This window comes from Alphaproteobacteria bacterium (assembly GCA_030740435.1).
Lineage (GTDB): Bacteria > Pseudomonadota > Alphaproteobacteria > UBA2966 > UBA2966.
The window spans coordinates 1-49,152 of the sequence record JASLXG010000233.1 but is presented as its reverse complement, the minus strand read 5'-3'; the positions used below and the strand labels follow the sequence as shown (position 1 = coordinate 49,152).

Sequence of the window (49,152 nt, the reverse complement as noted above, 5' to 3'; positions counted from 1 at the left end):
CGAGAACTATTTCGCCAAGATCAAGGAATTCCGGGGCATTGCTACGCGCTACGACAAAACCGACACAAGCTATGCCGCAAACTTGAGCCTCGTCGCCACCATCATTGATTTGCGTTAATTGTCAACGGACCCTAGCCCGCCAGACGCACCACCTCGACCTTGACCAGCGGTCGCCGCCCGCTGGCCGCCCGGGCGGCCCGGCGCACGGCCACGCGCACGGCCTCGGCCAGCGCCTCGTCGTCGCGCCGGCGCTGGCGCGAAAGCTTGTCCAGCGCGCCTTCGGCCGCCGCCTCGAGGGCGGCCGGCAAATCGGGCTCGATGATGGCATCGAAGGCTCCAAAGTTGCCTACCCTGAGTGGCGCCAAGACGCTGCCGACGGCGTCGATCACCAGGGTGACGGTAATCAGACCATTGAACATGATCTTGCGCCGCGCACTTAATGCCTGGCCACCCTCGGGCACCAGGTTGTCGCCTTCCACCAAGAGGCGCCCCACCGGCACCCGCTCGACGACCTCGGCCGGGCCCGGCGCCAGGCGCAGCATGTCGCCGTTGGCGATCATCACCGCTTCGGGCACGCCCAGCGATCGCGCCAGGCGAACGTGGGATTCCAGATGCCGGGCCTCGCCATGCACCGGCACCGCCAGGGAGGGTTTGAGCCAGCCGTAGAGCTCGGCAACCTCGTCACGTGCGGGATGGCCGGAGACGTGGACGAAAGCGTCCTTTTCGCTGATCACCTCGACGCCGGCCAGCACCAGGTCGTTGTGCACGCGGCCGATGGCGAGTTCGTTGCCGGGAATGATCTTGGAGGAAAACACCGCCAGGTCGCCGGGATCGAGGTAGAGCCGCGGATGGCTGCCCTGGGCCACACGCGTCATGGTGCCGCGGGGCTCGCCCTGGCAGCCGCTGCACATGAGCAGCACCCGGTCCGGCGGCAGGTGGGCGAAATCGTCCTCGCTGAGGATCTCCGGCAAATCGCCCAAATAGCCGCACTCACGCGCCGCCTCGCTGTTCCTTCTCAGCGCCCTGCCGGCCAGGATGAGGTGGCGGTCGAGCTCGGCCGCCACCCGGGCCACGGTCTCGATGCGGGCGACGTTGGAGGCGAAGGTGGTGACGGCGATACGGCCCGGGTGCCCGCTCATGATCTCAAGTAGGCTGGAGCGCAAGTCGGCCTCGGAACCCGAACGGCCGGGCTGCAGGACGTTGGTCGAATCGCAGACCAGGGCCGGGGCGTTCTTGGCCTGGGCGGCAAAGCCGGCGGCGTCGGTCAGCGGCCCCACCACCGGTCCCGGGTCGAGCTTCCAATCGCCCGAGTGGACGACGCTGCCGGCGCTGGTGTGAATGGCCAACGAGCTGGCCTCGGGAATGGAATGCGTGACGCCGAGAAAATCGATGGTGAAGGGCCCGAGCTCCAGCCGCTGGCCAGCCGTGATGACGTGCAGCGGCACCTCTTCCAGAAGCCCCACCTCGTCGAGTTTGCGGCTCAAGAGGTTGGCGGCGAAGGGCGAGGCATAAACCGGGCAGCCCAACCTGGGCCAAAGGTAGGGAACCGCCCCCAGGTGGTCTTCGTGGGCATGAGTCAGCACGATGGCCAGCAAATCGTGGCGGCGTTCGCTGATGAAGCCGGGATCGGGCACGATCAGGTCGATGCCAGGCTGGCGTTCGTCGGCAAAGGTCAGACCCAGATCGACCATCAGCCACTTGCCGGCATGGCCATAGAGGCTCGTGTTCATGCCGATCTCGCCGCAACCACCCAGCGGCAGCAAGACCAGGTCGGCAGGATCAGATCTCATAGGGTTCATTCTGTGGCCCGGTTGTGGCGGTGAAGCGCCACCAGGCCGCGCAGCGTCAATTCGGCGTCGACGTGCTGGATGACCTCGGTGCCGTCGGCAAAGAGTGGCGCCAGACCGCCGGTGGCGACCACGGTCATGTCGCTATCGTCGATGGTGGCGCGATATTCCTGCTTGATGCGCCCGACGATACCCTCGATCAGGCTGACGTAGCCCCAGTAGACCCCCGACTGCATGCAGGCCACGGTGTTGCGGCCGATGACCTCGGTCGGACGCGCAACCGCGATGCGCGGCAGAGCAGCGGCTGCCGAATGCAGCGCTTCGAGGCTGAGATTGATGCCGGGCGCAAAGGCGCCGCCGCGGAAGTTGCCCGCGGCGTCGACCACGTCGAAGGTGGTGGCGGTGCCGAAGTCGATCAGGATCAAGGGCCCGGGATAGCTTTGATGGGCCGCCACGGCGTTGACCAGGCGGTCCGAGCCGACCTCGGCCGGGTTGTCGACCAGGGCCTCGAGGCCCAGCTCGACGCCCTGGCCCACCACCAGCGGCTCGCAGTCGAAGTAGTTGCGGCAAAGGGTGCGCAGGCTGAATAGCGCCTGCGGCACCACCGTCGAGATGATGGCGTCAATCACATCCTCGCGGGCCAGATCCTTGAGCGCCATGAGCTGCGACAGCCAGACGGCGTACTCGTCGGCCGTGCGCGCGGCGTTGGTAGCGGCCCGCCATTGACCAAGAACGTCGTCGCCGCGGTAGACGGCGAAGACGGTGTTGGTATTGCCGGCGTCGATGGCTAGCAGCATGGCGGCCTCGTCAGGTTGGCAAATGTGTTCGCACCATCTCGCCGGAACCGACGCTGTGGCGCTGGCCGTCGTCGTCGGCCAGGATCAGGGCACCGCCGGGGTCGACGGTCTCGAAAATGCCGGTCAATGTCCGATCGCCCAGCCGCATCTCGATGCGGCGGCCCTGGCCGCGGCAGTCGGCCAGCCAAGCCTCGCGCACCGGGGCAAAGCCTTCTTCCCGCCAGCGCCGCAACCAGCCCAGCAGGTGCTTCGAATAGTTTTCCAGCACGGCTTCCACCTCGGCCCCCGAGCCCTCGGCGCGGAGCGAGGTGGCCGGCCGTTCCGGATCAACAGGGTGGTGTTCGACGTTGATGCCGGTGCCGATGATGACCCAGTCGACCGGGCCGGCGGGCGCAATTTTCGATTCCAGCAGGATGCCGGCGATCTTGGCATCGCTGATGAGCACGTCGTTTGGCCATTTGAGGTCGATCTCCGGCACCTCCAGCAGCTCTCCCAGCGCCCCGGCCACCGCCAGCGCCGCCACGAATGAGAGCTGATTGGCCTGGGCCGGCGGGCAATCGGGCCGCAGCAACAGAGAGCAGAAAAGATTGCCCCGCCCCGATACCCAGTGCCGGCCGCGCCGGCCCCGGCCGGCCGTCTGCTCGCGGGCCCAGACCAGCACTCCGGCCTCCTCGCCGGCCGCGGCCAGGCGGCGGACCTCGTCGTTGGTGCTGCCCAGACTGTCGTGGGCGAAAAGCTGGAAGAAAGGGTCGAGATGCAGGCTAGAACTCACGGAAACAGCGCCTGGGCGGCACTTTGGGCACCGGCCAGGAGCGGCACCGGATAGACGAAGAAGAGTAGCGTAAAGATGCTGCTGAGCGCGAGAATGGACCCCATGGCGGGGCCCAACGGTCCTTCGAAGGGCTCGGCCGGGTCGTCGAAGTACATGATCTTGACGATGCGCACGTAGTAGTAGGCGCCCACCACGCTGGCCAGTACGCCGATCACCGCCAAGGTGTAGAGGCCGGCGTTCAGAGCCGCCATGAAGATGTAGAACTTGCCGAAGAAGCCGGCCAGCGGCGGCACGCCGGCCAGGGAAAAGAGGAAGATGGCCATGGCCAGCGCCAGCATCGGGTTGTTGCGGGCCAGGCCGGCCAGGTCGTCGATCTCTTCCACCATGGCACCCTCGCGGCGCATGTTGAGGATGACGGCGAAGGCACCGACGTTCATGGCGAGATAGATGGTGAGGTAGATCAGCACGCCGCGCAGGCCCTCGGGCGTGCCGGCGGCCAGGCCCACCAGGGCATAGCCCATGTGGCCGATCGACGAGTAGGCCATCAGGCGCTTGATGTTCGACTGGCCGATGGCGGCGAAGGCGCCCAGCACCATCGACAGCACCGAGACCAGCACCACGATCTGCTGCCAGTCGTGCACCATGGTTGCGAAGGGATCGAGCATGGTACGCAGGAATAGCCCGAGCGCGGCGATCTTGGGGGCCACGGCGAAGAAGGCGGTGATCGGCGTCGGCGCCCCTTCGTAGACGTCGGGCGTCCACATGTGGAAGGGCACGGCGCTAACCTTGAAAGCCAGGCCGGCGAGCACGAAAACCAGTCCGACGACGACGCCCAGCGGCGCCTCGCCCTGGTCCAGCAGGCGTCCCAGATCGGCGAAGTTGGTGCTGCCGGCAAAGCCGTAGATCAGCGAAGCGCCGTAGAGCAGGATGCCCGACGACAGCGCGCCGAGCACGAAGTACTTGAGCCCGGCCTCCGAGGAGCGCTGTGAATCGCGCTTGAAGGCGGCGACGATATAGAGCGACAGGCTTTGCAGCTCGAGGCCAACGTAAAGCGAGATCAGATCGCTGGCCGAGACCATCATCAGCATGCCCAGCGTCGCCAGCACGATCAGGATGGGAAACTCGAAGCGCTCCATGCCCTCGCGGCGCAGATACCCCAGCGACATGACGATGGCCAGACCCGAGCCCAGCAGGATCAGGATCTTGAGGAAAGTCGAGAGGGGATCGACCACGAACATGCCGGCGAAAGTGAGCGTCGCCTTGTCCGGCCCCATGACGACCAGGAAACCCGCCACCACGAAGGACACCACGGCCAGCCAGGAGACGCTCATGGTGGCGCCGTTGCCGCGGAAGGCGCCCAGCATGAGGAGCGCCATGGCCACGAGGGCGAGGAAAATCTCGGGCAGCGCCGGGGCCAGATCAGGAACGATTGCAGGCGACATGGGATTCGGTTCTCCGGTTTCGCCTAGCGTGCGGCCAACGCGGTTTCGGCGGCCCGCAGCGCCACCTCGTGGTTCTCGATCAACTGGGCCACCGAGACGTGCATCACGTCCAACAGCGGCGCCGGGTAGACGCCAAACAAAATGACCAGTGCCAGCAGCGGCGCGAAGATCAGGATCTCGCGCTTGTTCATGTCCAGAATGTCGGCCAGATCCGCCTTCTCCAGGGTGCCGAAGATGACCCGGCGATAGAGCCAGAGCGCATAGGCCGCGCTGAGCACGATGCCGGTGGTGGCCAGCATGGCAACCCAGGTGTTGACCTGGAAGATGCCCACCAGGACCAGGAACTCGCCGACGAAACCGCTGGTTCCGGGCAGGCCGACGTTGGCCAGGGTGAAGATCATGAAGGTGGCGGCGTAGACCGGCATGCGGTGCACCAGCCCGCCGTAACGCTCGATCAGGCGGCTGTGGATACGGTCGTAGACCACGCCGACGACCAGGAACAGCGCCCCCGACACCAGGCCGTGGCTGAGCATGACGATGAGCCCGCCCTCGACGCCCTGGACGGTGAAGCTGAAGATGCCGATGGTCACGAAGCCCATGTGGGCGACCGAGGAATAGGCGATCAGCTTCTTCATGTCCTCCTGCATCAGGGCCACCAGCGAGGTGTAGATGATGGCCACCACGCTGAGGCTAAAGACGAGCGGTGTGAAGTAGGCCGTGGCGTCGGGCAGCATGGGGATGGAAAAGCGCAAAAAGCCATAGGCGCCCATCTTCAACAGCACCGCCGCCAGCACCACCGATCCCGCCGTCGGCGCCTCGACATGGGCGTCGGGCAGCCAGGTATGGAACGGCCACATGGGGATCTTGACGGCAAAGGCGGCAAACAGCGCCAACCACAGCCAGCGTTGCCAGGCGGGATCGAAGCCGGCGTTCATCAGCGTCGGGATATCGGTGGTGCCGACTTGCAGGTACATATAAAGGATGGCCAGCAGCATCAGCACCGAGCCGAGCAGCGTATAGAGGAAGAATTTGAAGGTGGCGTAGACCCGGCGGGGGCCGCCCCAGACGCCGATAATCAGGAACATGGGGATCAAGCCGCCCTCGAAGAAGAGGTAGAAGACGACGAAATCGAGCGCGCAGAAGACCCCCACCATGGTGGTCTCGAGCACCAGGAAAGCGACCATGTATTCCTTCACCCGGGTGTCGATGGCGCGCCACGACGCCAGGATGCAAAGCGGCATCAGGAAGGTGGTGAGGATGACGAACAGCATCGAGATGCCGTCGACGCCCAGGTGGTAGGCGATGCCTTCGCTGATCCAGGCCTTCTTTTCGACGAACTGGAAGGCCGCCGTCGAGTTATCGAAGCCGGTCCACAGCAGCAGCGACACCACGAAGGTAATCAGCGTCGTCCACAGCGCCACGTTGCGGGCGTTGCGGGCCACCAGTTCCTCCTCGCCACGCACCAGCAGGATGAAAGCGGCGCCCACCAGGGGCAGGAAAATGACGATCGAGAGCAGCGGCCAGTCGCTCATGGCTAGCCCCCGACCATCAGGTAAAGCGACCACGAAACGAACAGCACCAAGCCGACCATCATGGCGAAGGCGTAGTGGTAGACGTAGCCGGTTTGGATGCGGCCGGCGCGGCGCGCCGTGCGCAACACCGTGGCGGCCACGCCGTCGGGGCCGAAGCCGTCGATGATGCGGCCGTCACCGCCGCGCCACAGCGACCAGCCGATGAACTTGGCCGGACGCACCAAGAGAAAGTCATAGAGCTCGTCGAAGTACCACTTGTTGAGCAAGAAGAGATGCAGCTCGCGATGCGCGCCGGCCAGGCGCTCCGGGATGGCCGGGCGCTTGATGTAGAACCACCAGGCCAGGAGGATGCCGGCGAGGCCGATGGCGGTGGGCAGGATCTTGACCCAAAGCGGCACGTGATGGGCCGCCGCGACGCTGTCGTTTGCCGGCAATACCAGCAGCGAATCGCCCCAAAAAGTGCTGCCCTCGCCGACCAGCAGATCGTAGGCCAAGAAGCCCGAGAACATGGCGCCGACGGCCAGCAGCAAAAGCGGGATCATCATCACCTTGGGCGCCTCGTGGGCATGGGCCATGACTTTTTCCGAGGCCCGGGCCTTGCCGTGGAAGGTCATGAAGAGCAAGCGCCAGGAATAAAAAGCGGTCAGGAAGGCAGCGATCACGCCCATCACGAAAGCGAAGCCACCGACCTGGGAATGGGCCGCATAGGCCGCCTCGAGCACGATGTCCTTGGAATAGAAGCCGGCGAAGAAGGGCATGCCGGCCAGCGCCAGGCTGCCGATCCACATCACCGTGTAGGTCAGCGGCAACAGCGTATAAAGGCCGCCCATCTTGCGCATGTCCTGCTGGTCCGAAAGGGCGTGGATGACCGAGCCGGCACCAAGGAACAAGAGCGCCTTGAAGAAGCCGTGCGTCATCAAGTGGAAGATCGAGGCCGAATAGGCCGAGACGCCGGCGGCGAAGAACATGTAGCCCAGCTGGCTGCAGGTCGAATAGGCGATCACCCGCTTGATGTCGTTCTGCACCAGACCGATGGTCGCCGTCACCACCGCCGTCAGCGCTCCCACGATGGTGACCACGGCCAGCGAGACGGGAGCGTATTCAAACAGCGGCGAACAGCGCGCCACCATGAAGACACCGGCCGTCACCATGGTGGCGGCATGGATCAGCGCCGACACCGGCGTCGGGCCCTCCATAGCGTCGGGCAGCCAGGTGTGCAGGCCGAGCTGGGCCGACTTGCCCATGGCACCGACGAACAGCAACAGCGTGATCAAGGTAAGAATATCGACATCGGTACCCAGGAAGTCGAGCGACTTGCCGGCAAAACCGGGGGCCGCGGCGAAGACGGTATCGAAGTCCACGGCCTGGAAGATCAGGAAGATGGCCATGATGCCCAGGGCAAAACCGAAGTCGCCAATACGATTGACGACGAAAGCCTTGATGGCGGCGGCGTTGGCGGCGGGCCGGTCGTACCAGAAGCCGATCAGCAGGTAGGAACACAGCCCCACGCCTTCCCAGCCGAAGAACATCTGGACGAAGTTGTCGGCCGTCACCAGCATCAACATCATGAAGGTGAACAGCGAGAGATAAGCGAAGAAGCGCGGCTTGGAGCCGTCGTGCGACATGTAGCCGATGGAATACCAATGCACCAGCGCCGAAACCCCGGTGACGACGATCAGCATCACCGCCGTCAACTGGTCGAAGCGCAGCGCCCAACTCACCTCGAAGGCTTGGCTATCGATCCAGGTAAACAGATGGACGATCTCGACCCGGCCCTGCAAGCCGACCTGGTAGAGCACCAGGAACGAGATCAGGGCCGACAGCGTGACCGCCAAACAAGTCACCAGCATGGCCGCGCGGTCGCCGATCAGGCGGCCGAAGAAGCCGGCCACGATGGCCGCCGCCAGCGGCAGGAAAACCAGGGCTGCGTAAATGTTGATCATCCGCCTCAACCCTTCATGACGTTGAGGTCTTCGACGGCGATGGAGCCGCGGTTGCGGAAATAGATGACCAGGATGGCGAGCCCGATGGCCGCCTCGGCCGCCGCCACCGAGAGCACGAACATGGCGAAGACCTGCCCCACCAGATCGCCGAGGTGGCTGGAGAACGCCACCAAATTGATGTTGACGGCGAGTAACATCAATTCGATCGACATCATTATGACGATGACGTTCTTGCGATTGAGGAAGATGCCGAGCACACCCAGCGTGAACAGAATGGCCGCCAGCGTGAGGTAATGTCCGAGCCCGATGGCCATCAGATACCTCCCCGCGGCGTTACCTTCTTGAGCTCCACCGAATCCTCGCGGCGCCTGGAAACCTGGTCCGATATCTTCTGCTTGCGCACGCCCTCGCGCACCCGATGCGTCAGTACGATGGCGCCGATCATGGCCACCAGCAGGATCATGCCGGCAGCCTGGAAGAGGTAGACGTAGCGCGTATAGATGAGCTCGCCCAGCGCATGGGTGTTGCTGAGCTCGGCCGGCGCCGGCGTCGGTGCCGCCGCCATGGCCGCAAGCTCCGGCCCGGCCGCCCAACTGCCGATCACCAAAAAGAGCTCGACCAGCATGATCAGGCCGACCAGCGCTCCGGCCGGCAGGTAGACCAGAAAGCCCTGCCTCAGTTCGACGAAATTGATGTCCAGCATCATGACCACGAAGAGGAACAGCACCGCCACCGCGCCGACGTAGACGATGACCAGGATCATGGCCAGGAACTCGGCCCCCATGAGCACGAAGAGCCCGCCGGCGGTGAAAAACGAAAGAATCAAGAACAACACCGAATGTACCGGGTTGCGGGCGCTGATCACCATCAGCGCCGCGGCCAGCAAGACGGCGGCAAACAGGTAGAAGGTGAGGGCCTGGACGATCATCGGTAGGGTGCATCCAGTTCGAGATTGCGGGCGATCTCGCGCTCCCAACGGTCGCCGTTGGCCAGCAGTTTGTCCTTGTTGTAGTAGAGCTCCTCCCGGGTCTCGGTAGAGAACTCGGTGTTGGGGCCCTCGACGATGGCATCCACGGGGCAGGCCTCCTGGCAGAAGCCGCAATAGATGCATTTGGTCATGTCGATGTCGTAGCGCGTGGTGCGGCGGCTGCCGTCGTCGCGCGGCTCGGCCTCGATGGTGATGGCCAGCGCCGGGCAGACCGCCTCGCAGAGCTTGCAGGCGATGCAGCGCTCCTCGCCGTTGGCATAGCGGCGCAGCGCGTGCTCGCCGCGAAAGCGCGGGCTCAGCGGGCTGCCCTCGTAGGGATAGTTGATGGTCACCTTCTTGCGGAACATGTACCTGAACGTCAGCGACATGCCCGACAGGAGCTCGAGCAGCAGGACCGAGCGAAGGGTGCGATCGATGAACGACATGGCCCGCCTGCCCTCCTACGGCGCCAGATCGAAGGCGGTGACGACGCCGGCCGTCAGCGCCACCCAAAACAGCGAGGCCGGCAGGAACACCTTCCAGCCCAGCCGCATGAGCTGGTCATAGCGGTAGCGCGGGAAGGTGGCGAAAACCCACATCATGACGAACAGCACCAGCGCCGTCTTGAGGCCCAGCCAGAGGACGCCGGGGATCCAGTTGAAGGGCGCCACGTCGATCGGCGGCAGCCAGCCGCCGAGGAACAGCACCGACATCATGGCGCTCATCAGGATCATGTTGGCGCGCTCGCCGAGATAGAAAAGGGCAAAGGCCATGGCCGAATACTCGACCTGGAAGCCGGCCACCAGCTCGGCCTCGGCCTCCGGCAGATCGAAGGGATGGTGGCTGAGCTCGGCCAGGATCGAGACGAAGAAGATGACGAACATGGGGAACAGCGGCAGGAAAAACCAGACCGTGCGCTGGGCCTCGACGATGTCGGAGAGATTCAAGGATCCCACGCAGATCAGCACCGTGATGATGACGAAGCCCATAGAAACCTCGTAGGACACCATCTGGGCCGCCGAGCGCAAGGCGCCGAGGAAGGCATAGCGCGAATTCGAGGCCCAGCCCGCCATGACGATGCCGTAGACGCCCATGGACGAGATGGCGAAGAGGAACATGATGCCGACGTTGATGTCGGCCAGCACGACGCCCGCCTGGAAGGGGATCACGGCCCAGGCGATCAGGCTCAGCGTGAAGGTCAGCATGGGCGCGGCCAGAAAGACGCCCTTGTTGGCCCGGCTGGGCAGGATGGTTTCCTTGAACAAGAGCTTGGCACCGTCGGCCAGCGGCTGCATCAGGCCGAAGGGGCCCACCACGTTGGGGCCGCGGCGCATCTGCATGGCCGCCCAGACCTTGCGCTCGGCCAGGGTGAGGTAGGCGACGCAGAGCAGCAGCGGCACCACGATGGCCAGAATCTGGGCCACGATGATGATCAGGGGCCAAAGATAGCCGGACCAAAGCTCAGCCATCGCTGCCCGTCCCCTGCTGGTCGGTGCTGCGCTGGGCACTACAGGCGGCCATGGTGGCCGAGGCCCGGCAGATCGGGTCGCTGAGGTGGAAGTCGCCGCCGTAACCCTCGAGCGGCTCGGCGCCGATCGCTCCGGCCTGGCCGAATTCGCCCCAAGGCGCCGGCCCGATGTCGTCGAGCTCAGCCATATGCGGCGCCAATTCGGCCATGCGCCGGCGCAGCTCGGACAGCCCGTCGTAAGGCAAGGTGTGGCCCAGGACTTCCGAAAGCGCGCGCAAAACGGTCCAGTCCTCGCGGGCTTCGCCGGGCGGGAAGACGGCACGCTGGCCGCGTTGCACGCGGCCTTCGGTATTGACCCAGGTGCCGCCCTTTTCGGTATAGGCGGCACCGGGCAGCACCACGTCGGCGCGCTGGGCACCGGAATCCCCATGGTGGCCCTGGTAGACCACGAAGGCCTCGCCCAGCACCTTGGTGTCGATCTCGTCGGCGCCCAGCAGATAGATGAAGTCGAGCTCCCCCTCGGCCGCCCCGGCCAGGATGCCGGCGGTATCGCGGCCCTCGGGACCGGGCAAGAGGCCGAGATCGAGGCCGGCCACGCGGGCGGCGGCCGTGTGCAGCACGTTGAAGCCGTTCCAGCCCTCGCCTACCAGGCCGCAGCGTTCGGCAATGGCGCGCGCCGCGGCCAGGATGGCGTCGCCGTCGGCCCGGTTCAGCGCCTGCTGGCCGAGGATCAGCATGGGCCGCTGGGCGGCGCTGAGGGCCTTTGCCACCTCGTGCTCGCCGCCGGCGATCCGGTCCAGCAGCCGGGCGTCGCTGCCGAGTTCCAAAGTGCGATAGGTGCGATCGGCGGCCGCGCCCAGATTGAAGATCTGGAAGCCGCCGGCCAGCCAGCGCTTGCGCAGCCGCGCGTTGAGCACCGGCGCTTCGAGGCGCGGATTACTGCCGATCAGCAGGCAGGCGTCGGCTTCTTCGATGCCGGCGATGGTGGTGTTGAAAAGCCAGCCGGCGCGCACGCCGCCGCCCAGCTTGGCGCCGTCCTGGCGGCAATCGAGATGCGGCGAGCCCAGCGCCGCCATCAGGTCCTTGAGCGCCGTCAGGGATTCGGCACAGGCCAAATCGCCGGCCAAGGCAGCGATTCGTGCGCCCTCGAGCCCGTCGAGACGGGCGGCGATGGCGGCGAAGGCCTGGTCCCAGCTGGCCGGCTGCAAGCGGCCATCCCGGCGCACATAGGGCCGGTCCAGGCGCTGGCGTTTGAGGCCGTCGTTGGCGAAGCGGGTCTTGTCCGAGATCCACTCCTCGTTGACCTCTTCGTTGAGGCGCGGAAGCACGCGCAGGATCTCGCGGCCGCGGGCGTCGACGCGGATGTTGCTGCCCACGGCGTCATGCACGTCGATGCTCTCGGTGGGCCTCAGTTCCCAAGGCCGGGCGTGGAAGGCGTAGGGCTTCGAGGTCAGGGCGCCGACCGGGCAAAGATCGATAAGGTTGCCGGAAAGCTCCGAACTCAGCGCCTGTCCGACGAAGGTGCCGATCTCGGTGCGCTCGCCGCGATAGAGCCCCCCCATCTCCTCGACGCCGGCCACATCATCGAGAAAGCGCACACAGCGCGTGCAGTGGATGCAGCGCGTCATGGTGGCCTTGACCAGCGGCCCCAGGAACTTGTTGGCGACGGCCCGCTTGGCCTCGCCGAAACGCGAGGCGCCGGTGCCGTAGGCCATGGCCTGGTCCTGCAGGTCGCATTCGCCGCCCTGGTCGCAGATCGGGCAGTCCAGCGGATGGTTGATGAGCAAAAGCTCCATCACACCCTCGCGCGCCTTCTTGACGGCCGGCGTGTTGGTGCGAATGACCATGCCGTCGCCGACCGGCTGGGCGCAACTGGCAATCAGCTTGGGCGCCTTCTCCATCTCCACCAGGCACATGCGGCAGTTGCCGGCAATGGCCAGGCGTTCGTGGTAGCAAAAGCGCGGAACCTCGATGCCCTGGGCCTCGCAGGCCTGCAACACCGTGGTGCCCGGCTCCACCGTAACCTCGTTACCGTCGATGGTCAGGGTCGGCATCCGGGGCTCCTAGGCGGCTTCCGGCGAGGCGGCGCTCGAGCTCGGGGCGAAAATGGCGGATCAGGCCCTGGATGGGCCAGGCCGCGGCATCGCCAAGGGCGCAGACGGTATGGCCTTCGATCTGTTTGGTGACCTCGTGGAGCATGTCGATCTCGGCGATCTCGGCCCGGCCCTCGGCCAGGCGCTCCATCATGCGCCACATCCAGCCCGTGCCCTCGCGACAGGGCGTGCACTGGCCGCAGCTTTCGTGCTGGTAAAAGCGCGAAAGCCGGGTGATGGCGCGAACGATGTCGGTGGATTTGTCCATCACGATCACCGCCGCCGTGCCCAGCGCCGACTTGACCTCGGAAAGGCCGTCGAAATCCATGCGCGCGGTGTCGGCCAACGACTTGGTGATCAGCGGCACCGACGAGCCCCCGGGAATCACTGCCAGCAGATTGTCCCAGCCGCCGCGCACGCCGCCGGCATGGCGTTCGATGAGCTCCTTCAGCGGAATACCCATCTCCTCTTCCACGTTGCAGGGATTTTCCACGTGGCCCGAGATGCAAAAGATCTTGGTGCCGGTGTTGTTGGGCCGGCCCAGGCCGGCGAACCAGGTCCCGCCGCGGCGCAGGATCTCGGGCGCCACCGCGATGGTCTCGACGTTGTTGACCGTGGTGGGGCAGCCATAGAGCCCGGCCCCGGCCGGGAACGGCGGCTTCATCCGGGGCTGGCCCTTGCGGCCCTCGAGACTTTCGATCAGCGCCGTCTCCTCGCCGCAAACGTAGGCGCCGGCGCCGCGATGCAGATAAACATCATATGCATAGCCCGAGCCGCAGGCGTCGGGGCCGATCAGGCCGGCCGCATAGGCCTCGTCGACGGCGCCCTGAAGGGCCGAGGCTTCGTCGTAGAATTCGCCACGCACGTAGATGTATGCGGCCTCGGCTGCCATGCTGAATCCGGCCAGCAAACAACCTTCAACCAATTTATGAGGTTCATGGCGTAAGATATCGCGATCCTTACAAGTTCCGGGCTCGCCCTCATCCGCATTGACGACCAAATAGCCGGGCCGGCCATCGCTTTCCTTGGGCATGAACGACCACTTCACGCCGGCCGGAAAACCGGCACCGCCGCGCCCCCGGAGGCCCGATTCCTTGACCTCGTCGATGATCCAGTCACGGCCCTTGTCCATCAGCGCCCGGGTGCCGTCCCAGTCGCCGCGCCCGCGCGCCGCGGCCAGGCCGGCGTCCTGCTGGCCGTAGAGGTTGGTGAAGATGCGGTCCTTGTCGTCGAGCGCCATCAGGCCTCTCCCGTCGCCGTCTTCAGCGTCGTCGGGCCGCCCGGAGGGTGCCGAGGTCTGGCGTCCCGTCTGGCTGCCATGGCGGGGCGTCTCGCCGCGTTTCAGGGCCTCGAGCACGGCCGCGACGCTATCGCCATCTAGGTCTTCATAATAATGATCGCCGATTTGCGCCACCGGGGCGTTGACGCAGGCACCGGCGCATTCGACCTCGGAGAGCGTGAACTCACCGTCGGCAGTGGTTTCGCCAAGATCGATGCCCAGCGACTTGCGGCAGCCCTCGACGACCTCATCCGAGCCCCTGAGCCAACAGGGCAGATTGGTGCAGACCTGGACGTGGTGCCGGCCCACGGGCTGGAGATTGAACATGGTGTAGAAGGTGGCCACCTCGTAGACCCGGATCGGTGCCATCTCCAGGAACTCGGCCACGGCATCCATGGCCGGACGCGGGAGCCAGCCATCATTCTGGCGCTGGGCCAGGTCCAGGAGCGGAATCACGCCACTGGCGCGGCGCTCCTCGGGATAGCGGGCCAGGATCTGGCGGGCGCGATCCAGGCTCTCGGGGCTGAAGCTGAAAGTGGCGTCACTGCTCATCGGTCGATCTCGCCGAAGACGATGTCGATAGAACCGATCACCGCCACCACGTCGGCCAGCATGTGGCCGCGGATGAGGAAATCGATGGCTGAAAGGTGGGCATAGGCGGGCGAACGGATGAAACAGCGGTAGGGCCGGTTGGAACCGTCGGCCACCAGGTAGACGCCGAGCTCGCCCTTGGAAGCCTCGACCGCCGTGTAGGTTTCGCCGGCCGGCACGTGGAAGCCTTCGCTAAAGAGCTTGAAGTGCTGGATCAGCCCCTCCATGGAGGTCTTCATCTCGGCCCGCCTGGGCGGCACCACCGAGCGGTCCTCGCTCGACACCGGCCCTTCGGGCATCTCCGCCAGGCATTGCTCGATGATGCGCACGCTCTGGCGCATTTCCTCGACGCGGCAGAGATAGCGGTCGAAATTGTCGCCGTGCTTGCCCACCGGAATGTCGAAGTCGAGCTCCTCGTAGACCTCGTAAGGCTGCGACTTGCGCAGGTCCCAGGGCACGCCCGAGCCGCGGATCATGACGCCGGTGAAACCCCGGTCCATGGCCTCCTCGGCTGTCACGGTGCCGATATCGACGTTGCGCTGGCGAAAGATGCGGTTGTCGGTGAGCAGCGTCTCGATGTCGTCGATGACCTTGAGAAGATTGGGGCACCAGGCGGCGATGTCCTCAGCCAGCCCGGCCGGCAAGTCGCGGTGCACACCGCCGACGCGAAAATAGGCGCCATGCATGCGGGCGCCGCAGACGCGCTCGACAAAATTGAAGATGCGCTCGCGTTCCTCGAAGCCCCACAGCACCGGCGTCACGGCGCCGACGTCGTTGCCTTGCGTGGTGACGCCCAGCAGATGGTTGAGAATGCGCGTGAGCTCGGCATAGAGCACGCGGATGTACTGGCCACGCCTGGGCACCTCGAGGCCCAGCAGCTTTTCCACCGCCAGCACGAAAGGATGCACCTGCATCAGCGGCCCGACGTAATCCAGGCGATCGAAATAGGGCGCCGCCTGGAGGTAGGTCTTGTGCTCGATCAGCTTCTCTGTGCCGCGGTGCAAAAGCCCGATATGCGGATCGGCCCGGTCGATGATCTCGCCGTCCAGTTCCAGCACCATGCGCAGCACGCCGTGGGCCGCCGGATGCTGCGGGCCCAGGTTGAGCGAATAGTTGCTGATCTGGACTTCGGCCATCAGGCTTCCTCCGCCTTCTCGTCGCCCGGCAGGACGTAGTCGGCGCCCTCCCAGGGACTGAGATAATCGAAGCGCCGCATCTCCTGGGGCAGGCTGACGGGCTGACGCACGACGCGCTTTTCCTCGTCGTCGTAGCGCACCTCGAGATGGCCCGAGAGGGGGAAGTCCTTGCGCAGCGGATGGCCCTCGAAGCCATAGTCGCTGAGCAGCCGGCGCAGGTCGGGATGGTCGGCGAACATCACGCCGAGAAGGTCCCAAACCTCGCGCTCGTACCAGTTAGCGCTGGAAAAGACGCCGCACACCGAAGGCACCGGCGTGGCCTCGTCGGCCGTCACCTTGACCCGGATGCGCTGGTTGTGGATCAGCGACAGCAGATTGTAGACGACGTCGAAACGCGCCTCGCGCTGAGGCCAATCGACACCGCAGACGCTGATCAATTGCTTGAACTGGCAGTTGGCGTCATCGCGCAAAAACGTCAGCAGCTTGACCACCTCGGCGGCCGGCGCCTCGAGCGTCAGCTCGCCATTGGCCACGGAGACGGCGCTGATCTTGTCGGGCAGCGCGGCGGCCACGTAGGCCCCCAGTTCGGCAAGCGCCTCTTCGTCCATACCCTGCTACTCGATAACCTAGAGCGAAATCCCGCGGCTCAGCGCCGCAAGGTCCCGGTACGCCTGATTTTGCGCTGCAACTGCAGGAATGCGTAGATCAAGGCCTCGGCCGTCGGCGGACAGCCCGGCACGTAGATGTCAACCGGTACAATGCGATCGATGCCGCGTACCACGGAATAGGAATAGTGATAGTAACCGCCGCCGTTGGCGCAGCTGCCCATCGAGATCACCCAGCGCGGCTCGGCCATCTGGTCGTAGACCCGGCGCAGCGCCGGCGCCATCTTGTTGGTCAGCGTGCCAGCCACGATCATGACGTCGGACTGGCGCGGGCTGGCCCGGGGAATGATGCCGAAGCGGTCCATGTCGTAGCGCGGCATCGAGCCGTGCATCATCTCCATGGCACAGCACGCCAGACCGAACGTCATCCACCACATCGAGCCGGTGCGCGACCAGTTGACCACCTTGTCGACCTGGGTGATCAGAAAACCCTTGTCGCTGAGGTCGCTGGCCATGCCGGCGAAGGGCTGATCGAGGGCGCTGGCAGTGACCAGGTTCGGGGCCGGGTTTTCTACTCCCATTCCAAAGCCCCCTTCTTCCATTCGTAAACGAATCCGATGGTCAGGATGCCGAGGAAGATCATCATCGACCAGAAGCCGAAGACGCCGATCTTGCCCAGAGAGATGGCCCAGGGAAAGAGGAAGGCAACCTCGAGGTCGAAGATGATGAAAAGAATGGCCACGAGATAGAAGCGCACATCGAACTGGCGCCGCGAATCGCTGAGCGTGTTGAAGCCGCACTCGTAAGGCAGCAGCTTTTGGCTATCCGGCTTCTGCGGCGTCACCAGCCAGGAGGCGCCAACAATGACGACGGCCAGGGCGATGGCGATCACGAGGAAGATCAGGATCGGTAGATACTCGAGCAGCAGATCTTGCATCACTCAAACGCCCGCAAAAAAATCGCCCTCGCAAGGTGCTCTCAGAGTGTCTGGGCCACCAGGCTCGGCGCGACCGGATCATAACGCCAAGCCAACAAAGTGCAAAGTGCAGATTGGCACGATCGAAAGGCTGTTCCAATCGCCGAAAGGCCTGAATCCGGAATCTTTCGAGAGGAAAAGTGGCGGGAGTGACGAGACTCGAACTCGCGACCTCTGGCGTGACAGGCCAGCGCTCTAACCAGACTGAGCTACACCCCCGCAAGGGCGCTTTCGTGTACTTTAGCGCCAACGGGGTGTCAAGCGCCATAGGCCGTGACCCGGCGGGGAATGCGGGTTAAATATGGGCCTTTGGTTCCCAATTTTGGCGGAGACGGCAATGACAGGTATGAGCGGTGGCAAGGCGCTGGTGCGATCGGTCCTGAACCAAGGGGTCGACACTATCTTCACCATTCCCGGCGTCCAGCTCGACCACTTCTTCAATGCGCTGCACGACGAAGGCAACGCCGTGCGGGTGATCCAGGTGCGGCACGAACAGGCCGCCGCCTACATGGCCTTCGGTTATGCCCAATCGACCGGCCGGGTGGGTTGCTTTGCCGTAGTGCCCGGGCCCGGCTTGCTTAACACTACCGCCGCCCTAGCCACGGCCTATGGCTGCAACGCCCCGGTGCTGTGCCTGGCCGGCCAGGTACCGACGCGCCACATCGGCCGTGGCTTGGGCATGCTGCACGAGATCCCGGACCAGCTCGCCATCCTGCGCGGCCTGACCAAATGGGCCGGGCGCATCAACCACCCCAGCGAAGTGCCGGCGGCTGTGGCCGAGGCCTTCCGGCAGCTGCAAAGCGGCCGGCCGCAACCCGTGGGCCTGGAAATGCCACCCGACCAGATGGCCCGCCGGGCGGCCGTTACGGCACTGGAAGCGCAGGCCCCGCCGCCGCCGCTGGAGCCCGATCCCGAGCTGGTGAAGGCCGCCGCCAAGCTGCTGGGCGAGGCTCAAAGCCCGATGATTTTCGCCGGCAGCGGTGCCATCGGCGCCGAGGCCGAACTCAAACAGCTGGCCGAGCTGCTGCAGGCGCCGGTGGTCACCCACCGCATGGGCAAGGGCGTGCTCAGCGACCGCCACTACCTGGCCCAGAGTACCGTTGCCGCCAAGAAGATCTGGCCTCAGGTGGACGTCATCGTGGGAGTGGGGTCACGCCTGCAGGGACCGCGCATGCAATGGCCAGAACGGGGGCCGGCAGCACCACGCAAGATCGTCCACATCGATATCGATCCCACCGAAATCGGCCGCATCGGCCGCGCCGACGTGAGCCTGGTGGCCGACGCCCGCGAGACCCTGAAGGCTTTGTTGCCGGTGCTGGAGAAGCAAAACCGCCAGCGCCCCTCGCGCGAAGAAGAGCTCACCGCCCTGAAAGCCGAGGTGATGGCCCGGTTCGACGCCGAGCTCGGGCCCCAGATGGGCTACAGCCGGGCGCTGCGTGCCGCCCTTCCCGATGACGGCATCATGGTCGACGAGCTCACTCAGGTGGGCTACATGAACCGGGCCGCCTTTCCCGTCTACCAGCCGCGCACTTTCATCAGTACCGGCTACCAGGGCACGCTGGGCTTCGGTTTTGCCACGGCACTGGGGGTCAAGGTGGCGCATCCCGAGCGGCCGGTGCTGTCGATCAACGGCGACGGCGGTTTCCTCTACACCATGCCCGAGCTGGCGACGGCGGTGCAGCACGGCATCAATGTCGTCGCCGTGGTCTTCAACGACGGCGCCTACGGCAATGTCAGGCGCATGCAGAAAAACGAATACGGCGGCCGCCTCATCGCCACCGACCTGAAGAACCCTGACTTCGTGGGTTTGGCCCAATCCTTCGGCGCGCTGGGACTGCGGGCCGGGTCGCCTGACGAGTTGAAGGGCGCCATCGAGACCGGTTTCGCCCACCCTGGCCCGGTGCTGATCGACGCCCCGGTGGGCGAAATGCCCGATCCCTGGCAGACGCTGGAGAGCACCGCCATCAAACAAAAGAATTGAGGCCGATCGACGGCGCTATTCGGAGTTTCGGGGACAGGGACCTATCTCCCAGAAGAATTGAGGCCGATCGACGGCGCTATTCGGCGGCGGCCGCCTGGGCTTCCTCGAGCGGCACGTAGGTGTAGATTTTCGAGATGATCTGCCAGCGGCCGTCGATCTTCAGAAGATTGAGGTAATCGGTAAAAAACTTCGGCCCGATGGCGATCTGCACCTTGGCCAGGGCCGATTCGGCACCCGACTTGTCGATCGAGAGAATGCGGTCCATGCGCTGCTGGCCGCTGTCGACCGGACTGGCCCGGCCGCTCACGCGCGCGTAGACGGCCTCGATGGGGTCGTCCGCCAGCGGCCCGTCAGTGGCGCTGAACAGGTGGGCGCTGGGATGGAAGATACGCTTAAGCTTGTCGATATCGCCTTCGTAGAAGCCGTCGAAGTAAACGGCCAGGGCCTCGGCAATCTCTTGATAGGTAGCGTCCATAGTGTCCTCCGTGTGAAGCCCCTGGGGGCAAGAATTGGCGCAATCTAACCCAGAACGCGCGGCTTTGGGAGGGCCTGTCTTTGGGTTATTGTCCCCGGCCATGCCTTTTTCAGAGTTCCCCCATTCCGCGGGCCGGCAGATCCCGTTCGATTCCGCCTTGCGGGCCAGGATCGAAGCCAATCTGGCCGGCTTCGAGCGCCTGGACCAGCCCGCCGCCGGCCTCAAGGGTGCCGCCGTGGCCATCACCGTGCTCGATGACGGCGCCGGCAATGCCGCCTTTCTGCTGACCAGGCGCTCGAGCCGGCTGCGCAGCCATGCCGGCCAGTGGGCCTTGCCCGGCGGCCGTTTGGACGGCGACGAAGACGCCGTGGCCGGGGCGCTGCGTGAGCTCGAGGAAGAGGTGGGCTTAAGCCCCGGCAGCGAGAACGTGCTGGGTGTTCTCGATGACTACCCGACGCGTTCGGGCTATCTCATCACGCCCGTGGTGGTCTGGATCGAGGAGGCCAATTTCGACCTCAATGCCGACGAGGTGGTGCGCGTCTACCCGATCCCGCTGGCCGAGCTGATGCGTGAGGATTCGCCCGAGTTCGTCGACATCCCGGAAAGCGACCGGCCGGTGCTGCGCCTGCCACTGGCGGAGCGCCGCCTCAACGCACCCAGCGGCGCTTACCTTTACCAATTCCGCGAGGTCGCGCTACAGGGCCGGACCATCCGCGTCGCCCACTACGAGCAACCGGTTTTCGCCTGGGATTAAGGTTGGGCGGCATATGGCTTGGTGGGCGATGACGGGCTCGAACCGCCGACCTCCTCGGTGTAAACGAGATGCTCTCCCAGCTGAGCTAATCGCCCCGCCAAAGCAAGACCGGCCACCCCAGGGCGGCCGGTTCTCTACTCCCGCAAGCGGAAATATGTTAGTTGACCGCTTGCTTCAATGCTTTGCCGGCCTTGAACTTGGGCTGGTTGGAGGCCGGGATTTGAATCTTTTCGCCGGTCCGGGGATTGCGGCCTTCCGAGGCACGGCGCCGCGCCACACTGAAGGTGCCAAATCCGACGAGGCGTACCTCACCGGCATTGGAGAGCGAATTCGTAATGGTATCGAATACGCTGTCAACGGCCTTTGCTGCGTCAGCCTTGGACAGTCCGGCTCCACCGGCAACGCTCGCCACGAGATCGTTCTTGTTCACGATTGGCCTCCTCCGTCATTTGTCGATCAATGGTTAAATCCGGGATGGACGTGTTCTAGTAGTCGACCAGATAGGCGAGGCAAAGTCTAGAGCGGAGGGGGCAACCCGTCAAAGGGAAAAACCTTATGGCCCCTAGTTTTCTCCCCTTTTTCTGCCGTGGGGGAACAGCAGATCAGTGGGTCACCAGGCCATCGCGCGCCACGGCGGCAGCGTCGCCATCCTTGCCGCCGACTTTGCCCACGGCCTCATCGTCGGGCCATTCCATGGCCACCAGAGGCTCGACCAGGGCCTGGGCGAGGACTTCGTCGACGACGGCAACGGGAATAATTTCTAGGCCCCGCTTGACGTTATCGGGAATTTCGGCGAGATCCTTCTCGTTCTCCTTGGGGATCAGCACGGTCTTGATGCCGCCCCTCAACGCCGCCAACAGCTTCTCCTTGAGCCCACCGATCGGCAGCACCCGGCCGCGCAATGTCATTTCGCCGGTCATGGCGATTTCCTTGCGCACCGGATTTTGGGTCAGCATCGAGACGATCGAGGTAATCATGGCGACGCCGGCCGAGGGGCCGTCCTTGGGCGTGGCGCCCTCAGGCACATGGACGTGGATATCCCATTTCTCGAAGATCTCGGGCGCGACGCTGAAGTCGACACAGCGCGAGCGCACGTAGCTCGACGCCGCCTGGGCCGATTCCTGCATGACCTCGCCCAGCTTGCCGGTGATCATCATCTTGCCCTTGCCCGGCAGCTTCACCGCCTCGATGGTCAGAAGCTCGCCGCCGACCTCGGTCCAGGCCAGGCCGGTGGTGACGCCGATCTGGTTCTCCTCCTCGACCTCGCCGAAGCGGTAGCGCGGCACACCCAGCCATTTTCCCAGATTGCGCCGGGTGACGCGGATTTTTTCGCTGCCGTTCTGCAGGATGTCCTTGATGGCCTTGCGCGTCAGGCTGGCCAGTTCGCGCTCGAGGTTGCGCACGCCGGCCTCGCGGGTGTAAAGGCGGATCAAGCCCTTCAGCGCCTCGCCCGAAATGGCCCACTCCTGGTCTTTCAGGCCATGGGCCTCGACCTGCTTGGGAATCAGGTGCTGACGCGCAATCTCGATTTTTTCGTCCTCGGTATAGCCCGAGATGCGAATCACCTCCATGCGATCCAAGAGCGCCGGCGGAATGCGCAGCGTGTTGGCGGTGGTGATGAACATGACCTCGGAAAGGTCGTAGTCGACTTCGAGATAATGGTCGTTGAAGGTATTGTTCTGTTCCGGATCCAGCACCTCCAACAGCGCCGAGGAGGGATCGCCGCGGAAATCGGCGCCCAGCTTGTCGACCTCGTCAAGCATGATCAGCGGGTTCGAGGTCTTGGCCTTCTTCATGGACTGGATGATCTTGCCCGGCATGGAGCCGATGTAGGTGCGGCGATGGCCGCGAATCTCGGCCTCGTCGCGCACCCCGCCCAACGACATGCGCACGAAATTGCGCCCGGTGGCACGGGCGATGGACTTGCCTAGCGAGGTCTTGCCGACGCCGGGGGCGCCGACCAGGCAGATGATCGGCCCCTTCATCTTGTTGGTGCGCAGCTGTACCGCCAGGTACTCGAGGATGCGCTCCTTGACCTTCTCCAGCCCGAAGTGATCCTCGTCCAGCACCCGCTGGGCAAAGTTGATGTCCTTTTTGATGCGGCTGCGCTTCTTCCAGGGGATGTTCAAGAGCCAGTCGAGGTAGTTGCGCACCACCGTGGCCTCAGCCGACATGGGGCTCATGTTGCGCAGCTTCTTGAGCTCAGCCGTGGCCTTTTCGCGGGCCTCCTTCGAGAACTTGGTCTTCTCGATGCGCTCCTCGAGTTCGCCCACCTCGTCGCGGCCGTCCTCGCCCTCGCCCAATTCCTTCTGGATCGCCTTGAGCTGTTCGTTGAGGTAGTACTCGCGCTGGGTGCGCTCCATCTGGCGCTTGACGCGGCTGCGGATCTTCTTTTCCACCTGCATGACGCCGATCTCGCCTTCCATCAGCGAGTAGGCCCGCTCGAGCCGCTCGGTAATGCCCTCGACCTCCAACAGCTCCTGCTTTTCCGAGATCTTGAGCTGCAGGTGGGAAGCCACGGTGTCGGCCAGTTTGCTGGGCTGTTCGATCTGGTTGAGCGAGACCAGGACCTCGGGCGGAATCTTCTTGTTGAGCTTGACGTACTGTTCGAACTGGGCCGTCACCGAGCGGGCCAGAGCCTCGAGCTCGCGGGCGTCGTCATCGGCATCGATCTGCACCTCGGCCTGAGCCTGGAAAAAGTCGGGGTTCTCGGTGAAACGCTCGATGCGCGCCCGGGTGTTGCCCTCGACCAACACCTTGACGGTGCCGTCGGGCAGCTTGAGCAGTTGCAACACCGAGCCCAGCGTTCCCGTGCGGTAGATGTCGTCGGTCCCGGGATCATCCTGGCTGGCGTTCTTCTGGGCCACCAACAGGATCTGGCTATCGTCCTTCATGACGTGTTCGAGCGCCCGCACGGATTTGTCGCGACCCACGAAGAGCGGCACGATCATGTGCGGAAAGACAACGATGTCGCGCAACGGCAACACGGCAAAGACGTTGGTGTCCCGAGTTTCGGGGGCGTCCGGGCTTTCCGGGGTTTCCATCATGGCAGAATGTACTCCAGGGCGACGGTGACTACGGCAGCGGGCGAACCGATCAGGCGATCAGCTGGCCCGCCATCAAACTAAATGGGGCGACGCGACGGTTTCGCAAGATGACTTCGAAAGAAGTGGCATCGGCGGCGTTCCACTTCAAGCACTGGATTCGGCGCCTGGCTCTTGGCACCTGGGACTCGGGGCTCGGGGCTTGGGGGCTTGGGGTCAGGCGCTGGTCTCCAGGTCTTCGTGCCGATCAGCCAGGATGTGCAAGGGCTGGGCCCGGCCCTCGACGACCTCGGAATTGATTACCACCTCTTCTACGGAACTGAAGCTGGGCAGTTCAAACATGGTGTCGAGCAGGATGTTCTCCATGATCGAGCGCAGGCCGCGGGCGCCGGTCTTGCGGTTGATCGCCTTCTTGGCGATCGAAGCCAGGGCATCGTCGGAGAAAGTCAGGCTGACGTCCTCCATCTCGAAGAGCCGCTGGTACTGTTTGACCAAGGCGTTCTTGGGTTTTTCGAGGATCTCGACCAGCGATTTCTCGTCGAGGTCCGAGAGCGTCGCCAGCACCGGCAGGCGGCCGACGAATTCCGGGATCAGGCCGAACTTCAAGAGATCCTCGGGCTCCACGTCCTTGAGGATTTCGCCGGTCTGGCGTTCGTCGACCGAACGCACGTCGGCGCCGAAGCCGATCGAGGTGCCCTGGCCGCGAGCCGAGATGATCTTCTCCAGGCCCGAGAAGGCGCCGCCGCAAATGAACAGGATGTTGGTGGTGTCGACCTGCAGGAATTCCTGCTGCGGATGCTTGCGCCCGCCTTGGGGCGGCACCGAAGCGACGGTGCCTTCCATGATCTTCAAGAGCGCCTGCTGCACGCCCTCGCCGGAGACGTCGCGGGTGATCGAGGGGTTGTCGGATTTGCGGCTGATCTTGTCGACCTCGTCGATGTAGACGATGCCGCGCTGCGCCCTCTCGACGTTGTAGTCGGCTGCCTGCAAGAGCTTGAGGATGATGTTTTCGACGTCCTCGCCGACGTAGCCGGCCTCGGTCAGCGTTGTCGCATCAGCCATCGTGAAGGGCACGTCGAGGATGCGGGCCAGGGTCTGGGCCAGCAGGGTCTTGCCGCAGCCGGTGGGGCCGATCAGCAGGATGTTCGACTTGGCCAGTTCGACGTCATTGGACTTGCTGCCATGGTTGAGGCGCTTGTAATGATTGTGCACCGCCACCGAGAGCACGCGCTTGGCGTGGTCCTGCCCGATCACGTAATCGGCCAGGATGGCGCAGATATCGGCCGGCGTCGGCACCCCGTCGCGGGTCTTGACCAGCGCGCTCTTGTGCTCCTCGCGGATGATATCCATGCAGAGCTCGACGCACTCGTCGCAAATGAACACCGTGGGACCGGCGATCAGCTTGCGCACCTCGTGCTGGCTCTTGCCGCAGAAAGAACAGTAAAGCGTGTTCTTCGAATCGTTGTTACCGGACTTGCTCATGACGTCCCCGTCGCTACGCCTTTTGCCTCGGCCGGACTGGCAGCCCCGTGGTCGAACGCATGTTAGCCACTCAGCCCCGCCCGCCACAACGCCAAATGTTGAGGCTCAAGCCAAAAACCAATCCCCATCTTGACATCGTTCATCATTATCTTGACATCGTTCATCATTTTCGCCGCCAGCCAATCAAGAATTCGTTAACGACGAAGTCGGTCAAAGGCCGCAGGGCCAGCCGCTCCCACCCCTAGCCGTCATCCTCTTCTTCGTCGAGTTCCGGCCGGTTGCTCACGATGTCGTCGACCAGGCCAAATTCCTTGGCCGCATCGGGGGTCATGAAGGTGTCGCGATCCATAGTGCTTTCGATGCTATCCAGCGGCTGGCCGGTGTGGCGTACGTAAATCTGGTTGAGGCGCTCGCGCTGGGCCAGTATCTCGCGGGCCTGGATCTCGATATCGGTGGCCTGGCCCTGGGCGCCGCCCGAAGGCTGGTGCACCATGATGCGCGAATTGGGCAAGGCGAAACGCTTTTCCTTGGCCCCGGCGGCCAGCAGCAGCGATCCCATCGAGGCCGCCTGGCCGAAGCACAGCGTCGAGACGTCGGGCCGGATGTATTGCATGGTGTCGTAGATGGCCAGCCCCGAGGAGACGATGCCGCCCGGCGAATTGATGTAGAGCGCGATGTCCTTTTGCGGATTCTCAGCCTCGAGAAAGAGGAATTGCGCCGTCACCACGGTGGCCACGTGGTCGTCGACGGGGCCGCTGAGGAAGATGATGCGCTCCTTGAGCAGGCGCGAATAGATGTCGTAGGCCCGCTCGCCACGGTTGGTTTGCTCGACCACCATGGGCACCAGGGTTTGCATCCGGATATCACTCATGTCGTTCTGCTTCGCTCCTTGGGCAGGCGGCCCGGCGGGCGTGGCGCCGTTATTCCTGGGCCGCGGTTTTGGCTTTGGGCTTGGCCTTGGCCTTGGGTTTGGCTTTGGCTTTGGCTTTGGCTTTGGCTTTGGCTTTGGGCTTGGCCGCCTCCTCGCCGTCAGCTTCGTCCTTGGTTTTGGCCGACTTCTTGGCCGGCTTCTTGGCCGGCTTCTTTTCCCCGTCCCCCTCGAGTAGCGCCGTCATCTCGTCCTCGGGCTCGCGCATCAACGCCTCGATCGCCACCAGGCGATCCTCGACCTCGGCCAATTCAAGGATGAAGTCGATGACCTTGTCCTCGAAGATCGGCGCCCGCAACTGGGCCTGGGCTTGGGGGTCTTTCTGGAAGTACTCGATGACCTGGCGTTCCTGGCCGGGAAAGCGCCTGGCCTGGGCCGAGATGGCCTGGTTGACCTCCTCGGGGTGGACCTCGATGTTGTTCTGTTGCCCCACTTCCGAGAGCAGCAAACCCAGCCGCACCCGGCGTTCGGCCACTGGCGCGTAACGTTCCTTGGTCTCGGCTTCGTCGGGTAGCTCGGCCTGGTCGGGGCTCTCGCCCTGCTGCGCCGCTTCGGTGGCCTGCTCGCCGAAGGTCTGCCAGATGGCGTCAAGCTCGGCCGCCACCATGCCCGGCGGCACCTCGAAGTCATGGCTGCCGGCCAGGGCGTCCAGCAGGCTGCGCTTGAGCCTTTCCCGCGAGGCGCCGTCGTAGTCGTGGCCGATCTGTTCGCGCACGGCTTTCTGCAGGGCTTCCATGCTCTCCAGGCCGAGACGCTGGGCGAAGGCATCGTCGAGCGCCAGCTCTTCGCACACCTTGACCGCCTTGACGGTGGTCTCGAAGACTGCCGCCTTGCCCTGCAGGTGGGGCGCCGGATAGTCGTCGGGAAAGTCGACCTTGACGCTGATCTCGTCACCCGCCTTGGCGCCCAACAACTGCTCCTCGAAGCCGGGGATGAAGGACTGGCTGCCCAGCACCAGTTCGTGATCCTGGCCGCTGCCGCCGTCAAAGAGTTCGCCGTCGATGGAGCCGGCGAAATCGATCACCGCGGCATCGCCGTCGGCGGCCAGCCGCCCCTCTTCCTCGGTATAGACGCGTTGGGCCTGGGCCAGGCGGTCGATGGCAAGTTCGACCTCGGTCTCGCTGGGCTCGGCCTTGAGACGTTCGAGCTTGAGCTGGGAAAAGTCGGTGGCGACGATTGTTGGCAGCACCTCGACCGCGATGGTGTATTCGAGATCGCTGCCGGGCTCGAATTTGGTGATCTCGATCTGGGGCTGCAGCGCCGGTTTCAACTCGTTCTCGGCCAGCGCCTGCTGGGTGCCCAGGTTGACCGAGTCCTCGAGCACCTCGCCGGTCACGGCGTCGCCGTATTTCTGGCGCATCAGCCCCACCGGTACCTTGCCGGGGCGGAACCCGGGCAGCTGCGTCGTGGTGGCAAGTTGCTCCAGCCGGGCCGCGATCTTGGTCTCGATCTCGGCGGCCGCGACAACGACAGCGAACTCACGCTTGAGTCCGTCGGCAGTGGTCTGTGTTACCTGCATCAAGCTCTCGTTGGAATTTCGGAAGGATCAAGGTCGCCGAACGGCGCGCTCCGGTTGGCGGTGTGACGGACGAATGACCATCCTGGTGCGGCTGGAGGGACTCGAACCCCCACGCCCGAAGGCACATGCTCCTAAGGCATGCGTGTCTACCAGTTCCACCACAGCCGCATCTGGCTGTTCCAGGGATGCCTAAGCTCCACCTCCTGCGGAAAGGCCACCCTCTATATCACACAAGAATTCGCCTTTGCCAGCGCTAAGGCGAGTGTCCCCAGGAGGATCTCGGGAGACCCCGGGGAAGGCATGTTACTTCAGCAAGTTGCGCACCGCCGGCAAGGCCACGACGGTGCCGTCGGTGGCGTAGGCTTCGTGATTGGCCTCGATATCGGCCAGCTTGTAGCGGTAGTTGACCATCAGTCCGGCCGATTGCCCGAGGCCCTCGGGCGAGGCGTTGCCCAACCAGTTGAGACGCTCGACGCGAGCCCCGTTCGAGAGATGGAAATGAGCCACCCGGTCGAGCGCCGCGCCATGGCGCTTTTCCTCCAGCAAATAGCGGGCGGCGCTGCGCAGCAGCAGCGGCCGCAATGCCTGTACCACTTCGCCATCATCGGGCCAGTCGGGCCGGGCCAGCAGCACCGCCAGTCCGCTGGCCGCGTTGTCGGCCCCGGTCAGGGCCTTGAAGCTGCGTTCCTCGGCGGCGCCGAAGTCGATGGCACCGGCCGCCGCGGCGCTTTCCAGCCAACCCCGAAAGCCCGGCATCGGCGACAGCGTGGCGAAACGCTTGAGGCCCGGCAACTCGGGCAGCAGGTCGTCGACCACGCGTTTGATCAAAAAGCTGCCGAAGCTGACCCCGGCAAGTCCTTTCTGGGCGTTGGAGATGGAATAGAAGATGGCCGTGTCGGCATCTTCGGCATCACCCGCCGGGGCACCTTCGTCGAGCAGTTCCTGGACGTTGCCGGCCATGCCGGCGACCAGCGCCACCTCGATGAAGATCAGCGGCTCTTGCGGCATGCGCGGATGAAAGAAGGCATAACAGCGTCGGTCCGAGCCAAGCCGGTTCTTGAGGTCGTCCCAGGACTGGATGGCGTGCACCGCCTCGTAGGCGATGAGGCGCTCCAGCAACGCCGCCGGGGCCTCCCAGGTGATGCGCTTGAGGTCGAGAAAGCCGATATCGAACCACGACGCCAACAGGCCCCTGAGATCGTCGTCCAGGGCTTTCAGGCTGACCTCACGCCGGGCCAACGGCAGCAGGTCGGCGCGCATGTCGACGAGAAACTTGACGCCCTGATCAAGGGCGTTGAACTGGGTCAGAAGCTTGACCCGAGGCGGCACCAGGGCCGCCCGCAGCTTCGTTTCGGCGGCATCGAAGGCGGCGCCTTCGGCCGCCTGCAGGGCCGCCGTGGCCAGTTTGAGGGCGTCACGGTCGACGCCGTAGTTGGCCGCCAGCAGACGCAGGAAGCGCTGCCGGCCAGTGGCGCTGAGACCAAGATAGGTGCGGCCCAGGTCGGCCGCCCGGGCGCGGGCCGAAACCTCGCCGCCGCGGGCCTCCAGACAAGCCGCGATCTGGCCCGCCAGGCGTTCGGCGTCCTCGTCCGGCAGGTCGGCCCGAACGCTGCCGGTGAGCGCCACCCGGGCCGAACCGGCGACGTCCTTCCAGGCCCGCCGAATATTGCGTACCGCGCGGTCGAAAAACCCGGCTGGCGCCGGGCCGGCGGATTCCCCTGGCTGCTCTTGTGTGCTCATGCCTTGCTAATGTGTGACGCCGGACGACAAACCGCAAGCCCCAGGTTGGTCGTCCCCGGCTGGCTCGCTCGCAAGTCGTACGAGGGCACCCGAAACAGGCGCCCGAGGACTGCCCCGCAATATAAAGTAACAGGTTAAGAAAATATCTTAACTATCTGTATTTTAATATTTTAATAATCTATTATTGCCAAATTATCGTACTCCTCAACTGGCCGCGGCCAATTCCTGCGGCGGACCCGGGCGAAAATCGGCCAGGAAAGCGGCGGTGGCCAGGGTGCGCTGGCCGGTATCGAGGATCTTGCCAGAGAGGTGGGCGGTCAATTCGAAGCGCACATGGGGCACGCCATAGGCGTCTTCGGCCAGGGCCACGATCTCCGCCGTCTCGCTGACGTTGGTGGCGAGGAGACGATGATAAAGGCCGCCCACGGCGACTTCGTCGAAATGCCTTGGTTTGCGTCGCAGTAAATGCATCATGATGCTCTCCCCAAATTATTGTAATTCTATATTTGGGGAAATTAACCATTTTATTCAAGACGGTCGGCGAAACTATCGTTTATCTTTAACGTATTACTTTCGAATACTTTCTGAAAAAAATACCTAAAATTCTTCACGTTGCAGATTTCGCAGCACCGCCGGCAGCGAGCGCTCCAGGTCCTCGGCGATCAGGCCGGGCCCGAAGGCGGCGGCGGCGGCGCCGTGCAGCCAGGTTGCCACGCAGGCCGCCGTGAAGGCCGGCAGCCCCTGGGCCAGAAATCCGAGCACCAAGCCGGCCAGCACGTCGCCTGACCCCGCGGTGGCCAACTCAGGCGGCGCGTTGGCATTGATCACGGCCCGGCCGCCGGGCTCGGCGATCACCGTGTCGGGGCCCTTGTGCAGCACCACGGCGCCTGAACGAGCGGCGGCGGCCCGCGTGGCGGCCAGCTTGTCGCCGCCGTGGGGCCCAGCCAAGTCGGCGAAAAGCCGCGCGAATTCGCCGCCGTGCGGCGTCAGCACGACGTCCTCGCGCAAAGCCGCGAACAGGGCCTCGGGATGCTCGGCGAAAGTTGTCAGGGCGTCGGCATCGAGAACCACGGCCGCCCTCCCGGCCAGGGCCGCCAGGACGTTCTCGCGGGTGGCCTTACCAACCCCGTTGCCCGGCCCCAGCAATACGGCGTTGCGACGGCGCTCGGCCAAAAAACGGGCCAGTTCCTCGGCGCCATCGAAGCTCGCCGTCATGACCGCCGTGAGTTGGCTGGCGTTGACGATCAAGGCCGCCGGCGGCCCGGCCACCGTGACCACCCCGGCACCGCTGCGCAGCGCTCCCCGGGCGGCCAGGCGGGCGGCTCCGGTGGTGGCCGGGCCGCCGCTCACCACCACGGCGTGGCCGCGGCCATACTTGTGCTGCCCTGCTTGCGGCCAGGGATAGTCGGCCAGCCAGAGATCGGGATGGTTGGCGGCGGCCCGCGGGGCGATCTTCGCCACCACGTCGTCGGCGATGCCGATGTCGACAACCACGGTCTCGCCGCAAAGCGCCCCTCCCGGCTGCAGCAAATGGCCAGGCTTGGGCCGACAAAACGTCACCGTCAGGGCGGCTGGCGCGGCAGTACCCAGCACCGCGCCGGTGTCACCCGAGACGCCGCTGGGCATATCGACGGCGACGCAAACGAGGCCGCGCTCGCCCACAGATCGCAAAGTCTCGGCCGCCAGGCCGCCGACATCGCGCGCCAGACCGGCCCCGAAGACGGCGTCGACCACCAGGGTGCAGCCCTCCAGCAGCGCCGGCTCCAGGGCCTCGACCGGGCCCGTCCAGCGCGCCGCCATGGCCGCGGCGTCGCCCTCCAGCGCCTCGACCGGGCCCAACAGGCCAAGGCGCACCTGCCAGCCCGCCTCCGCCAGCAGCCTGGCCACCACGAATCCGTCGCCGCCGTTGTTGCCCGGCCCAGTCAGGATGGCGGCGCTCTGGGCCGGCCAGCGCCGGGTGATCTCGGCGGCGACGCCGGCCCCCGCGGCCTCCATCAGCTCGATCCCGGGCACACCGCCGGCGATGGCCGCGGCGTCGGCCCGATAGATGTCCTCGACCGTCAGCAGCGCCTGGCTCAACCAGCCGCTTTCAGCCATTATTGATGCCGCGATAGAGGCGCAGGCGCACGGGCTGGGCAAAGCGGTGGCCGTCCTCGCCACGCGCCGCCTCGAAACGCGCCCGCACTTCCGGCGTGTCGACCCGGTGGCGCTCGAACTTGACATGGGTGCGGCTGAGCGTGGCTTCTAGGTAGGTCTCGAAGTCGGCGAAGCTCATCGACAAGTCGTACCAATATTCCTGCATCTCGCCAAACAGCGCAGGCGCCGCCCGGTCCAAGATCTCGAGCGCGGCCAGACGGGCCGGTGATTCGTTATTGAAGGACTTCTGCAGATCCCAGTAGCTGCCGGAGTAATCGGGCTCGAGCACATAGAGAAAACCGCTTCGCCTGAGCACGCGCACCGCCTCGCGCAGTGCCGGCTCCATCTCGTCGATAGCCATGTGGTGGAGCGAGCGCGACATGATCACGCCGTCCTGGCTGCCGTCGTCCAGCGGCAAGGCGATGGCCGGCGCCTCGGCAAAGCGCAATCCCTCCTCGGCCGGGGCCTCGCGGTTCTTGGCGGCCTGGATGGCATCGGGATCGACACCCAGCACACGGGCGCCGCGCTGGGCCAATTCGCGGCTCAGCTTGCCAGCGCCGCAGCCCACGTCGACCAGATCCAGGCCGGCCACCTCGAGCAGTTGATCGAGAGCCTCGATATCGCTGGCGGCCTCGAGGGTTTTGCGTTCAGACATCGTTGCTATTCCGGTTCCGCCAGGGAGGGACGTTGCAGGTGAAAGGGATGGGCTGTCTCGTAGGCTCGGGCGGCGCGCAGCACGGTGGCTTCCTCGTAGGCCCGGCCGACGATCTGCAGGCCCACCGGCAGGCCTTCGTCGGTGAAGCCGCAGGGCACGCTGGCGGCCGGCTGTCCGGTCATGTTGAAGGGATAGCTGAAAGGCGTCCAGGAGAGCCACTTGAAGCCGTCGTCCGGCCAGGGCGAAAGCTTCCCCGCCGCGAACGCCGGCACCGCCAGCGAGGGCGTCAGCAAAAGGTCGTAGGTCTGGCCGAAGGTCTTCATGGCCAGGCCTACCTCGGCGCGGCAATCGACGGCGCGCAGGTATTCGATCAGGTCGATACGCCGGCCCTGTTCGCAGATGTCGGCGAGATCGGGCTCGAGCTCGGCCATCTGGGCCGGCGAAAAATCGCGCATGGCGTTGGCCGAGGCCACCCACCAGATGGTGCGGAAGGCCTCGGTGGGATCGGCGAAGGGCGGCGCAACTTCTTCGACGTGGGCGCCAAGCTCGGCCAAGGCCTGGGCCGCCTTGGCCACGCGGTCGGCGACCTGGGCGTCGACCCGGCCGTAGCCCAAATCGGGGCTGAAACCGATGCGCAGGCCGGCGACCCCGTCATCGAGACCATCGCGCCAATCGCTGCCGTGGTATTCGAGCGCCAGCCAATCGCGCGCATCGGGCTGGGTGACCACCGTCAGCATCAGGGCCGCGTCCTCGACGGTGCGGGCCATCGGCCCGGGGTGGCTGAGGGTGTTGTAGGGGCTGGCGGGATAGGCCGGCACGCGGCCGAACTGAGCCTTGATGCCGAAGGTGCCGCTGAAGCCCGAGGGGATACGGATCGAGCCGCCGCCGTCACCGCCGGTAGCCAGGGCACAGAAGCCGGCCGCCAGGGCCGCCGCGGCGCCCCCGGAGGAGCCGCCGGGCGTGCATTCGGTATTCCAGGGATTGCGCGTGATGCCGGTCAATGGGCTGTCGGTGATGCCCTTCCAGCCGAACTCGGGTGTCGTGGTCTTGCCCAGAAAGACGGCGCCCTGCTCGCGCAGGCGGGCCACCATGGGTGTGTCTTCGTCGCTGGGCTGATCGGCCGCCACGGTGCGCGAGCCCTTGCGGAGCGGCCAGCCCTTGGCGGCGTTGAGGTCCTTGATCGAGGTCGGTACGCCGTCCACCAGGCCCAGCGGCTGGCCCCGGTTCCAACGATCCTCCGACAGGCGGGCCGCGGCCAGGGCTTCGTCTTCGGCGACCAGGCAGTAGGCGTTGATGGCACCGTCGTAGCGCTCGATGCGGGCCAGCGTGGCCTGGGTGACGTCGACGGGTGAGAGCGACTTTTCGCCATAACGCCGCAGCAGTTCGCTGGCCGACAGGTAACAAAGATCTTCCGACACACGTCTTCTCCCAAGATTTCGCCAAGCCGTTCGGCTGCACCATTGTTGCGGCCGGGCGCCAATCGTGCAAGCGGCACCGGCTTGCGCCACCGCCCCGGCCCAGGTATCAGAAGAACCAGACGATGCCCGCCATCAGCCCTTGAGGAAACCCAATGTCATCCGACGTGCCCACCTCGACGCAAAACCTGGCGGCCTACGTCGAGCTCTATTTCGATCAGCCCCCCGAGGGGGTCGATGCCAGTACGGCGGCCGGGGCCGGCATGCTGACCAGCGGCATCCATGACCTGCTGCACCACCGCGACACCAAGGGCCGGACGGTGGTGGTCGAGGAACTCAACGCCCGGGCCGAAAAAGAGCTGTTGGTGGCCAACGACGATGCCGTCTACGCCGCCATCTACCGCTACCGCCGCGCCGCCCTGGAGGGCGCCGCCCGGGTCAACCTGCGCCTCCTGGCCCGCATCATGATCGCCACCGTGTTGTCCGGCGACACCACGCCGGACCGTTATCTGGTGTATGCCGACATCATCGCCGCGCTGACACCCGAGGAAGTCACCCTGATCGCCACCATGTTGCGTATCGACCGACGGATGCTGGACACTGGCGACAGCGTCGAGGAACAGTTGGCCAGCGGCTGGCGTGCCCTCAAACAGGCCATGGTGCCCGACCCCTACCCCTCCGCCGCCGCATTGCAGGCAGCCTGCAGCCGGGCCACGCGCTCGGGCCTGGTGCTGCCCCAGACAGCGGCCGGCATCATCAGCTACCACACCAGCCCGCTGATGGACCTCTTGGAGGACCTGGCCTCGTTCGCCCAGGCACTGCAATACGAGCGCGACAACGCCGAAGGCTGATTGGGCCGTCTATCCGGCCCGCTTGGCGGCCAGCTTTTCACGGGCCATGGCATCGGCGATGTCGCCGGTCGCCTGCCCTTCCGCCGCCGCCCGGACGAAGATTTCGCCCAGCAAGTCGCCGATGCCATGGAGGCGGCGCAGCACGCGCTGTTCGTCGCGCCGGCCGGCCACCATCTCGTCGGCGATGCTGATGAAGCCGCCGGCGTTGATGACGTAATCGGGGGCATAAAGAATGCCGGCCTGGCTCAGGGCCTGGCCGTGGCGCTCCTCGAGCAACTGGTTGTTGGCCGAGTCGGCGACGATGTCGCATTCCAGCCGGCCGATGGTTTGGTCGTTGAGGATGGCGCCCATGGCGCAGGGCGCGAAGACCTCGGCATCGACGGCGTAAATCTCGTCGGGCGGCATGGCCACCGCCTCGAATTCGGCGACGCAGCGCGCCACCAATTCGTCATCGACGTCGGCCACGCTCAGGCGCGCACCCTCGGCCGCCAGCAGACGGCAAAGATGATAGCCGACGTTGCCCAGCCCCTGGACGGCGACGCCAAGACCTTTGAGGTCGTGGCGCCCGAGCTTATGCCGGACCGCCGCCTGGATGCCGGCCAACACACCGACGGCGGTATCGGGCGAGGGATCCTGGGCCTGGCTGGCGCTGGTGCCGTGGACGTAGGCGGATTCCTGGGCCGCCCAATCCATGTCCTGCATGGTCACGCCCATGTCCTCGCCGGTGTGGTAGCGCCCGGCCAAAGATTCCACGGCCCGGCCAAAGGCGCGGAAAAGCGCTTCCGTCTTGTCCCTGTGGGGATCGCCGATGATGACGCTTTTGCCGCCGCCATAGGGCAGATCGGCCATCACCGCCTTGTAGGTCATGCCGCGCGCCAGCCTCAGCGCATCAACAATGGCGTCCTGTTCGCTGGCATAGGTCTTCATGCGGCAGCCCCCGGCGGCCGGGCCCAGGGTGGTGTCGTGGATGGCGATGATGGCGCGCAAGCCGGTCGCCCGGTCGTTGAAGAAGTGGACCTCTTCGTGGTCGTCGTAGGCGGGCGAGGAGAAGATGGGCATGGTGACCTCCGTTCAGTTTTTTCCGCCATCCTGGTAGGCGCCCTGGCTGGTCTCGTAAGCCAGATCCGGCTCGCCGCAAGTACGCAGCATTTTTTCGCGCACCGCGTCGCGCAGCCGGATGGCGGCGGCCCAATCGGCACCGTCGGGCTCGACGCTTTCGCTGACGCTTACGGTGAGGCTGCCGCGGCGGGGGAACCAGGTGCCGTCGCGCAGCACGTAGCGGCTGCCCCGGATGGCCACGGTTACTACCGGTATCCGCCCCTCCGCCGCCATCTGGAAGGCGCCCATGCGGAACGGCAGCAGCCCCGGCATTCGCGTCAGCGTGCCTTCGGGAAAGAGCGCGATCGAGGTCCCTGCTTTGACCGTCGCCAAGATCTGGCCAGTGTCCTCGACGCCCTGCCGGGGGTCGAAGCGCTCGACGAAAAACACCCCGAGATGATCGAGAAACAGCCGGATCAATAGGTTCGATCTGAGCTCGCCCTTGGCCACGAAACCGAAGGACCTGGGCAACGCTGCCGCCAGCACCAGAGGATCGATGTAGCTGGCGTGGTTGCTACAGATGATGGCGGTGCCCGGGGGCAGTTCGTCGAGCCCGCGCACCTTCAGCGGCGTTCCGGTGAGGCCGAAGACAAGGCGCGCCATCTGGCGCAAAAGCCCCTGGTTGAAGCGCCGCCAGGGCAACACCGTCAGCACGGGCCAGAGCAAGACGGCAGCCAGGGCGATGACCAGCCACCACCAGCCGGCATAGAGATAGTCGCCGCCGCGGCGCAACAGGCGGCGGGCCTCGGGCACCAGGCTGGCGCCGGCCAGGCGGGCGAATTGCAGCCACACGGCGCCCCGGCCCTTGTCCGCCGCGCCGCTGCGGTAGAGGTCGCGACAGGCGGCGCGGCGGATCTTGCCGCTCGAGGTCTTGAGCACCGCCTGGGGCGGCACCAGAGCGACGTCGTCGGGCGGCGCCCCCAAGAGGTCGCTGACGATGCCTTCGATGTCTCTCTCCAGTTGCTGGCGCGGGGCGGCGTCCTCGAGGCGGGTTTCGGCCATCACCACCAGGCGCTCGGTGCCGCTGTGGGCGTCGGCGTAGCCGAAGACGGCGACGCAGCCGGTGCGCACATCGTCGAGATCGCCTACCGCGCGCTCCACCTCCTGGGGATAGATGTTGCGGCCGGCCTTGATGATGATGTCCTTGCGCCGGCCGGTGAGGAAAGCATCGCCCCCCCACATGTAGGCGAAGTCGCCGGTATCGATCCAGTCGCCGTCGAACATCTCCTTCGTGGCCTCGGGGTTGCGGAAATAGCCGCTGGTACTGGAGGGGCCGCGAAACTGCAGACGCCCCTCCTGGCGCTCGGGCAACTCGCGACCGCCATCGTCGACGATGCGGAACTCGTGACCCGGCAGCGGTTGACCACAGGCCACGAAGGCCAGTGGATTGTCGTCGTCCTCGGCGGCCGGGATGGCCTGGCCGGCGGCAGTGAAGGGCTCACGCCGGATGCGGTCGACCAGCGGCCCGCGCTCGAGCGGCGGAAAAGCCAGGCCGACCGAGGACTCGGCCAGGCCGTAGACCGGTTTCATGCTCGCCGCCTCGAAGCCATAAGGTGCGAAGCGTTCGATAAAGGCCTCCATGGTTTCGGGAATCACCGGCTCGGCACCGTTGGCGGCGATCCGCCAGGAGCCCAGATCGAGACCTTCGAGAGCCGCCTCGTCGATACGCTGGGTGCAGAGCTCATAGGCGAAATTGGGAGCCGCCGAGATCGAGCCGCGGTGTTCGTGGATGACCCAGAGCCAGCGCTCGGGGTGGGCCAGGAAGGTGAGCGGCGACATCACCACCAGTTTGACGGCGTGGTACATGCTGCCGAGCCAGGCGCCGATCAGGCCCATGTCGTGATAGAGCGGCAGCCAACTGACGAAGACGTCGGTCGAATCGGCCTTCAGCGCCAGGCCCATGGCGCGCACGTTGGCCATCAGGTTGGCATGCGTCAGCATGACGCCCTTGGGCGCTCCGGTGCTGCCCGAGGTGTACTGCAAAAAGGCCAGGTCGTCGGGTTTGACCACCGGCCAGGGCTGGTCGCCCGGCGGCTGGCGCAGATCGTCGACAGTGACGACCTGGGCAAGCTCATGCACTTGCGAGCGCAGATAGCGCGCCAGCGGTTTGGCCTCGGGCACGGTGATCAGCACCGGCACGCGGGCGTTGGCCAGGATGCCGGCCTGACGCCTGAAATGGTCCTCGATCTGGCTCAAGCGTGCCGGCGGGTAGTTGGGCACCGGCACGGCGCCAACCAGCAGGATACCGAAGAAGGCGTAAAAGAAATCGAGCCCCGTGGGCAGCATGATGGCCACCCCCTGCCCCGGCATGACGTCGCGCTGGCGCAGCCCGGCGGCCACCTCGCGGGCCCGCTCGCGGAGCTCGCGGTAGCTGATCTCGTGTTCGGAGCCGTCCTCGGCCAGGAAGCGCACGTGGGGCCGGTCGGGATGCGTCAGCACGTGCCAGTCGAGCATCTCGACCAGCGTCGTGGCGCCCAGCGGCAGGGCCTCGGCCCGGCTCGGCTCGGCGCTGCGCAGCACCTCCGGAGCCGGCCCCCGGGGCCGGGCCGGGCCGGCGTTTGCGACTGCGCGCAAGAGATCGCGCGGCGATTCGGCGCTGGCCAGGAGCTGTTCCGGAAGCTGCACCTCTAAGCCTTGTTCGAGGCGCATGAGCAACTCGACCCGGCCCAGGCTGTCGAGACCGAGGTCACGCTCCAGCGAACTATCGAGGACCAGGGCAAGTGTCGCCGCCTTGTGCGGGTGAAGTTCGAGCACGAGCTGGCGGCAGACCTCGAGCAGCCGGGCGGTGCGGGCCTCGGATTCCTCTCGGCTGAGGTCTTCCTCGACGGTGCTGGCCATCTCCGTTCCCCCGGCTTGGCCGGCCCATGGTAATCAACGGGCGATGCGCAGTAAATTGGCCTCTACGTCCACCCCGGGGATACACCATGCAATATGTCAATCTCGGCTCGAGCGGCCTCAAAGTCAGCCGGCTCTGCTTCGGTACCATGGGCTACGGCAGCAAGGCCTTCCGGCCCTACACCATCGAGGAGCGCGGCGCCCGGCCGCACTACAAGCTGGCGCTCGATTTGGGCATCAATTTCTTCGACACGGCCGACGTCTACAGCCTGGGCAGGAGCGAGGAGATCACCGGCAAGTGGCTGCTCAAGTACGCGCCACGCCACGAACTGGTGATCGCCACCAAGCTTTATGGGCCCATGAGCGACGACCCCAACGACCGTGGCCTGAGCCGCAAGCACGTAATGGACGCCATCGACAAGAGCCTGGCCCGCCTGGGTACCGATTACGTCGATCTCTACCAGATCCATCGCTTCGACTACGAAACGCCCATCGAGGAAACCGTCGAGGCGCTGCATGACGTGGTCAAGGCCGGCAAGGCGCGCTACATCGGCGCCTCCTCCATGTTCGCCTTCCAGTTCGCCAAGATGCTGCAAGCCGCCGACCTGGGCGGCTGGACGAGATTCGTCTCGATGCAGAACCACTACAACCTGATCTACCGCGAAGAGGAGCGCGAGATGATGCCGCTCTGTCAGGAAGAGGGCATCGGCGTCATTCCCTGGAGTCCCCTGGCCCGGGGCTTCCTGGCCGGCAACCGTTACCGGCGCGGCGGCGGCAAGACGCCGCGCTCGAAGGGCGATCCCTTTTCCGCCGATCTCTATTACCAGCCCGAGGACTTCGAGGTCGTCGAGCGCGTGCTGGCGCTGGCCAAGCAGCGCGGGGTTTCGCCGACCCAGATCGCCCTGGCCTGGATGCTGCACAAGCCATACGTCACGGCGCCCATCATCGGCGCCAGCAAGCTTGGGCAGCTACGCGAATCGGTGAAGGCGCTGGATATCGACCTCGAGGTGGCGGAGATGGCGCTGCTGGAGGAGCCCTACCGGCCCCATGCCGTGCGCGGCCACACCCCGTATCCGTTGGATTAACCCGCATTTCTCACCGGGTCACGGCCTGCGTCGCCCCCAGGTGATGCGATCCGGAAGGAAAAGTCCGAAGATCGTAGCGGGGCTACGTTCTTCGTACTTTTCTGTAGCGGGCGCGCGGCTGGGGGCGACCCTTCGGGCGGCGCTGTCGCGCCGACAGGGTGTGTCGCGCTGCTTGCCCGATGTCCCACATCGCGCGGCGCAGCGCTCCTACCCTGTTGGCGCGACAGCGCCGCGCAGGCCATGACCCGGTGAGAAATGCGGGCTAGACCATGGCCGTGTCTTCGTGGCCGTCGATGAAGAAGTCGAGCACCAGCTCGGCCTCGGGGTCGACGGCGTAGGCCGAAAGGTCGGTCACGCCTTCTTCTGCCAGCACCTCGTCGTCGATGAAGAAGTTGCCGCTGCACGACCCGGCCTCGCGACAGAGGATGGCGTGAGCGGCGTCGGCCATGATCTCGGGCTTGCGGCAGCGTTTCATGGTCTCCTCGCCGCCAATCATCCGGATGGCCGCCGTGGCGATGCCGGTGCGCGGCCAGAGCGCGTTGACGGCGACGCCGGCGTCACGGAATTCCTCGGCCATGCCCAACACGCAAAGGCTCATGCCGTACTTGGCCAGGGTGTAGCCGACGTGCGGCGCGAACCAGCGCGGGCTCATGCTCAAGGGCGGCGAAAGGTTGAGGATATGCGGGTTCTGGGCCTTGATCAGATGCGGGATGCAGGCTTGCGAGCAGGCATAGGTGCCGCGCGTGTTGACCTGGTGCATGAGATCGAATCGCTTCATCGGCGTTTCCATGGTGCCGCTCAAGCTGATGGCGCTGGCGTTATTGACCAAAACGTCGATGCCGCCGAAGGCCTCCAGCGCGCGTTCGACGGCGTGCTCGACCTGGTGTTCGTCACGGATGTCGGTGACCACCGGCAGCGCCTGGCCGCCGGCCTCCTCGATCTCGCCGGCGGCGGTGAAGATGGTGCCGGGAAGCTTGGGGTGGGGTTCGGCGGTCTTGGCGACGATGAGGATGTTGGCGCCGTCCCGCGCCGCCCGCAAGGCAATGGCCAGGCCGATGCCGCGGCTGGCGCCGCTGATGAAAAGCGTTTTGTCCTTCAGGCCCTCGGACATGTTTCCCTCCGCTAAGCTACCGCCGCCACCATGCGCTGGTTGATGATGGCTTCGGCTTCGGCGACGATGCGCTCGACCAGATCCTTGCAGGTCGGCACGTCGTTGATGATTCCCACCACCATGCCGGCATACAACAGGCCCTTGTCGATCTCGGCCTGTTCCAGCACCTGGCGGCCCTTTTGGCCCGAAACCAGGGGGCCGAGTTCCGCCATGGTGGCCTCGCCCGTGGCCTCAATCTCGATCACCCGGTCGGCCACGGAGTTGCGATAGACGCGGCCCGTATTGCGCTGCGAGCGCATGATCAGGGCCGTGTCGCGCTCGTCGGCGTCGACCAGCACCTGCTTGATCTCGGGGTGGATCGGGGCCTCTTCTGTCACCATGAAGCGGGTGCCCATGTTGATGCCCTCGGCGCCCAGCGCCAGCGCCGCCGCCAGGCCGCGGCCGTCGGCGAAACCGCCCGAGGCGACCAGGGGGATCTTGACCTTGTCGGCGGTGGCCGGGATCAGCACCAGGGCCGGGATGTCGTCCTCGCCGGGGTGGCCGGCGCATTCGAAGCCGTCGATCGAAACGGCATCGCAGCCGATGGCCTCGGCCTTGACCGAGTGGCGCACCGAGGTGCATTTGTGGATCACCTTGATGCCGGCGGCCTTGAGGGTGGGCATGAAGGGTTCGGGGTTGCGCCCCGCAGTTTCCACCGCCTTGATGCCGGATTCGACGATGACCTGGACGTATTCCTCGTAGGGCACCGGCTTCAGCGTCGGGAAGATGGTCAAATTCACGCCGAAGGGCTTGTTGGTCATCTCGCGGGTGCGGGCGATTTCCTTTTCCAGGTCCTCGGGCGTGGGCTGGGTGAGCGCCGTGAGGAAGCCCAAGGCGCCGGCGTTGGCCACGGCCGAGATCAACTCGGCCCGGCCGACCCACTGCATGCCGCCCTGGACGATGGGATATTCGATGTCGAAAAGCTCGGTAACCCGGGTCTTGAGCATGGCGGCCTCCGGTGAGTTCTAGCGCCCCTTATATTCGGGGGTGCGCTTGGCGAGGAACGCTTCCGCGGCGTTCTTGAAATCCTCGGTGAGCGTCGAGGCGGCGAAATTCTCGCACTCGGCCTCGAGCTGCTGGGCCAGGGTGGCGCGCGAGGATTCATACAAGAGCGCCTTGGTGCGGCCCAGCGCGACGGTGGCGCGGCCGGCCAATTTGGCTGCCAGCCGGACGCCCTCGGCCTGGCGCTCGGCCGCCGGTACAACCCAGTTGACGAGCCCCAGATCCAACGCCTCACGAGCGTCGAGACGCTCGCCCATCATGGCCAGTTCCATGGCCTTTTTCATACCGACGATGCGCGGCAGCGAAAAGGTACTGCCGCCGTCGGGGCTGACGCCGAGTGTCGAATAGGCCAGCGAAAAGACCGCGTCATCGGCCGCCACGATCATGTCGCAGGCCATGGCCAAACTCATGCCGCCGCCCGCGGCCGGGCCGTGAACGCTGGCCAGCACCGGCTTCGGCATGCCCTGCAAGGGCGCCACGGCGGCGTGGTAGCCGGCCACGAAGTCGCGATAGTTGGCCAACTGGGTATCGGCGTCGGCATCGAAGCGCCGGCTCAGGGCGGCGATATCGCCGCCGGCGCAAAAGCCGCGCCCGGCGCCCTCGAGCACGACGCAACGCACGCTGGCGTCGGCCGCCGCGGCTTGGCCGGCCGCCGCCAGGTCCTGGCACATCTGCTCGTCCAGGACATTGAGCCGATCGGGCCGGTTGAGCGTCAGCGTCAACACCGCACCGTCGCGCTGGCTGAGCACGGTCTCGGCCATGGTTTTCTCCTCTCTTGTACGCCTAGGCCGCGGCGGCGCGCTTGCCGGCCTGGCGATAGCGATAGGCACCGTCATCGCCCAACTCGCGGTCGAGCTGGCCCTCCGCCATCAGGTAATTGGCGTGCGCCAGGCCCTCGGCCACGGCCATGAAGATCTCGCCGTCGGTGAATTCGCGGTCGAACATGTAGGGCACGGTCTGGCGCAGCGTCTTGGGCTCGATGCAGGCGCCGTAGATGTCGTCCAGCCGGTCGCGGTGGTGCTGGCGGATGGTGTCGATGCGCGGGCCGACGCCGACGAAGGGGTTGTCGTGCGAGGGCAGCACCAGGGTGTTGGCCGGCAGGCCCTTGAAACGGTCCAGCGAATGCAGGAACTCTTGCAGCGGGTTGGCATCGGGCTCGGAGGGATAGACGCCGATCATCGGCGTGATGCGCGGCAGGATCTGATCGCCCGAGATCAGTAGTTTCAACTCATCGCAAAAAAGGCAGGCTTGTTCCGGCGTATGGCCGCGGCCCACCACGACGCGCCAAGCGTGCTTGCCGATGGTCATCTCGTCACCGTGGGCGATGCGCTGGTAGACCATGGGGATGGGCGAGATGCGGCGGCCGAAGTTGGCGTAGCCCATGGCCTGCATCTCGGCCACCTCGGCTTGGGAAAGGCCGGTGCGGGCGAAATGGTCGAGCACCGGCTGGGGCAGATCGTCGTGGCTATCGAGCTGCAGCATGCGGCCCATCGACCAGTCCTGCCGGGTCATCCAGAGCGGCACCTGCCAGTGTTCCTCGAACCAGCCGGCGAGGCCGATGTGGTCGGGGTGGAAATGCGTACCGATGATCCGTTTCAGCGGCTTGCCGGCGAAGTGATCGGCCATGATCTGGCGCCACAGCGTTTCGATCTTGCTGCTCTTGAGGCCGGTGTCGACCAGGGTCCAGCCATCGCCGTCGGCCAAGAGCCAGATGTTGACGTGGTCGAGCACGAAGGGCAGCGGCAGGCGCAGCCAAAAGACGCCGGGGGCGATTTCCAGGGCGGCGCCGAGCTCGGGAGGCGTGGGTAGGGGATACTGAAGTTCAGTGGACAAGGTTTCGCTTTCTGTTTGGAGGCCGGAGCCGCAAAAACGCCAGATTGATCCCCGAGTCTACCTTGACGTTTACGTTAACGTCAATGTTGGGCGATTGTTATGACGATGCCAATTCCGCCTTGCGCCGCGCCACGAAACCGCCGACGGCTTCGTCTATGGCGGGGTCGAGCGGCGGAGGCTGGTAGCTGGCGAGCTGGCGCTGCCAGTTCTCAAAGGCACGTTGGGAGGCGTCCTGGGCGCCTTCTTCCTGCCATTGTTCGAAGGAATTGTTGTCGGCCAGGTGCGAGCGCCAGAAGGCGCTTTCAAAATGCGCCTGGGTGTGGGCGGCGCCGAGAAAGTGGTTGCCCGGCCCGATCTCGGCTATGGCTTCCAGGGCCTGGGCCTCGGGGCTCAGGTCGATGCCGTTGACCAGCACCTGCATCATGCCGAGCTGGTCGGCATCGAGCACGAATTTCTCGTAGCCGGCACAGAGCCCGCCCTCGAGCCAGCCGGCGGCGTGCAGCACGAAGTTGCTGCCGGCCAGCAGCGCCGGCAGCAGCGTCTGGGCGCTTTCGTATGCGGCCTGGGCATCGGCGATCTTGGCGGCGCTGAGCGAGCCGCCGGAGCGAAAGGGAACCCCCAGGCGGCGCGCCAGCTGGGCCGCCGCCAGCAGCACCAGCGTGGGCTCGGGCGTGCCGAAGGTGGGGGCGCCCGACTGCATCGAGATGGAGCTGGCGAAGGCGCCGAAGACCACGGGGGCGCCCGGCCTGACCAGCTGCGTCAAGGCCATGCCGGCCAGGGCTTCGGCCAGCACCTGGGTCAGCGTACCGGCCACCGTCACCGGGCCCATGGCACCGGAGAGGATAAAGGGTGCCACGATGGTGGCCTGGTTGGCCCGGGCATAGGTCTTTAGCGCCCCCAGCATGGTGGCATCGAAGACCAGCGGCGAGTTGGCGTTGATCAGGCTGAGCAGCACCGTGTGGGCGGCGACGAAATCGGCGCCGAACACCAGCTCGGCCATGGCGACGCTGTCGGCGGCGCGCTCGGGCGCCGTCACCGCCCCCATGAAGGGCTTGTCGGAAAGCCGGATGTGGCCGGCCAGGATGTCGAGGTGGCGCTCGGCCACCGGCACGTCGACCGGCTCGCAGATGACGCCGCCCGAATGATGCAGCGCCGGCGCGAGATAGCTGAGCTTGACCAGGTTCTCGAAGTCCCCAAGCGTGGCGTAACGCCGGCCGCCCTCCAGATCGCGCACGAAGGGTGGCCCGTAGACCGGCGCAAAGACGGTATTGGGGCCGCCGATGGGCACGCTGCGCCGAGGATTGCGGGCGTGCTGGGTAAATTCGCCGGGCGCGGTCTGGAGCAGCTTGGCGGCCAGGCCACGCGGCAGGCGCACGCGTTCGCCTTCGACCTCGGCCCCGGCCTGGCGCCAGAGTTCGAGCACCTCGGCGTCGCCGCGAAAGTCGAGGCCAATTTCGGCCAGCACCGTCTCGGCGTTGGCTTCGATGATTTCGAGGCCTTCGTCACCCAGGACGTCGAGCACCGGCAGGTGCCGGACAATGGCCGGCAGCGTCGCCTTTTTGGGGCGGTTGCGTTGGGCCCGGCGGGCCTCGCGGCCGCCGCGCCGGGCTTTGGGCTGGCTCATCGTGTGATCCTCCGTGGGTCCCGACTTTGCCTCAACGGCGCAACCATGACCAGGGTTCGCGCGTCGTTGGCTTGTTCCCCCCGCGGCCATCTGCTAGAGACAAACCAGTACCCCCTTGCGCAAAAGGATGGTACGTCCGATCGCTTTGCCGGCCCTCTGGGTAGGAAGCAGCGGGCCGGCGATGCGGGGCCATCGGCAAGCGCTGCTGACGCCCTCCAGAGGGCCGGAAAAGCGACCCGAAGGGCGGCCATGATGGACCATCGGACGTCGTCGCGCGGTCCTTGTGATGGTCCCCCGTCACGGCGGACCACGCTCCTAGCCGATGGTCCATCATGGCCGTCAGACGTGCCATCCTTTTGCGCAAGGGGGTACTTGAGCCGGCCCGCGGCCGTTCCAGGGGGTTTGACATGAAAACTCATGCTCGTGTGGTGGTCATCGGCGGCGGTGTCGTCGGCGTCTCGACGCTTTACCATCTGACCAAGAAGGGCTGGTCGGACGTGGTGCTGATCGAGCGCACCGAACTGACGGCGGGCTCGACCTGGCACGCGGCCGGGCTGCTGCCGCTGTTCAACCTGAGCTACAGCGTGGGCCAGATCCACAAGTACTCGGTGGCGCTTTATCAGACGCTGGAAGCGGAGACCGGCCAGGACGTGGGCTTTCGCAAGGTCGGCAACATCCGGCTGGCGCGCAGCCAGGACCGCATGGACGAATACCACTTCTATGCCGGCGTCGCCCGCACCATCGGTGTCGAGGTGAATTTTCTCAGCCCCGACGAGGTCAAGGACCTGTGGCCGCTCTGTCAGACCGAGGGCCTGGTCGGCGCCATCGTGCATCCCGAGGACGGCTACATCCAGTCGGCCGACGTCACCCAGGCCATGGCCCGGGGAGCGCGCCAGGGCGGTGCCGAGATCTACCGCCGTACATTGGTCACGGCCATCGAGCAGACACCCGGCGGCGAATGGCTGGTCAAGACCGATGCTGGCGACATCACTTGCGAGCACGTGGTGGCGGCCAGCGGCAACCACGCCCGCCAGACCGGCGCCATGGTCGGCCTCGACGTGCCGGTGATCCCGGTCGAGCACCAGTTCATCGTCACCGAGCCCCATCCCGAGATCGTCGCCCGGCGTGAACAGGGTTTGCCCGAGATGGGCGTGCTTCGTGAATCCGACAGCTCCTACTACCTGCGCGAGGAAGCCGGCGGCCTGTTGCTGGGACCTTACGAAAAAGGCGCCCCGGCCTGCTTCGTCGACGGCCCGCCGGCCAGCTTCGAGAACGACCTCTTCCCCGCCGACCTCGACCGCCTGGAGCCCCACATCGAGGCTGCCATCAACCGAGTGCCGGCTTTCGGCGAGGTCGGCGTCAAGGAGGTGGTCAACGGTCCCATCCCCTACACCCCCGACGGCAACCCCATCGTCGGGCCGGCCTGGGGGCTGCGGAATTTCTGGCTCAACGAGGGCCACAGCTTCGGCATCACGGCGGCCGGCGGCGCCGGCTGGCAGCTCGTCGAATGGCTGGTCGAGGGCGAACCCAGTATCGACATGCTGGGCGTCGACCCCCGCCGCTTCGGCGCTTACGCCTCGCGCGGCTACCTCAAGGCCAAGAACGAGGAGACCTATGCCGGCGTCTTCACCATCCACTTCCCCGACGAGGAACGCCCGGCGGCGCGGCCGCTGAAGACGGCGCCCTGTTACCAGCGCATGAAGGATCTCGGCGCCGTTTTCGGGCAAAAGTACGGCTGGGAACGGCCCAACTGGTTCGCCCCCGAGGGCGTCGAGCCCTGCGACGACATGAGCTTTCGCCGCACCAACTATTTCGATCACGTGGGCAACGAATGCCGCCAGGTAGAAAAATCCGTCGGGCTTTTGGACCTCACGGCTTTTTCCAAGTTCCTGGTTTCGGGCCCCAGTGCCGAGGCCTGGCTCGACCTTTTGCTGGCCAACCGCCTACCCCGGCAAGTGGGGCGCGTCAATCTCGGCCACCTCTTGTCGGCCAACGGCGGCGTGCGTTCGGAATTCACCATCATGCGCGATGGCCCGCAAAGCTTCTACCTGGTCTCCGCCGGGGCCGCCGAGCGCATGGACCGGGACGCCCTGGAAAAGCAGCTGCCGGCCGACGGCAGCGTGCGCCTGGACCACCTGACCTCGCAACTGGGCGTGCTGGTGCTGGCCGGGCCGAAATCGCGCGATCTGCTGGCCAAGGTCTCGGACGCCGATCTTTCCAACGCCGCCTTTCCCTGGCTTTCCGGACGCCTGATCGACGTGGGCTGCGCCCAGGCCCGGGCCATGCGCATCAACTTCGTCGGCGAGCTGGGCTATGAGCTTCATCATCCCATAGAGATGCAGAACACCATCTTCGACTTGTTTATGGAAGCCGGTGCCGAGTTCGGGCTCAAGCCCTTCGGCATGCGGGCCATGGAATCGCTGCGTATCGAAAAGTCCTATCGCATGTGGGGCACCGAACTTTCCATCGAGTACGCCGCTTTCGAATCCGGACTGCAACGCTTCGTCCATCTCAACAAGGGCGACTTCCTGGGTCGCGACGCCCTGGCCGAGTGGCAGCGCCAGGGGTTCAAGTACCAATTCGTCACCTTGGAGGTGCACGACGTCGAGGAGGCCGACGCCCGCGGCAGCGAGCCCATCATGGCCGGCGGCGAGATTGTCGGCCGGGCCACCGGCGGCGCCTATGGCTGGCGAGTGCAAAAAAGCCTGGCGCTGGGCATGGTGGCGCCTGAAATGGCGGCCGAAGGCACGGAGCTCGAGATCGTCATCCTGGGACAGAAGCACCGGGCCACGGTGATCCCCGAATCGCCCTACGATCCCGACAACGAAAGGCTAAGAGCATGAGCGTTTTGGAAGGCATCCGGGTTCTCGATTTCGGGCGCTATATCGCCGGACCCTGCTGCGCCACGCTGTTGGGGGATTTCGGCGCCGAGGTCATCCGCGTCGAGAAAGTGGACGGCAGCGAGGACCGCTTCACCGCCCCCATTACCGAGGACGGCGAGGGCTGCCTTTTCCTCCAGCTGGCGCGCAACAAACAAAGCCTGACGCTCAACCCCATGAAGCCCGAGGGCCGTGAAGTGCTGGCCCGCCTGGTGGCCACGGCCGATGTGGTGTTGGCCAATTTGCCTTTCGAGACGCTGGAGGCCATGGGGCTCGACTACCAATCGCTGAAAGCCATCAAAGAGGACATCATCAGCGTCACGCCGTCGGCTTTCGGCTCGACCGGTCCCTATGCCGCCAAGGTCGGCTTCGACGGCATCGGCCAGGCCATGTCGGGCAACATGCACCTGACCGGCCATGCCGACCAGCCCATGAAGTCCTGGGCCCCCTATGTCGATTTCACCACCGCCATCCTGATGGCTTTCGGCACCATGATGGCGCTTAGGGAGCGCGACAAATCGGGCCGTGGCCAACAGGTCGAGGGCTCGCTGTTGGGCTCGGCGCTGTGGGTCGGCAATGCCTTCTTGATGGAACAGGCGGCGCTGGGGATCGACCGCGTGGCCTCGCACAACCGCAGCCAGGGCGGCGGTCCCGCCGACACTTTCGCCACCAAGGACGGTTGGGTGCTGGTGCACGTGGTGGGCCGGCCGCTTTTCGAGCGCTGGGCGCGCTTGATGGGCGAGCAGCACTGGCTCGAGGATCCCCGCTTCGAGGGCGACCAGGACCGCGGCGACAACGGCGCCCTGCTCTCCCAGCGCATGACCGCCTGGTGCGCCGAGCGCAGCACGGCCGAAGTGCTGGCGGCGATGGAAGAGGCCCGCATCCCGGCGGCCCAGGTCTACAGCCCGCAAGACGCACTCGACGATGTCCATGTCAACGCCGTGGGCTATTTCCAGGAGTCCGACTATCCCGGCCTCAAGGGCCCGGCCCCGGTGGCCGACACCCCGGTCAAGCTCTCGGCCACGCCGGGCGGCATCCAGCGCCGCGCCCCGACGCTGGGCGAACACACGGACGGTGTTCTAGAAGCGCTGGGCTATTCGGCGGCCGAGATCGGCGCGTTACGCGAAAAACGGGTGGTCTAGGGTCCGTTGACAATTAACGCAAATCAATGATGGTGGCGACGAGGCTCAAGTTTGCGGCATAGCTTGTGTCGGTTTTGTCGTAGCGCGTAGCAATGCCCCGGAATTCCTTGATCTTGGCGAAATAGTTCTCGACCAA

Annotated in this window: 42 protein-coding genes, 3 tRNA genes and 1 pseudogene; 7 read left to right on the top strand and 39 right to left on the bottom strand. The window is 65.5% G+C overall.

The genetic code is table 11. From position 1 onward, the window contains the following. Positions 1-118: IS5/IS1182 family transposase (locus tag QGG75_22085; protein ID MDP6069913.1), on the top strand; the 118-nt coding region annotated here is incomplete at its 5' end. Between the two features lie 13 nt (positions 119-131). On the opposite strand, the gene QGG75_22080 is transcribed toward QGG75_22085, so the two are convergent. The 18 genes and pseudogenes from QGG75_22080 to QGG75_21995 all read right to left on the bottom strand — a co-directional run bounded on the left by QGG75_22080 (position 132) and on the right by QGG75_21995 (position 17,607). Then, a complete protein-coding gene (locus tag QGG75_22080) occupies positions 132-1,790 on the bottom strand; it encodes a ribonuclease J (GenBank protein MDP6069912.1) in 1,659 nt (552 codons plus the stop codon). 5 nt (positions 1,791-1,795) lie between these two features. Continuing rightward, positions 1,796-2,584 carry a type III pantothenate kinase gene (locus QGG75_22075; protein MDP6069911.1) on the bottom strand — a complete coding sequence of 263 codons (789 nt, stop codon included), beginning with the start codon at positions 2,582-2,584 and terminating at the stop codon, positions 1,796-1,798. A gap of 10 nt (positions 2,585-2,594) precedes the next feature. After that, on the bottom strand, positions 2,595-3,356 hold the full coding sequence (locus tag QGG75_22070) for a biotin--[acetyl-CoA-carboxylase] ligase (GenBank protein ID MDP6069910.1): 762 nt from the start codon (positions 3,354-3,356) through the stop codon (positions 2,595-2,597). Beyond that, positions 3,353-4,798, bottom strand: a complete 1,446-nt coding sequence (gene nuoN, locus QGG75_22065) for an NADH-quinone oxidoreductase subunit NuoN (protein ID MDP6069909.1) — start codon at positions 4,796-4,798, stop codon at positions 3,353-3,355. Before nuoN ends, QGG75_22070 begins: the two co-directional genes overlap by 4 nt. Positions 4,799-4,821: 23 nt before the next feature. Further along, positions 4,822-6,330 carry an NADH-quinone oxidoreductase subunit M gene (locus QGG75_22060; GenBank protein ID MDP6069908.1) on the bottom strand — a complete coding sequence of 503 codons (1,509 nt, stop codon included), beginning with the start codon at positions 6,328-6,330 and terminating at the stop codon, positions 4,822-4,824. 2 nt (positions 6,331-6,332) lie between these two features. Beyond that, positions 6,333-8,264, bottom strand: a complete 1,932-nt coding sequence (gene nuoL / locus QGG75_22055; protein ID MDP6069907.1) for an NADH-quinone oxidoreductase subunit L — start codon at positions 8,262-8,264, stop codon at positions 6,333-6,335. Between the two features lie 14 nt (positions 8,265-8,278). Continuing rightward, positions 8,279-8,587, bottom strand: coding sequence for an NADH-quinone oxidoreductase subunit NuoK (gene nuoK, locus QGG75_22050; GenBank protein ID MDP6069906.1), 309 nt, complete (start codon positions 8,585-8,587; stop codon positions 8,279-8,281). Next, the gene (locus tag QGG75_22045; protein ID MDP6069905.1) at positions 8,587-9,201 is read right to left on the bottom strand and encodes an NADH-quinone oxidoreductase subunit J; all 615 of its coding nucleotides are present in this window, start codon (positions 9,199-9,201) and stop codon (positions 8,587-8,589) included. Before QGG75_22045 ends, nuoK begins: the two co-directional genes overlap by 1 nt. Further along, positions 9,198-9,686 carry an NADH-quinone oxidoreductase subunit NuoI gene (gene nuoI / locus QGG75_22040; protein MDP6069904.1) on the bottom strand — a complete coding sequence of 163 codons (489 nt, stop codon included), beginning with the start codon at positions 9,684-9,686 and terminating at the stop codon, positions 9,198-9,200. The genes QGG75_22045 and nuoI overlap by 4 nt, the downstream gene beginning before the upstream one ends. Positions 9,687-9,701: 15 nt before the next feature. After that, entirely contained in the window at positions 9,702-10,709 is a 1,008-nt protein-coding gene (nuoH, locus tag QGG75_22035) for an NADH-quinone oxidoreductase subunit NuoH (protein ID MDP6069903.1), read from the bottom strand. Beyond that, a complete protein-coding gene (nuoG, locus tag QGG75_22030) occupies positions 10,702-12,762 on the bottom strand; it encodes an NADH-quinone oxidoreductase subunit NuoG (protein MDP6069902.1) in 2,061 nt (686 codons plus the stop codon). Before nuoG ends, nuoH begins: the two co-directional genes overlap by 8 nt. Beyond that, positions 12,737-14,041 carry an NADH-quinone oxidoreductase subunit NuoF gene (nuoF, locus tag QGG75_22025; GenBank protein ID MDP6069901.1) on the bottom strand — a complete coding sequence of 435 codons (1,305 nt, stop codon included), beginning with the start codon at positions 14,039-14,041 and terminating at the stop codon, positions 12,737-12,739. Before nuoF ends, nuoG begins: the two co-directional genes overlap by 26 nt. A 111-nt stretch (positions 14,042-14,152) precedes the next feature. Then, positions 14,153-14,632: pseudogene (gene nuoE, locus QGG75_22020) on the bottom strand (NADH-quinone oxidoreductase subunit NuoE). Next, on the bottom strand, positions 14,629-15,807 hold the full coding sequence (locus QGG75_22015) for an NADH-quinone oxidoreductase subunit D (protein ID MDP6069900.1): 1,179 nt from the start codon (positions 15,805-15,807) through the stop codon (positions 14,629-14,631). The pseudogene nuoE and the gene QGG75_22015 overlap by 4 nt, the downstream one beginning before the upstream one ends. After that, complete coding sequence (locus QGG75_22010; protein MDP6069899.1) at positions 15,807-16,415, bottom strand: NADH-quinone oxidoreductase subunit C; 609 nt, start codon at positions 16,413-16,415, stop codon at positions 15,807-15,809. Before QGG75_22010 ends, QGG75_22015 begins: the two co-directional genes overlap by 1 nt. A 38-nt stretch (positions 16,416-16,453) precedes the next feature. Next, complete coding sequence (locus QGG75_22005; protein ID MDP6069898.1) at positions 16,454-16,993, bottom strand: NADH-quinone oxidoreductase subunit B family protein; 540 nt, start codon at positions 16,991-16,993, stop codon at positions 16,454-16,456. After that, positions 16,984-17,349 (bottom strand): NADH-quinone oxidoreductase subunit A, encoded by a 366-nt coding sequence (locus tag QGG75_22000; protein MDP6069897.1) that lies wholly within the window; start codon positions 17,347-17,349, stop codon positions 16,984-16,986. Before QGG75_22000 ends, QGG75_22005 begins: the two co-directional genes overlap by 10 nt. A gap of 180 nt (positions 17,350-17,529) precedes the next feature. Then, positions 17,530-17,607, bottom strand: a tRNA-Asp gene (locus tag QGG75_21995). A gap of 118 nt (positions 17,608-17,725) precedes the next feature. Here QGG75_21995 and QGG75_21990 point away from each other — a divergent pair. Beyond that, positions 17,726-19,369 carry a thiamine pyrophosphate-binding protein gene (locus QGG75_21990; GenBank protein ID MDP6069896.1) on the top strand — a complete coding sequence of 548 codons (1,644 nt, stop codon included), beginning with the start codon at positions 17,726-17,728 and terminating at the stop codon, positions 19,367-19,369. A gap of 76 nt (positions 19,370-19,445) precedes the next feature. On the opposite strand, the gene QGG75_21985 is transcribed toward QGG75_21990, so the two are convergent. After that, complete coding sequence (locus tag QGG75_21985) at positions 19,446-19,844, bottom strand: nuclear transport factor 2 family protein (GenBank protein MDP6069895.1); 399 nt, start codon at positions 19,842-19,844, stop codon at positions 19,446-19,448. A gap of 100 nt (positions 19,845-19,944) precedes the next feature. Between QGG75_21985 and QGG75_21980 the strand changes: the two genes are divergently transcribed. Then, positions 19,945-20,598, top strand: coding sequence for a CoA pyrophosphatase (locus tag QGG75_21980; GenBank protein ID MDP6069894.1), 654 nt, complete (start codon positions 19,945-19,947; stop codon positions 20,596-20,598). Between the two features lie 19 nt (positions 20,599-20,617). Here the strand turns inward: QGG75_21980 and QGG75_21975 are convergent. From QGG75_21975 to QGG75_21920, 12 genes are all read right to left on the bottom strand, one after another. Next, positions 20,618-20,693, bottom strand: a tRNA-Val gene (locus tag QGG75_21975). A 62-nt stretch (positions 20,694-20,755) separates the two neighbouring features. After that, a complete protein-coding gene (locus QGG75_21970; protein MDP6069893.1) occupies positions 20,756-21,028 on the bottom strand; it encodes an HU family DNA-binding protein in 273 nt (90 codons plus the stop codon). 172 nt (positions 21,029-21,200) lie between these two features. Next, positions 21,201-23,645, bottom strand: coding sequence for an endopeptidase La (gene lon, locus QGG75_21965; protein MDP6069892.1), 2,445 nt, complete (start codon positions 23,643-23,645; stop codon positions 21,201-21,203). 213 nt (positions 23,646-23,858) lie between these two features. Then, positions 23,859-25,124, bottom strand: a complete 1,266-nt coding sequence (clpX, locus tag QGG75_21960; protein MDP6069891.1) for an ATP-dependent Clp protease ATP-binding subunit ClpX — start codon at positions 25,122-25,124, stop codon at positions 23,859-23,861. A 241-nt stretch (positions 25,125-25,365) separates the two neighbouring features. After that, positions 25,366-25,995, bottom strand: coding sequence for an ATP-dependent Clp endopeptidase proteolytic subunit ClpP (clpP, locus tag QGG75_21955; GenBank protein MDP6069890.1), 630 nt, complete (start codon positions 25,993-25,995; stop codon positions 25,366-25,368). Between the two features lie 49 nt (positions 25,996-26,044). Further along, positions 26,045-27,571, bottom strand: a complete 1,527-nt coding sequence (tig, locus tag QGG75_21950; protein ID MDP6069889.1) for a trigger factor — start codon at positions 27,569-27,571, stop codon at positions 26,045-26,047. 83 nt (positions 27,572-27,654) lie between these two features. Further along, a tRNA-Leu gene (locus QGG75_21945) sits at positions 27,655-27,739 on the bottom strand. Between the two features lie 135 nt (positions 27,740-27,874). After that, on the bottom strand, positions 27,875-29,311 hold the full coding sequence (locus tag QGG75_21940) for a malonyl-CoA decarboxylase (GenBank protein ID MDP6069888.1): 1,437 nt from the start codon (positions 29,309-29,311) through the stop codon (positions 27,875-27,877). A gap of 204 nt (positions 29,312-29,515) precedes the next feature. Then, entirely contained in the window at positions 29,516-29,785 is a 270-nt protein-coding gene (locus QGG75_21935) for a hypothetical protein (GenBank protein ID MDP6069887.1), read from the bottom strand. A 123-nt stretch (positions 29,786-29,908) separates the two neighbouring features. Then, positions 29,909-31,408, bottom strand: coding sequence for an NAD(P)H-hydrate dehydratase (locus QGG75_21930; GenBank protein MDP6069886.1), 1,500 nt, complete (start codon positions 31,406-31,408; stop codon positions 29,909-29,911). After that, a complete protein-coding gene (locus tag QGG75_21925; GenBank protein MDP6069885.1) occupies positions 31,401-32,102 on the bottom strand; it encodes a class I SAM-dependent methyltransferase in 702 nt (233 codons plus the stop codon). The genes QGG75_21930 and QGG75_21925 overlap by 8 nt, the downstream gene beginning before the upstream one ends. Before the next feature lie 5 nt (positions 32,103-32,107). Next, complete coding sequence (locus QGG75_21920; GenBank protein MDP6069884.1) at positions 32,108-33,520, bottom strand: amidase; 1,413 nt, start codon at positions 33,518-33,520, stop codon at positions 32,108-32,110. Between the two features lie 152 nt (positions 33,521-33,672). On the opposite strand from QGG75_21920, the gene QGG75_21915 reads away from it, so the two are divergent. After that, positions 33,673-34,368 carry a hypothetical protein gene (locus QGG75_21915; protein ID MDP6069883.1) on the top strand — a complete coding sequence of 232 codons (696 nt, stop codon included), beginning with the start codon at positions 33,673-33,675 and terminating at the stop codon, positions 34,366-34,368. A gap of 9 nt (positions 34,369-34,377) precedes the next feature. On the opposite strand, the gene QGG75_21910 is transcribed toward QGG75_21915, so the two are convergent. Both QGG75_21910 and QGG75_21905 read right to left on the bottom strand, forming a co-directional pair. Next, on the bottom strand, positions 34,378-35,427 hold the full coding sequence (locus QGG75_21910) for a Glu/Leu/Phe/Val dehydrogenase dimerization domain-containing protein (protein MDP6069882.1): 1,050 nt from the start codon (positions 35,425-35,427) through the stop codon (positions 34,378-34,380). A gap of 12 nt (positions 35,428-35,439) precedes the next feature. Then, entirely contained in the window at positions 35,440-38,304 is a 2,865-nt protein-coding gene (locus tag QGG75_21905) for an AMP-binding protein (protein ID MDP6069881.1), read from the bottom strand. An 86-nt stretch (positions 38,305-38,390) separates the two neighbouring features. Between QGG75_21905 and QGG75_21900 the strand changes: the two genes are divergently transcribed. Then, entirely contained in the window at positions 38,391-39,386 is a 996-nt protein-coding gene (locus QGG75_21900) for an aldo/keto reductase (GenBank protein ID MDP6069880.1), read from the top strand. A 262-nt stretch (positions 39,387-39,648) separates the two neighbouring features. On the opposite strand, the gene QGG75_21895 is transcribed toward QGG75_21900, so the two are convergent. The 5 genes from QGG75_21895 to QGG75_21875 form a co-directional block, all read right to left on the bottom strand. Beyond that, a complete protein-coding gene (locus QGG75_21895) occupies positions 39,649-40,497 on the bottom strand; it encodes an NAD(P)-dependent oxidoreductase (GenBank protein MDP6069879.1) in 849 nt (282 codons plus the stop codon). A gap of 11 nt (positions 40,498-40,508) precedes the next feature. Continuing rightward, positions 40,509-41,483 carry a nitronate monooxygenase family protein gene (locus QGG75_21890; protein ID MDP6069878.1) on the bottom strand — a complete coding sequence of 325 codons (975 nt, stop codon included), beginning with the start codon at positions 41,481-41,483 and terminating at the stop codon, positions 40,509-40,511. A gap of 18 nt (positions 41,484-41,501) precedes the next feature. Continuing rightward, a complete protein-coding gene (locus QGG75_21885; protein ID MDP6069877.1) occupies positions 41,502-42,299 on the bottom strand; it encodes an enoyl-CoA hydratase-related protein in 798 nt (265 codons plus the stop codon). 22 nt (positions 42,300-42,321) lie between these two features. Then, entirely contained in the window at positions 42,322-43,371 is a 1,050-nt protein-coding gene (locus QGG75_21880; GenBank protein MDP6069876.1) for an MBL fold metallo-hydrolase, read from the bottom strand. Between the two features lie 97 nt (positions 43,372-43,468). Beyond that, positions 43,469-44,995: a trimethylamine methyltransferase family protein gene (locus tag QGG75_21875; GenBank protein ID MDP6069875.1), complete on the bottom strand. Its 1,527-nt coding sequence runs from the start codon at positions 44,993-44,995 to the stop codon at positions 43,469-43,471. A gap of 407 nt (positions 44,996-45,402) precedes the next feature. On the opposite strand from QGG75_21875, the gene QGG75_21870 reads away from it, so the two are divergent. Together QGG75_21870 and QGG75_21865 are read left to right on the top strand one after the other, a co-directional pair. After that, complete coding sequence (locus QGG75_21870; GenBank protein MDP6069874.1) at positions 45,403-47,838, top strand: FAD-dependent oxidoreductase; 2,436 nt, start codon at positions 45,403-45,405, stop codon at positions 47,836-47,838. Next, positions 47,835-49,016, top strand: coding sequence for a CoA transferase (locus tag QGG75_21865; GenBank protein ID MDP6069873.1), 1,182 nt, complete (start codon positions 47,835-47,837; stop codon positions 49,014-49,016). The genes QGG75_21870 and QGG75_21865 overlap by 4 nt, the downstream gene beginning before the upstream one ends. A 13-nt stretch (positions 49,017-49,029) precedes the next feature. On the opposite strand, the gene QGG75_21860 is transcribed toward QGG75_21865, so the two are convergent. Then, the coding region (locus tag QGG75_21860; protein MDP6069872.1) for an IS5/IS1182 family transposase at positions 49,030-49,152 on the bottom strand (123 nt) is incomplete at its 5' end.

What these genes read in the sequence shown, in the direction of transcription:
- QGG75_22080 (MDP6069912.1), bottom strand. Translation starts at nt 1,790, where the DNA reads ATGAGATCTGATCCTGCCGACCTGGTCTTGCTGCCGCTGGGTGGTTGC.
- QGG75_22075 (MDP6069911.1), bottom strand. Translation starts at nt 2,584, where the DNA reads ATGCTGCTAGCCATCGACGCCGGCAATACCAACACCGTCTTCGCCGTC.
- nuoN (MDP6069909.1), bottom strand. Translation starts at nt 4,798, where the DNA reads ATGTCGCCTGCAATCGTTCCTGATCTGGCCCCGGCGCTGCCCGAGATT.
- QGG75_22060 (MDP6069908.1), bottom strand. Translation starts at nt 6,330, where the DNA reads ATGAGCGACTGGCCGCTGCTCTCGATCGTCATTTTCCTGCCCCTGGTG.
- nuoK (MDP6069906.1), bottom strand. Translation starts at nt 8,587, where the DNA reads ATGGCCATCGGGCTCGGACATTACCTCACGCTGGCGGCCATTCTGTTC.
- QGG75_22045 (MDP6069905.1), bottom strand. Translation starts at nt 9,201, where the DNA reads ATGATCGTCCAGGCCCTCACCTTCTACCTGTTTGCCGCCGTCTTGCTG.
- nuoI (MDP6069904.1), bottom strand. Translation starts at nt 9,686, where the DNA reads ATGTCGTTCATCGATCGCACCCTTCGCTCGGTCCTGCTGCTCGAGCTC.
- nuoH (MDP6069903.1), bottom strand. Translation starts at nt 10,709, where the DNA reads ATGGCTGAGCTTTGGTCCGGCTATCTTTGGCCCCTGATCATCATCGTG.
- nuoG (MDP6069902.1), bottom strand. Translation starts at nt 12,762, where the DNA reads ATGCCGACCCTGACCATCGACGGTAACGAGGTTACGGTGGAGCCGGGC.
- nuoF (MDP6069901.1), bottom strand. Translation starts at nt 14,041, where the DNA reads ATGGCGCTCGACGACAAGGACCGCATCTTCACCAACCTCTACGGCCAG.
- QGG75_22015 (MDP6069900.1), bottom strand. Translation starts at nt 15,807, where the DNA reads ATGGCCGAAGTCCAGATCAGCAACTATTCGCTCAACCTGGGCCCGCAG.
- QGG75_22010 (MDP6069899.1), bottom strand. Translation starts at nt 16,415, where the DNA reads ATGGACGAAGAGGCGCTTGCCGAACTGGGGGCCTACGTGGCCGCCGCG.
- QGG75_22005 (MDP6069898.1), bottom strand. Translation starts at nt 16,993, where the DNA reads ATGGGAGTAGAAAACCCGGCCCCGAACCTGGTCACTGCCAGCGCCCTC.
- QGG75_22000 (MDP6069897.1), bottom strand. Translation starts at nt 17,349, where the DNA reads ATGCAAGATCTGCTGCTCGAGTATCTACCGATCCTGATCTTCCTCGTG.
- QGG75_21990 (MDP6069896.1), top strand. Translation starts at nt 17,726, where the DNA reads ATGACAGGTATGAGCGGTGGCAAGGCGCTGGTGCGATCGGTCCTGAAC.
- QGG75_21985 (MDP6069895.1), bottom strand. Translation starts at nt 19,844, where the DNA reads ATGGACGCTACCTATCAAGAGATTGCCGAGGCCCTGGCCGTTTACTTC.
- QGG75_21980 (MDP6069894.1), top strand. Translation starts at nt 19,945, where the DNA reads ATGCCTTTTTCAGAGTTCCCCCATTCCGCGGGCCGGCAGATCCCGTTC.
- lon (MDP6069892.1), bottom strand. Translation starts at nt 23,645, where the DNA reads ATGATGGAAACCCCGGAAAGCCCGGACGCCCCCGAAACTCGGGACACC.
- clpX (MDP6069891.1), bottom strand. Translation starts at nt 25,124, where the DNA reads ATGAGCAAGTCCGGTAACAACGATTCGAAGAACACGCTTTACTGTTCT.
- clpP (MDP6069890.1), bottom strand. Translation starts at nt 25,995, where the DNA reads ATGAGTGATATCCGGATGCAAACCCTGGTGCCCATGGTGGTCGAGCAA.
- tig (MDP6069889.1), bottom strand. Translation starts at nt 27,571, where the DNA reads ATGCAGGTAACACAGACCACTGCCGACGGACTCAAGCGTGAGTTCGCT.
- QGG75_21940 (MDP6069888.1), bottom strand. Translation starts at nt 29,311, where the DNA reads ATGAGCACACAAGAGCAGCCAGGGGAATCCGCCGGCCCGGCGCCAGCC.
- QGG75_21935 (MDP6069887.1), bottom strand. Translation starts at nt 29,785, where the DNA reads ATGATGCATTTACTGCGACGCAAACCAAGGCATTTCGACGAAGTCGCC.
- QGG75_21930 (MDP6069886.1), bottom strand. Translation starts at nt 31,408, where the DNA reads ATGGCTGAAAGCGGCTGGTTGAGCCAGGCGCTGCTGACGGTCGAGGAC.
- QGG75_21925 (MDP6069885.1), bottom strand. Translation starts at nt 32,102, where the DNA reads ATGTCTGAACGCAAAACCCTCGAGGCCGCCAGCGATATCGAGGCTCTC.
- QGG75_21915 (MDP6069883.1), top strand. Translation starts at nt 33,673, where the DNA reads ATGTCATCCGACGTGCCCACCTCGACGCAAAACCTGGCGGCCTACGTC.
- QGG75_21910 (MDP6069882.1), bottom strand. Translation starts at nt 35,427, where the DNA reads ATGCCCATCTTCTCCTCGCCCGCCTACGACGACCACGAAGAGGTCCAC.
- QGG75_21905 (MDP6069881.1), bottom strand. Translation starts at nt 38,304, where the DNA reads ATGGCCAGCACCGTCGAGGAAGACCTCAGCCGAGAGGAATCCGAGGCC.
- QGG75_21900 (MDP6069880.1), top strand. Translation starts at nt 38,391, where the DNA reads ATGCAATATGTCAATCTCGGCTCGAGCGGCCTCAAAGTCAGCCGGCTC.
- QGG75_21895 (MDP6069879.1), bottom strand. Translation starts at nt 40,497, where the DNA reads ATGTCCGAGGGCCTGAAGGACAAAACGCTTTTCATCAGCGGCGCCAGC.
- QGG75_21890 (MDP6069878.1), bottom strand. Translation starts at nt 41,483, where the DNA reads ATGCTCAAGACCCGGGTTACCGAGCTTTTCGACATCGAATATCCCATC.
- QGG75_21885 (MDP6069877.1), bottom strand. Translation starts at nt 42,299, where the DNA reads ATGGCCGAGACCGTGCTCAGCCAGCGCGACGGTGCGGTGTTGACGCTG.
- QGG75_21875 (MDP6069875.1), bottom strand. Translation starts at nt 44,995, where the DNA reads ATGAGCCAGCCCAAAGCCCGGCGCGGCGGCCGCGAGGCCCGCCGGGCC.
- QGG75_21870 (MDP6069874.1), top strand. Translation starts at nt 45,403, where the DNA reads ATGAAAACTCATGCTCGTGTGGTGGTCATCGGCGGCGGTGTCGTCGGC.
- QGG75_21865 (MDP6069873.1), top strand. Translation starts at nt 47,835, where the DNA reads ATGAGCGTTTTGGAAGGCATCCGGGTTCTCGATTTCGGGCGCTATATC.